The organism is Pseudomonas koreensis (genome assembly GCF_025447595.1).
GTDB lineage: Bacteria > Pseudomonadota > Gammaproteobacteria > Pseudomonadales > Pseudomonadaceae > Aquipseudomonas > Aquipseudomonas koreensis_H.
Genome location: NZ_JAOEJU010000001.1, coordinates 57672 through 115342, shown reverse-complemented (window position 1 = coordinate 115342; position 57671 = coordinate 57672). Strand labels below are relative to the sequence as shown.

The window sequence follows — 57671 nt, the reverse complement described above, 5'->3', positions numbered from 1 at the left end:
TCACGACAGGCTATCCGGTTGACGAATCAGTGACGCCGACCGCGCTGCTGAAAGCGGCCGACACTTGTCTCTATCAGGCGAAACAGCAAGGCAGGAATCGCTGGTGTTCGGCAGATAAATCCGAGCGAGTCCAGTCGGTAGAGACCATGCCGCGCACGGACCGCTGACAGGTCATTCGATCCAGGACAACCCAACGTCCTTCACGCACCTGAGTAGCATCCTGCAGCAACAGTCACTCAAGCGACTACCAGTGATAGCCCACCCCCATCGTGACGGCATAGTCGCCGCGTGCAGTGCCGGTTCCCGTGGCACCGTAGGTCCAGCGACCGCTTTGTGAGCGGGCAGTCAGGCCGATTGCCACGGCGGGCTGGTTTTCGTATACCGCGCTCGCCATCGCCAGCATCGATTTGCCTGAAGTCGAAGCCATAGGCAATCCGGCCATCGCCATGGCCGAAGCAATGCCAGCGTAAACGTCCTCGCTCAATTGCCCGACCCGACGATCAGTGTAGGTAGTGGCCTGGCGCAAGGAGTGTTCTGCGGCCTGGCGGGATAGCGCGGAAGACTGGCGCAAGTTGATGGTATCTGTGGGCCGGGTCGCGTCGGCTACATGCGTGATCTGCCGCTCGCGTCCGGTACTGCCGACGGCAACGCTGTCGGCCCGGCTGGCTTGTGAGCCGGAACCGACGGCGACACTGTTGCTTGCGCCAGCCTTGGCATCGGCACCGATGACTGTGCCTTGATCCGCCGGGGTCTGCGCACCGGCACCGATGGCGACACTGCCGGCGCCACCCGCCTGAGCATTGGCACCCGCAGCCAGCGCCTTGCTCTGCGAGGCGGCGTGAGCGCTGTCGCTTTCATCGCCACGATTGTCCACGGCCACACCCGAGTGCTGCTGGTCAAGCAGGTCTACTCGCTGCTTCACGGCATTGAGCTGGCGACCGGTGACGGCGTCGCGACTCTCGGCGCTCAAATCACCGTCCTGAATCCCGCTCAGGGTCCGCGAGCCTTGCCCACCGTTCAGGTCAACGCGATTGCCGTCGGTGTCCCTGGCGATCTGGATATCGCCGGCGGTCGTATTCTGACGCACCAACCCTGCCCTGCCTTCGGTGGCCTGGTCGCGCAGGTCATGTACGTCGGCAGTTGCCTGCACCGCCTGCGCGTTCGCGTTGGCCATGTCGCCATCGAGCGCGGCGAATGCCTGGCCAACGTCGCCGGCTGTAATGCCGCGAGAGTCCAGAGTAAAACCTGGCGCATGCAGTGTTGCGTCGGCTTTGACAGCTGCACCACCCCCTATTGCATCAGCCGCTGCCTGACTGCCCGCGCGAGCTGCTTCCTGCAATCGGCCGAGCACGCTTTCTCCTTCTGCCAGCCCTTGCAGATGCCCCAGAGCACGCTGCGCGACTTGACCGGTCAATTCGGCACCGAGCCGGGCACTTTCAGCAGTCTGTCGGGCCTCGCTGGCAGTAGCCCCGGCGGTTTCGGCGGATAGCCTGGTGGTCTCGGCGGCCTGATGTACCTGTGAGGCGGCAGTCAGTGCATTGCTGCCCGTTGTCTCTGCACGGGCACCGCGTTCGCGGGCATCGCTGGCAAGATCCACAGCCTCGTCGGCAGTCCCCTTGACGCCATCGAGCTGGCGTTTGTTCACCGCATCGGTCGGCACCAGACCGTCTGCAAGATTACCGATACGGGCCGGGATATCGCGCTGTTCGCCACGGCCAGCGGTATAGCGCCCCGTTGTTTCATCCCACAGCAACGTATCGTCGCGCAGGTCACGGGCCTGAGCCCCAAGATCAGCAATCCCTCTGCCCTGTTCCTGCAAAACGGTGTTGATCGTGTGCAGGTTGCCGTCCAGATTGCTCAGTGCGTCGCCCACATTATTGTGTGAGGAAGGCGTCATGTTGCCGTCCACATTGCGCTGGCCGAGGGTGTAGGACGGCGCGACAGGATGGCCCTCGGCACCGATGCCTGCTCCGCCACCAAGTACACGGGCGAGAAAATCGCTGGCCGTGCCGGCAGCATTGCGGATCGCGTTGTCGATACGGTTAACCACTGTTTCACCCGCCCCCACTCCCTGCAGTTGATTCGCGCTGATGTCGGCGCTGGCCTTGGCGCTGTCGGCAGTCCCTTGGGCCGATTCAGCCGTGTGTCGGGCTACGGCGGCAGCATCGAATGCCTGATCGGCCGTACCCTGGGCAGCCCCGGCGTGCTGACCTGCGAGGGTCGCGGTTTCCTGCGCAGCATTGGCGGAGTCTCGTGCTGCATCAGCCGTTTTTCGTGCATTGCCAGCGGCGGTCACAGCGCTCTCGGCAGAATCCCGAGCAAGCCCTGCGACTTCGCTCGCCTGCTGCGCATCGTCCAGCGCTTCAGTGGCACTGCGCAGGCTGGTGTCCGCCGCGCGTTGGGCTTGAGTCGCCAGGTCCTGCGCATGTATCCCGGTGGTCGAAGCGGCATCGGCGACCTGATGGGCAGTGGCTGCCGAATCTGCTGCGCGACGCGCGACTCCCTCGGCGGACTCGGCGACACCTCTGGCGCCTTCGCCGATGACCGATGCGCGTTCAGCGGTTTGCTGTGCCTGTCCGGCGCCATGTCGAGCGGCACTGGCAGTGTCGAGGGCCTGATCAGCAGTGGCTTGCGCCGCGTTCGCGAATTGACGGGCATCAGCCGCCGCAGTGTCGGCCCGGGTCGCGGTTGCCTGTGCCGTTTCGGCGGATCTTCGGGCCTCGGCCGTTGAGGCCTGCGCTTGATCGGCGCGCTTTTCAGCACCTTGTGCAGTCTGCCGTGCGGCGTCCGAGGCGCTCACTGCCGCGATGGCATCTGCATGCACTTTGTCGGCACCGGCGCGGACTGCATTGGCCACTTCCAGCGCCCTGTCGGCATGAGCCTGAGTGGTTTGCGCTGCGCTCAGGGCATCGGAGGCCGACACTTGTGCCGCTTGCGCCGAGACTTGCGCCGTCCCGGCGCGTTGCTGGGCTAACGCCGCCGACGCAGCCGCCTTGTCGCCGGCAGTTTGAGCGTTTTCAGCAATCTCCCGCGTCGTTGCGATCGAAGCCTGCGCCTTGTCCGCGTTGGCCAGGGCACCTTCAGCGGTCTGTGTGGCTACACCCGCATTGTTCAGGGCAGTGTCAGCCGAACCTTGTACGACGCCTGCGGCTGCACCAGCATCAATGGCGATAGCCGTAGCGTCGCTCCCGGTGGCTTGCGCGCTGTCCGCCGCAGCCTGTGCCGACGCGGCAGCCGCCCGGGCGCTGTCAGCCCTCGCCTGAGCCGTCTGCGCGGCGGTGCCCGCGTCGCGCCCGGTTTGTAAGGCGCTATCGACGCTGCGACGTGCGTCCTCCACAGAGGTTTGCGCCGCGACTGCCGCTTCTTCGGCAGCGGCAGCACTGCGTTGGACCTGCCCGGCCTCGGCATATACCAGGCTTGCGGTGTCACGCGCCAACTCCGTATGCCGGGTGGCCGCCTGGGTCTGGACTCGAGCGTCATCGGCGGCGCTGGCAGCGCGTGCGCTGTGTTCTTGCGCCGTGATCGCGAGCTGGTCGGCCTGTGCCGCCTGTTGTGAGGCCTGATCGGCATCGCGCTGGGCGTGCTCAGCTGCTTGCCGGGCCTGCGCAACTGTGTCGTTGGCGGCACTGGCATCACCTTGAGCAGCATCCGCGGTAGCCTGCGCCTGAGTGGCGTCATCGTTGGCGGAGTGGGCAGTGGCTTGTGCGGCATCGGCGGTCTGACGGGCCTGGGCGGCATCACGTTCGGCCTGAGCTGCAGTGGCCCGCGCCTGTCGAGCAGCCGTCTCGACTTCGTTCGCCGATTGACGGGCCTGAAGGGCCAGCGTGGCGGCGGCATCGGCGGCCTGCCCGGCGTCCAGCGCTCGACCCTCGACCACGTCCAGCTGACCTTTGTTGATCGCATCGGAGCTTGCCTGACCGACAGCGAGGTCGATGATCCGGTTGTGCCCGGCGGCGCCGTGGGCTGCATCATAGGCGCCCGTCTCAGCGTTCCAGCGCAGGCGACCAGCGACATTCAGTTGGTCGAAGGCCAGTGCCGTGGCAAAGGCGCTGTCGAACACCTGGCCCAGTTGTTTGTCGGTGTTGGCATGAGAACGATCCAGGGCTGTGAGTCCACCGAGCAACGAAGTCGGCTGAGGTACGCCGGGCTCGAGGCTGACCAGCGACAGCGGCGGCAGCACCACGCGACTGTCCTCACCCAACGGTCCGCTGCCCAAGGCATCGGCCACTGATTGACTGGCGATCGCTTCACGGTCGCCAAGCCGCTGGATGGCGGTGTATCCGGCAAATAACTGAGCCCCGTTGATGGCATCGGTGCTGGTCGGGTTCACGGCGCCCGGCGCGAGGTTGAGCAATGGACGAGTGTTCGCTCCACCGATGCTGAAGGTACTGACAGCCTTGCTGCTGTCAAAGCTGTACGACGTGCCATTGAGTATGACGGGGGCGACCTCATGCAGTGCCACTGCCACGCTGTTGTTACCCAGCGCGACGGCTGCGGCAAGAGGGGCCTGGGCGGAGAATCCAAGCGCAAGACTATTGTCCTGCGCCGCAATGGTGCTGCGCCCCAATGCCACCGAAGAAGCACCGCGAGACTGGGCGAAACGCCCACCGGCAAATGACGAAGGACCACCGGCCAGCGATGAGGCACCAAAGATGGTCGCGCTCTCACCGGATGCAGTCGAAGCCGACCCGAACGCCAACGCAAAAGCCCCGGTGGCCGAGGCACGGTTGCCGAAGGCAATGGCGTGGGTACTCGTCGATCGGGCCTCCTGTCCAAACGCAATACTGCCGGGCACGGTAGCCTGGGCAGTGCGGCCGACAGCCATGCCGCCGTTGCTGGCGAGCACTTCGTTCTGGCCGATCATCAGACTGCCGTCTGCCATGCCCAGCATCAGGCGGCCACTGTTGACGTATAGCTCGCCCCCCAATGACAGCGAAGTCACACCGATCCCCTCAAGCTCCGCCGGACGATAAAACAACGCCGTGTTGGTCTGCCCGTTCTTGTTGCCGGGGGGGCATTTGCCAGATGCGCCATCCTTGTAGGTCAGCGTTTCGCCCAGGTAGATGCCGGCAATGGCAGAGGCGCTGCCGGTGCTGAAGCTTGATTGGGGATCGTTGAAACTCAGGCATTCGGAATCGTTGTTCGCGTTGATGTGTACACCGTTGCCGGCCAGCGTCACGGACGGCACCAGCAACGCCGACAACCCCGTCAGGGTCAACAGGCCCAGTCCGTGCCAGTCCTGCAGCGCGTTGCGGTGAAAGGCGCGAATGATCGCGCGAATAGGGTTGAGCGGCATGACACACAGGCTGGTCGCCTGCCACGCGGAACACGAAATGACTTTCACGATAACTGACCCTGTGGCGTAAACGGGTGCGCGCCGGCCGCAATCACGTCACGGCGGACAACAGGCCGAAACGCTCGGGAAAACGGGGTGGCACCGACTGGGCCCGTCAAACGACGGGCATTGATTCATCGAGCGCTGATTGTGCGCAGCGCAAAAGGGCGAGAAACATCGGACTGCTCCTAAAACCACGCGTAGCCTGACCTGCGCCGGCGGCGGATTGCGCCGGCCCTAGGCCCAGTCCTATCGAGATAAATCGCCTACCACTCGTAGCCGACCCCGACCGCCATGCCGATGCTGCCCTGGCCGTTTCCGGAGCCATTGGCCTTGTAGGCCCAGGTGCCATCGGCGCTGCGTCCGGAAAGCCCCACTGCCAGGCTCGACTGGCCTTCGTAATACGAGGTGCCCATGGCCACCATGGATTTCCCGGGGGACGAGGTCGACGGCAAGGCCGCCATGGCCATGGCCGAGGCGATACCGGCGAAGGCTTCCTGACGCAGGGCGCCGATTTGTCTGTCGGTGTAGGCGTTGGCCTGCTGGCGCGACTGCTCGGCGGCCTGATCGAACATGCGAGTGGCCTGACCGAGGTTCACCGCATCGGTGGCCTCTGTGCCCTCGGCGACATGGGTGATCTGCCGCTCGCGACCGACACTGCCTACCGACACGGTATCGGCGCGCGTGGCCTGCGAACCGGCACCGAGTGCCACGCTGTTGGGCGCACTGGCTCGGGCATCGCTGCCCAACGCGGTGCTGCGCGCCCCTTGAGCGGTAGCGCCGGCCCCCACAGAGATGCTGCGTTCACCAACGGCTTGAGCGTCACTACCCAGCGCCACTCCACGGCTGCCCGGCGTGGCGCGGGCACGGTCACTGCCGTCGCCCCGACTGTCGACGGCCATGCCCGTGGCTTGCCGGTCAAGACGCTGAATCTGCTGCCCCACCGCGTTCAACTGCCGTCCCGTCACCGCCTCGCTGCTATCGGCGCTGACCGCGCCATCCTTCACCCCCGTCAAGACTCTTGGCCCCTGACGGCCCGCAAGATCGACACGGGTGCCATCGGCATCACGGGCGATCTGGATGTCGCGGCTGTCCGGGGACTGACGCACCAGACCGACCTCGCCTTTGTCGAGCTGTTCACGCAAGGTGCCGACTTCGGCGCCAGCCTGCCCGGCCCTGGCTTGCACCGTTGCCAGCGAACCGTCGAGCGCCTTGATTGCATCACCCACCGTGTTCGACTGAGTAACGCCTGTATTGGCGATATCGGTCAATTGATAAGTCGGCCCGCCAAGGCTGCCATCGGCCCGCACCACCGCGCCGCCGCCCAGCGTGTCGGCCAGTGCCTGGCTGCCGGCACGGGTTGCCTGCTGCAAACGGCCAAGCACGGTTTCACCCTCACCAAAACCTTGCAGGCGTGCAGCGGCGCTGTCGGCGCTGGCTCTGGCGTTGTCGGCAATGTCCTGCGCGACCTCCGCAGAGCGCTGTGCCGCACTGGCAGCCTGGGTTGCGTTGTCGGCGGTGCCTTGCGCCACACCCACAGCCTGTTGCGCAGCCTGTGCCGAACGCGCGGCATCGTCGGCCGTACCTTGAGCACGGTCGGCGACTTGCCGGGCTTCGCTGGCCGCATTGCGGGCTGAAACAGCGGTGTCCTGTACGCCATCGAGTTGGCGTTTATTGACCGCATCGGTCGGTGCGACACCGTCGGCCAGATTACCGATATTCGACGGTACAGCTCGCTGCTCACCCCGCCCTGCGGTGTAGTGCCCCTGGGTTTCATCCCACAACAGACTGTCATCACGCAGGCTGCGAACTTCGCTGTTCAAACCTTCCAGCGCCTGGCCCTGTGCCTGAACGCCGGTATTGATCGTTGCCACATTGCCATCCAGCGTACTCAATGCGTCCCCGACATTGCTGTGCGCCGACGGACTCACACTGCCGTCGGCGCCGATCTGTCCGAGGGTGTAATTCGGCGCGGTGGGTTGACCATCGGAGGTCACACTTGCACCGCCGCCCAGCACTTTGGCGAGGAAGTCGCTGGCAGTGCCGGCGGCGTTACGCACGGCACTGTCGATACGCTGGACCACCGTTTCGCCCTCATCGAGTCCCTGCAACTGACTGGCGGCACGGTCAGTGCTGACCTTTGCGCTGTCGGCGGTGAGCTGAGCCGCTTCGGCAGTGCGTTGGGCGGTGCCGGCTGCACCGACAGCATTGTCTGCCGTGTTCTGGGCATTGGCGGCGGCTTGCAAAGCCTGGCTGGCCGAGCCCTGCGCGGCGTTGGCGGTGCCTTGCGCCAGATCGGCCGCCTGTTGCGCGCTCGCCGCCGAGCCCAGTGCCGTGTCGGCAGTGCCCTTCGCAGTGTCCGCTGTCTGACGCGCCGTGCCGGCCAGCTCACGTGCGCTGTCAGCAGTGCCTTGCGCATGGTCAGCCGTCTGCTGTGCACGGGTGGCAGAACCGAGTGCCGTGTTGGCGGTGCCTTGAGCACGTTCGGCGGCCTGACTCGCATCGCCGGCTGAAGCAAGCGCCGCATCGGCGCTGCCTTGAGCCTTGTCAGCGCTCGCTTGCGCCGAGGTTGCCGTTTCCAGTGCCGTGCTTGCCGTGGTTTGAGCACCGTCAGCGGCCTGGTGCGCGGCAGCGGCCGAGCCCAACGCGGTGTCGGCGGTGCCTTGAGCGGCTTCCGCAGCGCTGCGTGCCTGCCCCGCCGAACTCAGTGCGGAATCCGCAGTGCCTTGGGCTGCCTGTGCGGCTTGTTGTGCGCTGGATGCCGAGCCTAGCGCCGAGTCGGCGGTGCCTGCTGCACGCTCGGCTGCCTGCCGGGCGTTATCGGCGACGGAGCGTGCGTCAGCGGCGTTGGTCTGTGCGCTATCGGCACGTTCACGGGCACGGTTGGCGATCTCCAACGCGGTATCGGCAGTGGTGTGAGCACTTTCAGCGGTGCGTTGCGCCGTACCGGCCGTGGTGCGCGCACCGTCAGCCGTGCCCTGGGCCGTATCGGCGATTTGCTGCGCGCCAGCAGCAGCGGTCAAAGCGCGATCAGCGGTAGTCTGGGCGCCTTCGGCAGTTTTCTGCACATCGCCTGCGGCAGCCAATGCGCTGTCGGATTTTTCCAGCGCTGAGTCGGCAGAACGCTGTGCGCTGCTGGCCGCCTCCAATGCCCGTGTTGCGGTGCCCTGCGCCGCACCGGCCGCCTGCTGTGCATTCGAGGCCGATGACAATGCCGCGTCCGCTGTACCTTGAGCAGCCTGAGCGGCGTTTTGCGCAGTGGCCGCCGACGCGAGTGCGGTGTCAGCAGTGCCTTGCGCCGCTGCCGCTGCCTGCCCCGCCCCGGAGGCCACTTGCAGCGCTTCGCCGGCAGCGGTTTTGGCGGCGCTGGCATCTTGCCGGGCGGCGGACGCTACTGCATTGGCGCCGTCGGCCGTACCCTGGGCGGCGATGGCCGTGGTTCGCGCACTGTCAGCGGTGTCCTGCGCTTTGCTGGCGGTGTCTTGTGCGGCCTGAGCCCCCTGCCGCGCCTCGCCCGCCACGCCCAGCGCATCGTCGGCAGTGCCTTGTGCGCGGGTTGCAGTGGCCTGCGCGGTCGCAGCAGCGCTCAAGGCACCACCGGCCGTTTGTTGCGCCGTTTCGGCGAGTTTCTGCACGTCGTTGGCCGAGCCTTGGGCGCGGGTTGCGGTTGATTGTGCAGTGTCGGCACTGCGTTGCGCATTGGCGGCGGCCGTCGCGGCATTATCGGCGCTGCCCTGGGCCTTTTCCGCCGCCGCACGCGCTCCGGCGGCCACCTGCACGGCAGCGTCCGCGCTGCCCTGGGCGGCATTGGCAAGCACTTTGGCATTGTCGGCACTGCCCTGAGCGGTGGCAGCATTGGCCTTGGCTGTGTCGGCCGTATTGAGCGCACTGTTGGCGATGCCCTCAACCTTATCCAGCTGACTCTTGTTGACCGCATCGGTCGCCGCCACACCCGCCTCGACGTTGGTAATACGGTTTTGCGCTCGGGCGCCCTGACTGGCGGTATAGGCCTGTTGCTCATCGCTCCAGCCCAGGTATTTCTGAAGTGCCGCCAACCGGACTTTCTCGGCGGTATCCTTGGCCAGTGCATCAACATCGTTCAATGCATTGCGCGTGGTTTGATGGGACTGGTCGAGCGCCTTGATCCCACCGAGCACGCTGGTCGGCTGGCTGACGCCCTCCCCCAGACTGGTCAATGACATCGGTGCAAGAACGATCTTGCCGTCCTTGAACCGGGTGCCTTCTCCAAGCGCATCAGCCACCGACTGGCTGGAGACCAGTTCACGATCGCCGAGCTTCTGAATGGCGTCGAAACCAGCGTTCAGTTGAGCGCCGTTGACTGCATCGGTGCTCGTCGCGTTGACCGCGCCGGGGGCCATGTTGACCAGCTGGCGAGTCTGATCGGCATTGCCGATGCTGACCACGCCCAGGGCGTTATTGTTGAACGTGTAGGTATTTCCATTGATCGTTACCGGCGCGACGGTATGCACCCCGGAGGTCGTCGCAGCGCTGCCCAAAGCCACGCTGTTGGCGTGCAGCGCCTGAGCGCCCGCACCTACCGCCACACCTGCCGTTGCTGCCTTGATCACGGCAGCACCAGCGCCCACCGCCACCGAGTTTTCGGCTTCGGCCTTGGCACCGCGACTGGCCGCAAACGATCCTCCGCCACTGGCTTCGGCGCCTGCGCCTATCGCGGCCGCTCGATCTCCGCTGGCCTTGGCCTCCGCGCCGACAGCCGTGGCGTAAAGGTTGGTGGCTTCAGCCTTGTAGCCGAAAGCATGTGCGTAATCATTCAGACTCTTGGCTTCGAAACCGGCCGCCATACCCCAGCCTCCCGTGCTCTGAGCACCGTGGCCGATAGCCGCGCTGTTGGTGCTGGCCTGGGTTTTCTCGTTACCGATGGCCATCAGGCCCGATGCCTGGCCAAGTATCATACGACCGCCGTTAACGTACAGTTCGCCGCCGAGGGTCAGCGATGTGGCCCCCTCGCCTGCAACGCCGTCCGGACGATAAAACAGTACCGAATCGGTCTGGGTAGCCTTCTTGCCTGAGTCGCACTTGCCAGAGGCGCCGTCCTTGAACTTGAGGTTTTCCGCCTGGTAGGACGCCGCCGTACCGTTATTGTTCTGTGGATCGTTGAGGCTTACGCATTCGCCGTTGGCATTGGCATTGACGTGTATCCCGTTGCCGCCGTGAGCATCGGCACTACCCAGCAGCGCCGAAATGCCCGTCAGGGTGAGCACGCCGATGGCAACCAGGCTGCGCTCGGATGTGTTGGCGCCCCAGCGCGAGCGCACCAACAGATGGATCGGATTCAGTGGCGCGTCGCGCAGAAAAGCGCTCGGCGAGTTGCAACGCGACGAAACATTCACAGTGACTCACCCTGTAGCTGGTTCAGGCGACGCTCACACGCCACCAAGGCCAGGTGCGCCACGCCATCAGGTATTCGCGGCGACCCTCGTTGGCGGCGGAGTCTGCGCAGTCGCGCTCGAGGCAGATATCGGACTGCTCCTAAATTTCGCGTCTTCACCACGCCACCCGTGACCCAAGGCGAACGACGCGAAAAGCGTTTTAGTCCCAGTCCTATAGGGCGAAATGATGGCCTATGGCTTAAATGCAGGCGTCTACCCACTACCGAGCAACCGAGATGGCAAATTCCGTCATCGCCGCCACGCGCCACTCTTTAACCTCACTGGTCGTATTCAGCAGCGACGAGCAATACGTGCAGCGCATGAGTGCATTGATCGGCGGCAGCAATCTTTTTCGCATCGAACACCTGGAATCACTGAACGGCCTGCTGACGCGGCTGTGCAAGCAATCCGTCGACATCGTCATCGCCGAGATCCATTGCGATCTCGTCGACGGCCTGATGTTGCCGTGCTGGATCGCCGAGCTGAACGCCTCGGGCCGATTGCGCAGCGTTCCGCACATCGTCTGGACGCTGCCGCCCCGTTCGACACCCGGCACCAGCCTGCTGAAGGCCGGCGCCGAGCATGGCTGGAGAACCACCGTCAACGGCGTATCGACCACCGCGCTGGCCTCCCATGCACGGCTGGCAGGTGCATCGGGCATCCAGGTCGAGATCGTTACCGAGGGCGATACCGATCAATTGCGTCAGGTGTTCGATAGACTTGCCGGCACCAGACATCCACTTCCTCGCAGGTCTCAGCCCGAGCGGGTCGAGCAATCACTCAGCGAGGATGACGTGGTGTCGGTGATGGCAACCGGCGAGGGGCTGCGCGTGGTTCTGCAACCACAATACGACCTGGCAAGCCGCCGGGTGGTCGGCGCCGAAGCCTTGATCCGCTGGCAACACCCGCGCCACGGTGATGTACCACCAAGCGTTCTGATCCCGATGGTCAACCGGCTGGGGCTGGATCTGCTGCTGTTCAGCTACATCGAGAAGACCGTGATCGAAACGCTTGGCCATCTCGACCGGCTGGGGATTGAAATCCCCATCGCCATCAATGCCTCGGCCCACACCCTGTGTGCAAATGGACTGGCGACGCGTCTCGCGGAAAAAATGAACAAAGCCGGACTGCCGACCGGGCGCCTGAAAATCGAGCTGACCGAGGAAGTGGTCGCCGACAACGAGCTGGCACTGTCGGCGTCAATCACGGCACTGCGCGCCAAGGGGTTTCCCGTTTCACTGGACGACTTTGGTGCGGGCGCCGCGACACTGGCGCTGTTGTCGCGCATGCCGTTCGACGAGATGAAAATTGATGGAGCGCTGGTCAGGGCAGTGGGGCAATCGCCGCAGTCGAGCCAGATCATTGCCGGCATTGTCAGCCTTGCCCGATTGTTCAACCTCAACCTGGTCACGGAGGGCATCGAGGATGTCGCCACGCTGGAGCTTCTCAGCAAACTGGGCTGCAACACGGGTCAGGGTTTCGCCCTCGCGCACCCTATGGAACGGGATGACTTTCTGAACCTGGTCGCGCCATAGTTCTCGGTCTTGAGCAACCCCTCGCAGCCGCCTGATGCACGCGGTGAGTCATCCGGAAGGAATCCATTTCCAGGCGCTAGTAACGACCCTTTCCATGGTCTTTAATTATCGGGTCGCCTGGCCCCATCGAGTGTCCATTGGCAGCTATGAAACCTCTACGCGTTGCGCTCCTCGACGACCACGCCATCGTTCGGCACGGACTGGTCAGTCACCTCAGCGATGAGCCGGGTATCGAGATCGTCGGTGTCTACGAGAACAGCCGTGAACTGATGCGTGGCATGGTCAGTGCGCCCGCCCACGTCCTGTTGCTGGATTTCGCGCTCGGCCGTGACGAACTGGACGGTGTGTCCCTGATCCGTGCCTTGCGCGCCCGATTTCCCGACTGCCGGATTCTGGTGCTGTCGACCTACCATGAGTCGGCCACCGTGTCGCTGGCGCTGCGGGTCGGCGCACGCGGTTTCGTCGGCAAGGATGAAGACCTGTCGGGACTGGTCAAGGCGATCAGGGTGGTCGCGTCCGGAGCCATCTATCTGAGCGCCGATATGTCGTATCAGGTCGCTGATGCCATCCGGCCTGCCGATGAAGATCAACAGACCGTCAGCGACAACGCCCTGCAACGTGCGGCGTTGTCGGCCCGGGAGCAGGAAGTGATCCGCTGCTATCTGGAGGGCATGACGGTGACCGAGATCGCCGAGAAGTTCAACCGCAGCATCAAGACCATCAGCGCGCAAAAGGCAACGGCGTTTCGCAAGCTGGGCGTGACGTCCAACAATGGTCTGTTCAAGATCATGAAGACCCTGGAGTAGCCATGAACTACAGCGGCTGCCTGCGTTTAACGTTGCTGCTCGGCAGCCTGTGTTGCGTGGCACTGCTGCCTCATGCCGATGCATCGCACACTCCGCTTGAACTCACCCCGCAGGAGCACGCCTGGATCGAAGCCCATCCGGTACTGCGCGTGGCAGCGCTCGATAACCTGACACCCATCGAATACATCGAAGGCGGACAACTGAAAGGGCTGTCCGCCGAATACCTGCAATTCATCGCAGACAAGACCGGTCTGCGCCTGGCGTTCATCCCGGCGCATTCGATCGAGGATCGTATCGCGCTGTTGATGAGCGGCAAGGCCGACCTGATTTCGACCCTGCGCCTGAACGGCCCCAGCGGCAACGACCCACGACTGCTCTACACCACGCATTATTTGAACACCACAGCCGTAGTGGTCACGCGCACCCAGCATCCACCGATTCTCTACAGCGACCAGCTGAACGGGCTGACCGTCACCCTGCCCTATTTCGACCGCTATCGCGACGTTGTGACCGCGCGGGCTCCCAATGCGAAGATCATCATTGGCGGGGGTGCGATGACCATGTTGCAGCAGGTGGCCGATGGCACTGCCGACGCGGCGGTGGCCACCGAGGCCTATCTGATGCCGTATCTCTACAAACGGTTTCAGGGGCAGTTGCAGATTTCCGGGGTGCTGACCGATATGGTCTCGAAGATCGGCATGAGCACCCGCGCCGACCAGCCCCTGCTGCACTCGATCATTCAGAAAGTCATCGACTCGATGACCCTCGACGAAGTCCGCGCCATCCATGCCTCATGGATCGACGACCACGCCACACGGAACCTGGCCCTGAGCGAAATTACCGATCACTATCCCCATGAAGTCGCCCTCGTGGGAATCGTGGTTTTGCTGCTGTTGGGATTGAGTTACCAGACCCACCGCATGCGTCAGCGGGCCGAGCGCAACGAACGGGAAAAAGCGATGTTCCTGGCGGTCATGAGCCACGAAATCCGCTCACCGATGAACGCGGTGCTGGCAGCCGTGGAGTTGCTGCACAACACGCCGCTGGATAAACAACAGCAACATTTTGTCGGTCTGGCCGGCACCGGGGCGCAGTCGTTGCTGACCCTGCTAGACGATGTGCTGGATCTCTCAAAACTCGATGCAGGCCAACTCAAGCTCGAACGGGAACCGGTGAATCTCCCGGCGCTGGTCCAGAACGTGGCTGACCTGCACAGCCTCCGGGCACGCGAGCGGCACCTGTCGATCAGCGTGGTGGGCGACTCCCAGGCGCCCTTGCTGATGCTCGACGACACACGTCTGGCGCAAGTGCTGCACAACCTGTTGTCGAACGCCATCAAGTTCACCGAGACCGGGGGTATTGAAGTCAGTTACCTCATCACCGAGACCAGTACACCCGGACTCAAGCACATTCGCATGACAGTGACCGACACCGGTATCGGAATCAGCCCGGAGGCCCAACAGCGCCTTTTCCAGCCATACAGCCAGGCGGCTCGCTCGTATCGGCGCTCCGGCGGCACGGGCCTGGGATTGGCAATTTGTCGCGACCTGCTCAAGCTCATGGACGGTGGGATCACACTCGACAGCGAAGTGGGCAAAGGCACGCGCATCGAAGTTTCACTGGTGGCCGAAGTGGCTTCCGCTGTAGAGATCGAAGCGGTAGAAAGCGAATCTCCGACGCCCCACCCGGGCACTACCCTCACCCACAACCTGCGCATTCTGGTGGTGGAAGACACACCCGCCAACCAGGCCGTATTGCAGGCGCAAATCGAAGGTTTCGGCTGCACCGCAGTGATCGCCCGAGATGGCGCACAGGCCATGGACTGTTTCGAGCAAAGCAACTACGACTTGATCCTGATGGACTGCGACCTGCCCGATCAGGACGGTTATTCATTGACGAGCATGTTCCGCATGATCGAGCGCGATGCCGGGCAGCCACCCTGCCCGATCATCGCGATTTCCGCCTCCACTGACAACGAACACATCAGCCGCTGTTTCGACGCGGGCATGGACGGCATCCTCGGCAAGCCGATCAGTCTCGGCAAGCTGCAAGACACCATCGAAGTGTGGTGCGGCGTACCTTTGACGCTGGTGCCCCGGCCTTTTGCAGAACAGGATCTGATGGCCGATACACGGATCATCGAGGCACTTGAACAAGACCTGCTGGCCTTGCTCGAAGCAATCACACTGCAGCAGCGTGAGCCGGCCCTGCATGCCGCCCATCGCCTGCACGGTGCCGCGTTGAGTATTGAATGGCCGAGCGTGGCTCGCGAGGCCGGTGCTTTGGAAAAATTGCTCAAAACCGGCACGACCTGGCAGGATCCGACCTACGCCCAGACATTGCAGGGCCTGATCCGGGCGTTGCGCTCACCTGAACGCAAAAGCGCTGCGCAGATAGAGCCAGCACCTCAATCGTCGGTTTGAGCACCGCTGATTTATTTGCTCGACCGACCTTGGAATCTGCCGACGCTCCCTCATATCAAGGAACATCTGCGACCCATTCGAGAGGAAGGACAAGCCATGACCAGTCAAACCGAAACCGCCATTCTCGCCGGCGGCTGCTTCTGGGGCATGCAGGATTTGCTGCGGCGCTATCCCGGCGTGCTGCATACGCGGGTCGGCTACACCGGCGGCGACGTGCCGAACGCCACGTACCGCAACCATGGCAACCACGCCGAAGCCATCGAGATCGTCTTCGACCCGGCCGTGATCAGCTATCGGCAGATTCTTGAATTCTTCTTCCAGATCCACGACCCGAGCACGCCCAACCGTCAGGGCAACGACCTCGGGCCCAGCTATCGCTCAGCGATCTATTACCTCAGTGAACAGCAACGCGATATCGCCGAGGACACCGCCGCAGACGTCGACGCCTCACGCCTGTGGCCAGGCCGTGTAGTCACTGAAATCGAGCCGGCCGGGCCGTTCTGGGAAGCGGAACCGGAGCATCAGGACTACCTCGAGCGAATTCCGAATGGCTACACCTGCCACTTCATTCGCCCGAACTGGAAGCTGCCGAAGCGCGGTTGAGGTGCAACGAGGTCGGTGCGCAACGCGGTGTTTGTCGCGTTGCGCCTGATCCCTTTCTTCGTCGTACCTGAGGTGCGAGACAGGCAATGCATCAACAACCCCCTAGCTTGATCTAGCCTTTGAAACTGCGCCCCTTCCTATTTTTTTATGAGCATGACCGATGACCTCGAAGCTGACCGTCGCAAAACTTTTAGGCCCTTGGTCAGGAGATGCCCCGACAGGGCTCACACAGCGCTGCAGAGAGGCCTGGGACACACCCATCGAGCAGTTGAGTGACCTGATGGTCGCGACTTTTCTGAATCAAAACATTGCTTATGAGCACATGTTCATTGAGGCGAAACGGCGCATGGACGCTGAAGAGCGTGATGACACCGAATATTTTGATGGGCAGCTTTTGGAAGCAATGAAACGAGTGCCAAAACAGTAAAGAAACACCAGTACTCCGGATCTGCCACCTGATAACCCGTAGACGGAATGCCTATGTATGGGGATCCGCAAAATGAAAGGGTCGTACACCGAGGGGCCTTTGGCGCGTCCCCCTTTTTTGTCCTTGGTCCTTTGCCTGACGCTTGCAGCACCGGCCCAGGCTGACCCATGCCCTGCCGGCGAAAAACAAGTGTGCCTCGACAGCTGCATTTGCCTTCCGGATCCGGTGCGCCTGTCTGAAGACCTTTTCCGGATGGCGGCACCGGTCCTGGCGCAGGGCTTGATCCAGGCCCGCGCCGAAGCCGCCAATACCGACATCAAACCGATTCCCCCGCACATCCGGGAGCAGCTGCTGCGCTGGTATGACCCCGCTGTCCTCGATGTCGTGCACTACAAAGTCACCGACGACGGCCAATACAACGCTGCCACGGCGATCCTGCAAAACCCTGATGTCGGTGCGGTGACGCTGATCGATATCATTCTGTTCCGCGACGCTGAGACCGCAGAACAGAACGTTGCGCTCTGGGCCCATGAGCTGAAGCACGTACAACAGTTTCAGGAGTGGGGAGTCGACGGGTTTGCTCAGCGCTACACACAGGATTTCAACGCGGTCGAGGCGCCGGCCTATGCGATACAGGGCGAGGTCAGGCGATGGCTGCGAACTGGCGCTGAATGATCGGGCATTTCTGGTCAAAGCGACTTGCGCATGAACACCCGGGCAAATCCATCTTCGGTGGCGCGATGGGTTTCGAGATAGCCGAGCTTCTTGTAGATCTCGATGTTTTCGGTCATCCGTTCGTGAGTGTACAACCGCACTGCCGCCAGTCCTTTCGCACGTGCGTGTTCTTCACAGAACGTCATCAACACTTTCCCCAGACCTTTGCCCTTGTGCCGAGCTGAAACGGCGACGTTGACCAGAAGCAGCTCGGTGTCTTCAGGGCTCATCACCAGCACGCCGACAACCTCGTCGTTGTCGGTCAGGACAAATGTCTCGTTGTCCTGCAACACCTGCCGGTAATCCTCCAGCATCGGCGCAGGTTTTTTGCCGATTCTGGCGATGTACGGGGTGTAGGCCTCGGTGACGAGTGCGGTGATGCACTCGACATCCTGGGGTTGAGCGCGGCGGATGGTCTGCACGATGTGGCTCCGATGAATGTCAGGCATGCCGGCGATAGTCCCACAGTTCACGCCTGCGACACACCTAGGCCTCGCCCGCCGAAATCGCCGCCCTCGCCTGCCCATGCTGCCGCGTGGTCACCAGCCCGATAAAGGAAATCGCCAGCGCCAGGCCGATGGTCGACGTCACTTCCAGACGATGCTCGGGCGTCACCATCATCACCGCGAGCGCGGCGCAGATGAAGGCGATCACCAGCCACGTCAGCCATGGAAACAGCCACATGCGAAACGTCAGCTCGACGTTCTGCCGACGCAACATCCGGCGCATGCGCAATTGCGAAACCGCGATCACCAGATACACCAGCAACGCAATCGCGCCGGAGCTGGCGAGCAGAAACTGGAACAGCCCCGCCGGCATGAAATAGCTGAACAGCGTCACCCCGGCACCAATCACGGTGCTGGCAATCACCGCCGCCCTCGGCACGCCCGCAGAAGAAGTCACCTTCAGCGGCTGCGGAGCATCGCCGCGACGACCCAACGAGAACAGCATCCGCGAAGAAATGTAGATCGAGGAATTCATGCAACTGGCCACCGCGATCAACACGACCACATCGACCAGAAATTTGGCGTTGGGAACGTTCATCAGCTCCAGCGCGCGCTGGTAAGAGCCGACGGACGCCAGCAACGGATCGTTCCAGGGCACCACGGAAATCACCACGAAAATCGACAGCAGATAAAACACGCCGATGCGCCAGATCACCGAACGCGTGGCCTTGGCGATATTCTGCGCCGGATTGCTCGATTCGGCTGCCGCGATGGTCACCGCTTCCGTCCCGATGAAGCTGAACATGATGGTGATGAAAGCTCCGACCACCGCTGACAAACCATTCGGCGCGAACCCGCCGTGCTCTTCCATCAACCGGCTCAAACCGCTGGCCTCACGCTCCGGAATCCAGCCCATCAACACCGCAAAACCCAGCCCGATGAACCCGATGATCGCCACCACTTTGGCCATCGCAAACCAGAACTCGAACTCGCCGTACTTGGACACGCTGAACAGGTTGGTCACCACCAGCAAAATGATCGACAACAACGCGAACAACCACGCATCGACCTGGGGAAACCACTGATTCAACACATGCCCGGCGGCGAGCGCTTCAATCGGAATGACCAGCACCCAGAACCACCAATACAACCAACCAATGGTGAACCCCGCCCAGCGCCCGATGGCCTGATCGGCATAGGTGGAAAACGACCCCGTGTCCGGATGGGCCACGGCCATTTCGCCGAGCATGCGCATGACCAGCACAACCAGCAGACCGGAGAAGAGATAAGCTAGCAAGACGGCCGGGCCGGCGGCGGCAATGGCGTGGCCGGAGCCGACAAACAGCCCCGCACCGATGATGCCGGCAATGGAAAGCATGGTGACATGACGCGGCTTGAAGCCCTGCGCCAACTGACCGTTCGAGTCCTTCGAGTTCAGGCTATTCATTGTTTTTGTTGTTCTCTGGTGATCGACGTTTGGGCGTACTGACGACGTGTCAGGCGATCATCATTTCTTCCTGTTGCCCTGCTCCAGAGCGGCGCACCTCAAGCGCTGCAGCGTTACAAATCGGTCGGACGACGACGCAGGGCGATGAAATGATGCGTCACCTTACGTGCCTGGCGTCGATCGCAAATAGCCTGGGAGCGGCATGGGGGCGTCTGATTTCGACATGGCGAATAGCGTTCGACAGATGCCTGTCTCGCGCAAAAAACAAAGGCAGCACCCGCTTTCGCGAGTGCCACCTTTATCAATTGCCGCTCATCAGGCCTTCTTGCCAGCCTCCTCCAGAGCCTTTTCAGCGTTGAACCCGTCGAAGTTCTCGAACACGCCCATAAAGCCCGGCACGGTCACTTCCCGTGCCCAGTCGCGCTGCAGTTCGCAGTACATCTGCACGCGGCTGATCAGCTTCGCGCCTGCCTGTTCCATTCGGCGCAACGCCGCTTCGTGTGCGGCGAGCGAAGTGCCGCCCACCGCATCGACCGGCACATACACTTCATAGCCTTCCTGGATGGCGTCGAGCACCGGGAAGGTCAGACAGGCTTCGGTCCAGAGCGCCGTCATAATGAGTTTCTTGCGTCCAAGCGCCTTGACCGCCTGTTTGAATTCCGTGTCCTCCCAGCTATTGATCGAGGTGCGGTCATAGGTCGGCAGGTGACCGAGCACCTGTTGCAACTCCTGAATCGGCGGCTTGTTGCGGCCGGTCGCGACATTGACGGTCGAGTGGATGATCGGAAGGTTGTAGTTGAGCGCCGCCCTGGCGACGCTGGTGATGTTGAAGACGAGTTCGTCACGCGGCATCGAGCGGATCGAGGAAACCTGAACAGGCTGATAATCGATGATGATCAACACCGAGTTTTCCGGGGTCAGCAACTGATCGGTATGGGCGTTGCGGAGCGTTTCGCTTGCCATGGGCAAATCCTTTTTTATGGGTGACGCACGTTTGTGAAAGGGCCGAGGCCCGTGCGGACAATCGATTCCAGGACACGCAAGAAGCCTGTTGTGCCCGGAAATCCATTGTGCTGTTCCCATGTTCGAGGCAGTAGTAGCATTGCGCGACGTGCTGTGTCGCACAAAGGGGAACGCAAGCGTGGATATCGAAGAACTACAGACCTTCGTGGAAGTGGCGGATGCCGAGGGCATTTCGCAGGCGGCACTGCGTCTTGGCGTATCGAAGTCGATCGTCAGTCGTCGCCTGGCCCGGCTTGAAACCGAACTGGGCGTGCAACTGCTGGCACGCTCGACGCGCGGATCGGCACTCACGGAGGCCGGTGCGATATTCCGCGACTACGCCGCCCGGGTCTGCACCGAGATCAACGTTGCCAAGGAAACGATCCTGCCCACCGGCGCTCTTCGCGGCCGCCTGCGCGTGGCCGTCCCGCTGTCGTTCGGCCCGACTCACTTCGCACCGGTGCTGGCGGAAATGGCGCGCCGTCACCCTCAGTTGCAGATGCAGACTTGCTATAGCGATCGCTTCGTTGACCTCATCACCGAGGGCTACGATTGCGCCATTCGGGTGGGTTATCTGAAGGACTCCAATCTGATCGCAAGGCGTATCGGCCCGGTCTACACCAAGCTCGTCGCGAGCCCGGACTACATAAAGGCGCACGGCAGCCCTGAGAAACCGGACGACCTGGTCAACCATCAGGCGCTCATGCAGGCCACCGAAGCCTGGCAATTCATGGACGGCGACAAGATCATCACGGTTCGTCCGCAAGGACGCTTCAAGGCCGACAACGGCACCGCTCTCGCCGCCGCTGCCGTCGCAGGCCTCGGCGTCGCCTACCTGCCCGACTGCCTCACCCATGAACACCTGGCATCGGGCGCATTGTTGCAAATCATGACCAATCATCCCCCACCGCCGGCCGGTGCCTACCTCCTCCGCCCGCCGGGGCCGCATCCCGCCCGGAAAATACGCGTGCTCACTGAACTGCTGATCGAGTTCTTCGGCGAATCTCCGCACCTGGCGGTGCAGCCGCTGTCACATCAGGAGGATGCGCTGGCACCTACCTGACCAGGACAGGAGATGTGATTTGCTTCAACACTCGCAACAGTCAATGCGCCGGACTGCATTCCTTGCAGACACAACGGCGCTGATCCTGTTTTTCACAACCACCGGCATCATCAATGAACGATTCATTGCCGGCATGACGTGGGATCAGGTTCTTCATGCGCGCCTTCTCGGCGCCTTATTGATGGTGCCCGTCGCGAGGCCTTACGGCCTGTGGCGGGACTGGGTGATGAAGCGCGCCAGTCAACGTCGGGTTTCGAGATTGCTATGGGACAGCTTCGCCCTTGTCAGTTTTCAGGTACCGATCTATGCAGCAATCATTGCCTCCACCGGCGCGTCGGGAGGTGAGCTGTTGCGCGGCACGCTCGGTGCGGCGTTGATGATGCTGGCTCTGGGGCGACCTTATGGGGCATTTCTTAATGGGGTGCGCAAGGTGTTCGGCTTGCCTCCGGGTGGCGACAAGCCGATGTCGCTGAACAGTTGAGCGACCGCCGGTTTCACCCCTTGGTCAGATCAACCAACGGTGTCTGCCGAACCTCGGTCTCCCGTCCGCCCTGAATGTCGCTCACCTGCTTCAAGGCCTTCTCCACTGCCGCCTTATCCGCCAACAAGCTGTAGCTGATGCGGAACTGTTTGTGTTCCTTCGGCCCGATGGTGGGAACCAGATTCAGTGGCCGCTGATAACGCCGGTTGTAGGAAAAACTCGTCCCCGGCTCCAGCCCGGTGACATAACCCTGGCCTTGGGTATCGGTGTTCTTCCACAGGGAAAACACCGGCAACGTCTGCGTATTGAAGCCAACCGAAACACCCAGGCTGCCGGCCTTGTTATGCAACACGGTCAACGTATCGCCTTTGGCATCGGCATACGGCACGACGTTGTAAACCGTTTCGTCGTAGTCCTTGGTCGGTGCGCGGTAGGTTTGCCATTCGGGCAAATCGCCCTTGGCCTTGTCGTTGAACGGCGACACCTGTTTCACCGGCGCGGCGAAACGCGCGCCCTGCTCCAGGAACGGGGTGCTGAAGTTGCTGTGGTACAGCGCCTGGTATTCCTTCGGATAGTCGCCGTTGTTGGTCAGGGTGTCGTTGAGGGCGAACACTGCGCTGCCGGGTTCGGTGACCAGTTCGGTGGCGACGGAGAAATCGACTTTCTTGAACGCCTGCTCTTTCAGTTCACCGCGCAGGGTGATGGCGTACGGGGGCGTTTCATCGATGTGCAGGGTGACTTTGTTCGCCGGAATGTTGGCGGCCCGGCCGTGCAGGGTCAGCAGTTCGCCGTTATCGACGCCAGGGTGGCCGACCCATTCGTATCCGCAGCGGGTCACCAGCTCATTGAAACCCTCCAGCCAGCCCAGACCACCGCGGCCATTGAGTTCGATGAAGGACGGATTGACCACTTCCTTGACCGGCGAATCCCAGCCCATACGCACATTGCCGACCGAAGCCTGCAAAACGTTCATTCCCCGCGTCGGCACCACCGAGAGTTTCATCGTGCCGTTATCGATGTCGACAATGCTGACGCCCTCCTGCCGACCACCATGCAAGGTGCGCAGGCTGACGCTGAAGGGTTTGTCGGTTTTCATGCCGAGTTGCTGGCTGGTGATCTGCCAGTTCTGAGCGGCTTTGTCGGTGTCGAGCAGAACGTAATCCCAGGCCATGGCGTGGGAGGCAGCGGACAGTGCGCTGAGGGCAACAACGAGTTTGAGCGGGGTCATGGGAGCAGCCTTTTCTTGGAGTTGTGGCTCTTTTTATAAACTTGCTGAAACGTTTCATCAAGCTTAAAAAGCGACGCGCGCTGGTAGGTGCCGAGAAAAATGGGGACGGACTGGAAAATTGAAATCGATGGGATCGCGTTGTCCCGCAGATGGGACTCCGCTTTTATTTAGGAGCGGCATGGGCGTCTGATTTCGACATGGCGAGGGCGGCGTGTTTAAGCGTTTTTTGAATGATGTTTAGAAACGCCCGGCATTACTTCCCCACGGCTACAGCGTCTTGCGTCATTGCCTACGACTACGCCAGAATCCGCCGGCTTGTGCGTCTGGGGTGCGGGTTTTATCGTTTCCGGGTCACTGAAAAACAGTGATCGGGTTTGGTAGCCCGGATTACCTGTCGCATCGCAACACCAGATTGCAGGGACTCTTTCGCCCTCTGTTTTATGGTGGCCATGCGTAGGGCGTCTTCGGGCGCGCCGGGTATCCAGGTGACCGGTCTACCAACCTCCGTATGGCCACCACCCTCGTTTGGTAGCGAGGCTGATGGCTCCACTTTCTCACCCTGGAGTTACATCTATGTTCAAGCCAACACCGAACCCACCGGAAACCGATCCGGTTTCTCCCTACAAATTTCCCGATTCAAGAACCCTCAACGAAGCGGCAGAACGCGCGCTTGATCATTACCTCACACCACAGCAACGGATCATGGGCAGCCATCACAAACACGACCCGATGTACATGGCCAACCCTGCCTACAACACCGAATCACTTCTGGCCAACGCCAGCGAATCATTGGGATCGGCCAGTGAAATGCTCAATAACTTTGCGGCCACGCTGGAGCCGGCCCATCGCAAGACTGCGATCGGGATTGCGCAGTTGGTGATGTTGAGTGAGTTGGCGGTTAATCAGGCGTTGGATCACGTTGAAGTGAAGACCTGAAAGCCAACCCCTCAGTCATGACGGCTTGAGAAAACGATGCCAGCCGAAGCTGCCACAGTAAATGGCAGCTATCGGCCAGGAGCAGTCACTCAGCGTCAATTAAATCAACGGTGATCTGTTCTGCAGCAACCATCTCAAACAGAAACTGATCAGCGCTCCTACCGGTTTCCAAGTGTGGAGCTGAAAGCTCAATTAGAAGTGACTTGCTGTGAGTTGAAAAGAACTCACTGGCGATATCGTCCAAGTCGCCGCCAGCAGCCTGAACATGCAAGTCGATGAGAGATCGACGAATCGACAGCAAGATAATTGGCCCCCTACCATCGCGAGAGTGGGTCTCCAGTACCCACGTCTCTTTCTCGTGGCTGTTGAGCTTCTCACAAAGCGCTATCAGATAGTCACTGGCCTCTTGTCGAACGTCCTCATAGAACCATAAGCCAATACCGACAGAGAGGTCTGGTATCCCGTCAGTGAACGGCCCAATGTACTCGTAAACTTTTCCGGTGAGGGTGCCGGCCCACAAAATGAGTTGAGCGTCATGACATTTGAAGCCGTCATTGGTGAGCGTCAATCCGCAAAAAGTCGGCGAGATAAAGTCTCCACCACTGCCCCCACGAGGAACTCGAAGTTTTTCAAGATGTACCCCTTGAAACTCCGTTCTAAGGCAGCTATCCGCAGCTTTACCCAATCCTGCCAACCCTCGCGTAAGTCGTTGATAGGCAGGGTAGGCAGTAATATCCGCTAGATCGATACGTGTTCCATTCATATCGTTGTCTCCAAGGAATTTTTTCAGTTGGTTAGTGAGGTAATTCAATGCACTGGTCGACGAGCTATGGTCTGTAAAAGTTCGTAAGTACTTTTCAACAGCACGCCAGTACAGCGTTTGATGTGTCCAGTCTGACGGAGGCAAAGTGGAATGTGTAATCAGGACAAGGCCGCCACACACCTCCTTGCGACTTCTACGGTATGACTGGTAAATGGACAGTTGATCGACTCGCCCAAGTTCATCCTGGTATTGGGTAAATCCAGCTGCGATTTTGCTCTCGATGATCAGGAAAAAATTTGAGCATCGTCCAATCAAGTCTGGGCGTTTGCCCTCAGCCCGGTGGTCGCCTGGACCAATGACGTGTTGAGTTTCCCAGATAATTGAATTGAGGTTACTCAATTCTCCAAGTTGGGCCGGTGCCAGCTTGAAGAGGTCAGTCAGCACCTCTGAGATTCGACCAGCAAGCGTCACTTGACGTAGCCACTCGGCAAAAAACTCGGTGAGAAAATCCTCAAGGGGTGTCCGAAATTCGTTCTGTCGGAACGCGAACAAACGTTGGAAAAAACTCATACCTTTCCTTGGTCGCTGGGGCCGGGCTTAGATTTTGGCATAGTCAGGTGATCATGAACTGGCTAAATGCCGTTACGGCCTTTGGAAATCCTTTCCAGGACCCGAATTCATGGCTTCGTATCTGTGGTAGACGTTATAGCCCCTACCGGCTTTGATGGGAGCTGAGGTGGCAGGGGCCTTGCTGGTCGACCAAGGAAGCTTTCTTGGCTGGGGTGCACCGCACCCGGTAGTCAATCTTGAGCAACTGACTGATTTGCTATAATTTCTCGATAAAAAATTAGCTCTGATATCTGCGAGTAAGAGCATGGATAGCATCTACACAACGAAACGTCCCACCATTGCGGCAGAGGTTGCCAGAGCAATTAAAGTTGAGAGTGGTCATTGCTGCGCAATTAATCAGTGTACTGAGCACACTTACCTGGAAATTCACCATATCGATCACAACCGTGAGAATAACGATCCAAGCAACCTAATCGTTCTCTGCGACAAACATCATAAAATGGCGCACGCTGACATCATTGATCGAAAAGCGTTGAGGCTTTACAAGCAACTGCGTGCAGCTTCAATCTTGAACCCTGTGCCAAAGCATCTGGTAGATAATGCTCCGGGTCTCAAGATTGTTGATTTGTATGAAATTGAAAGCTGTAGCGGCGAAAACGAGGAATACATCACCTCTTTAGAGCTGAAGCTCGTCAATCGCGGCACCCAAGTCACTTTTATAAAAGAAGTTAGGGTAACCACGCTCAAGCACTGGGAAACGTTGACTAATCACCACCATAGTCTTGTACCTATATCGGCTACGTACGACCTGAAGATATACAAAGAGGAAGGGTCAGTTTCGCGCATAAAGGTGCACCACGAAGTGAAGCCTCAGGAGACGGAGCGAGTAGCATTCCGCCTGGAGACTGACTATGACTCAGATCCTAATGGGCTGTCTCTTTTCTTGATCAAGCTTGAGGTTCTCTACGACGAGACCAATAGCGTCGTGATCGCGCCACTCATCGTAGTGAACATCCATCCTCGCTTTGCAAGCGCAGGGTCTTATTTTCCAGGCTACCAGCTCGGAACTATCCCTCAAAACAAGTCTGTCGCTTCAGAAGTGCTGTGTCTCGCGGACAATGGCACCCTTGTAAGCCAAGACGTGATCAATGCTCTTGAATCTTGGAAGAATGCCCCTGAGGAAAGCGAGTATTTTGCTGGCGCACGTTGAGGTGTCACTGACTGGCAGAAGTCGGCCAAAAACGGACGTTCGCAAGTGGCCGCTAACGGCCAAAAGCGGAATTTCTAGCAGGAATATTCTCGTCGAGCGGAATCGCAGGGAACGGTAAATCTTAAAGCGATGTCGTCACGCACGCTTTAGCTAAAACAATCTCCAAACATTATTTTTAAGGAATCTTATGCCAAGTGAGTTTTTTCCTGATGTAAACTTCTTCTTTTCCGGTCAAAGGTATATCCTCTCTTATGACAAGCTGGTGCTTGCCGAATACCTTCTTAAACAAACTATCGGGCGCACTTATTTTGCTTGGCGCCACTTGAAATGTAACTGCTTTGTCCCACTCCCAAAAAATGACCTTACCCAAAAATATGCTGGGGCTGTCCGAAGGCCTCCCCAAACTTACCCAGACCACTGGAGCCATTCCATCAATGAACTCCAAACAACTCTTACCTAAAAACTTTTGAAATTTACCACGGGCAAATACGCCGTACGGCTGAAGTTTTTTTGTTATTGATCTTAAAGTCAATTACTGCTGACGCCCCCCTATGGGTTACCCAAACGAATTTGTTTGTGTTCAGACTCTTTAGCAAAACAGAGTTGTCCAGGTTTGCGCCTTTGTTTATTGCGTAGATCGTTATAAAAACACATACTGCGCTAAGTAGCGTCTTAATTATAAGGCTATCCCCTCTTGCTGAGAACGCTAGAAGAGTGACAATAAAGCCGATGATTGATAAAGCGCATAGTAATGCTATTACTTTATATCGCATGCTCGTAATCTATTTATTCTTGAGTGATTGTGGCTCGTGATTTTCTGGACCCCCACGAGTAGATAGCTTACTACCCATTACTATAAAATGGCTTGCTTTAGCCCGGGCCAGCGGGTGAAATGAGCGTGCTTGATCACCTTATTATGTGGCGTTAAACCAAGTTGCATTCTCAGGTTGTTTTAAAAGTAATTGCTTTAACAAATAGCTCGCATTAACCGTGGCGAAAAGTCTGTTCTGGAAATGATTCTTGATATCCTCTATTTGGTCTTCAAGCAGGCTGGACATTCTTTCGCGATTAATCTGTGCAGCACCTTTGCCTTGGTGATTATACGGCATTTGAATTCAAAATACAGTGCAGCCACTACTTTGTACCATAGAGTCGCGAAGCTTATCTTTTCTAACTTGCTCATCGCTAAGGTGTGCGGGGCCATCAAATTCAACCACAATACTTGCTATTGGTATAAATTCAGACTTTCTCTTTTTTGGCACTGTTTTATTATTTGACAGGTCATAGAAGACTGATACCCCCAAGTCTATTTTCAAGTCAAGGTCGAACGAGCCACTGGATTCTAAAGACTCTCTCAGCGCCAGCTTTGAAATTCTATGCTCTGGCGTGAAACTAAATCCCACAAACGCATGACATTTTTCCCCAAGCGCTAGTTTTACAGGCTCAAATACTTCCTTAAGGAAGCCATCGGTGGCCAGTATAAAATTAAATGGTCTAAATTGTCTTGACCCATAATCTAAGCGACCTACATATACAGGATGGTTTTCGGCAATACCTGCAATCACTTCAATAAGGCAATTAACACCAAATAAGCTGCACTTAGGCTGGCTACTCAACATTGCACAGAGCAGGAGGCTTGGTGTTCTCCCGATACGCTTAGATAACTCTTCAACATCAAGAGGTTTTTTTGTTTCAAAACTAATGCCGTAACGTTCTTTTATTTCTTCTTCTAAAGGCTGCAACTGAAAAATATCACAATCACCAAGCCCTTCAATTAAAGTTGGCATAAAACTATCCTACTAAATTAATTACGCATGTATTAATTAAAATTTTGCCCCGCACGGTAGCTCCGTTCACTTTAAGCAGATTGTAAGGCGCGGTGAAACGCCACATGGGCCTGTACGAAGGGTACGAAGTCACCAGCAGCGTGTCTATGGCCTTTTGAGCCGGTTGTTGCTGCTCGTAACAAAACACTAGACAGTCTCCCCGACGGGCCGCTTCTGGCCGATAGCCGTCGCTTGCCAAGGTTCGCGTCTGGCCGAGAGCGGCGGCTTACGAACGGTGGTTCTTTGAAGACCTGCCTAGCGAATACAACATTTGCTACAAAATCGGTCGGACTGAAACCCAATCTCTGTCTGGCATACTCTGCCCGAATATCAGTATCACGGCACGCTGCTCAAAACTTCATCAAGGATTATGAATGTCGCTGATCTCACAACGCGTAGAAATGGCCCGTAATGGAACCAACGACAAGGTGATTTGCCGACTGGCCTCAGGCTGGGTAGTCATGGGTGATGTCCAGTTTCTGCCGGGGTATTGCCTGCTGTTACCTGACCCCGTTGTCCCCAGCCTGAATGATCTCGATGCCGAGGCCAGGGCAACTTACCTGCTCGACATGTCCCGTATTGGCGACGCGGTGCTGCAAGCGACCGGCGCAGTGCGCATGAATTACGAAATTCTCGGCAACTCCGAACCAGAGCTGCATTGCCACCTCTTCCCCCGATACGCCACAGAGCCGGAAGAAAAACGCAAGATGCCGGTCTGGTTCTACGACTGGAAAACAGCTCCTCCTTATACCGAACAAGAGCATGGCGAATTGCGCCTCAGGATTGCGCGGTTGCTGGAAGTGAGGAAAAAATAGATTGATCGTGTCACCACACCCCATAAGGACATGCCCTTGCGAAGATTGCGCCTCAGTAACAAAAAACTCCGAAACATCCCCCGCCATCTCCGTGCACTGGAATACTGGGCCTCGACTTTCAGAGGCGAGTTCCATCCTCGCTTCGATGAGCACGAGCGCTACTCAAACTGGAAAATCCCGGTAATCAATACCCTCGTTGAAGGTCCGCAGGCACGTATCGAAGTGCAGGCTTTCTGCGTTCAACAATTGCTCGAAGCAGCGGCCCACCTTTCCCGCGCAGCAGATCGCAGCCAAGGCTACTACCGCGTCGCCTGTTTATTGACCTGGCCCTGGTTACACCAGAGTGAAGTGACTGTGTTCTATGACCGTGAGTACTACTTGAGTTTTCTGGGGCAGCACAATTCGCTTGCCCCCATACACTTGAGTGACAGGCTCGCCTTGGATGTGCCGGAACAATTCATTGAGCATGGGCACGATGTAACCCAGGACGATGATGAAGTCGAAGTTCAGTGGTGGTGTATCGGGGAGCATGCGTGATCAATGGTTTGATCCAACAAAGGAGACTGCTTTGTTCCAGAAAAATAAATCAGTCCCCTTTTTTTTGAGGCTTTTTCTTTCTGATAAAACCGTCGCCGTATTTAACGATGGCTGACGTCAGGAAGTTCAGGCCAGAAGCGAGTCGTTTCTCTCGTGTGAGCTTATCTATGCCGGTAAATGCTGACCTCGACTTTACGACCAGTTCAGTTTCGACGCCGATCCTGTCTGGGTAGCTTGCCAAATACCATATCTGGAAAGCTTGCATAGCCGTGGTCAGCGGCCCTCCCAGTTCGCCACATTCCAGCGTGGCAATGAAAATTATGTGGTCATTCTCTTCCTCGTCAAAGTTTAGATGCGCATTAGGATCACGGTCGGCGTGTTTCAAAAAGTTCTGAACACTGTTTATTGCCGCCAAAGCTTCTTTCTTTGACAGACCTGAACTCTCAACTAAGTGTGATCGCCAGGACCCATCCGGCTGATCATGTTCAACAAGGTCTGCGAGCAAGCCATGAGCGGCGGCGGCCAATGTTCGCACTGCTAATGGATCATGGTCGGCAAAAAATAAGCTTATTGCTTCATTTAATTGCCGACAAGCTGCTTCGAATTTAGTGCAGGTGACTTGCATAGTGCCTAACCCGTGGATGAGTATTTAGCCTGCACCGATAGGCGAGTTGCAAACAGGGCAGTGGCGAAACCGAGTGTTTACTCGAGTGGTTGACGACTTATTACGCTTGGAGTCCCAACATGCAGGACAGTAAAGTATGCTATCCCCCTCGAATTGATAGCATCCCCATTTTCTTCCTACAGGCTTTTCATCAGAAGGAGGAGACGTCTGCTTTAACAGTGCGTTCTCCTCCTGTAGCGCTGCAATACGTTCTTTAAGAGCAGCGGCCGCGAGTTTGAGATCGGCGAGTTCACTTGATAGGTCTGCAAGCAAGTTTTTGAACTCGGCGTCTTCGATATTCTTGGAAACCTCCCGTAGCCGTTTGGCTAACGTTATCGATGTGCTTATCGTCGCAATGATATCCATAAACTTACCTGATGCACTAAAGTTGATAAAAACAGCGCATAAGCGCGAATATCTATAAGCATAGCTTCTTGGCGTCCACTTAAAGAAATGGACAGATTTACTTCGCGACTCATCGAGGCCATTCGCCAGACCCCACTTCTTAATTATCACTATAAAAGCCACAATGACAAAAGCTACCATTACAGTAGCTTCTGCCAGCGACAACTTATTTTTTTGAAGGCTTGCTAGGTTTCAAGTCGGGATTATTTCCTTGCGTGTCTTTATTATCACGACGACGCTTGTCAACTTCACCGGTTGATTTAGCAATTGGTTTTGGGCCTGGTTTAAGCGCCATAAGCTTTCTCCTTAACGTTGATACTGATTATGGTTTTTTTTGCACTTACCAACTTCCACAAAGTAGACTTCCCCCTTTATCCTCCTGCCAAGGTTGGATTTTTACATCTATGGCCAGCGCACCAAATTCAATTCCTTGATTCGAACCGCCATGGCACTGTCAGATACTCTGAATTGCTGAGCCAAAGAATTGATTGCCTTGCCGTTGAATCTGGTACAGCGAGCCAAAGCTATTTCTCGGTCGAGTGAGTTTTGCGAGGCATAAAGAAGGGAATTTGGATCGTTAGCGTTCAGGTGATAACAACTGACGTCGTTAAAATGAAACTGCCCCTTGCATCCAAACTGGCTTTCAAACCGAGCAATCACAAGCTTAGGGGGCATAAGGAAACACGCTGCGAAATAATCCGCTTCGCGCTCAATCAGAGGTTTGTCCGATAGTGAGTGATAACCACCTATCGGCCGATCCCTATGCATAATTTCTTGCTCATGAAGCAGGAAATGACCTATCTCATGAGCAGCTGTGAAACGGCGTTCATGTAATGGGAATTCGGTAGAAACTGCGATTTTTCCGGAGCGTCGATCAAATATCCCTGCTGCTTGGAATTTCTGACCTTGTGGAGCAAATCTTGTGGAACCAAGGGTCGGGAGCTCCAAGTACGTCAGCTCCAACAGTGAAGCCGCAACTGCGGGATCGAGCATGCCTAATAGTGGAGGCTGTCCGCCAGGCCATAGAGTTTCTTTGTTCGACCAAAGCCCCTCGTGAACCCAATGCGCTGCTTCTTGGATGTATTCTCGATCCATTTCGCCACCACCACATGTTGTGCCTTGAGCAAAAATAACCACAACATGTAGGACAATCAACCATCTCTCCGTCAGATTTGGATCCAGCTGACGAACGGTGTTGAATCGGTCAGTCCATGAACAGACCACCATGAAGCCGGCTTCAGGAATCGAGCCTTCCAAGAGAAATGAGGACGAATCTAAACCAGAAAATACACCCGCCCTCATGAAGCCTGATCACGCCCTCCCCATCTCCTCATACGAAACATCAACAACCGCCACGCCCTCCCCCCAGGCAGCTTCAGTAAACGCCTGAATAATCTCCGCCAGCCTCTCAACATCCCCACCCTCGACAATGACACAAGCAATACGCCCGACAGACCAATCCATGACCCTGCATTGCGGATACTTCGCAAGCACCTCCGCAAAAACCTTCTGAGGCGTCAAATCGCCCGTGTACATGAAGTCGAAGTACGGCTCACTCGTCTCCTGCAGCGGATACACCAGAACCCAGCCGTTCGATGCACCGTCGAACCACATCGAAACATAACGACTCGCCCACTCCGGTCCGCCATGTTTGATAAGGCGAAGTACCTCGATGATCGAATGACAACCGGGTATCCGGGTCATGCAATCAGGGTCAAACACGCGAGGGGGTTCGGCGGCGGCGCTGGCCAGAAGTGCGGCCATTAATTCTTTTCTCCTCAATTGTTTTCTTTTCATCACGTAACCTTGGAGACCTGTTGGGTAAAGACGAAATGTTCTGCGCCGCTCCGCTCAATCAACGCTCCCGGAATCGCCTGACGTCGCCGACAAAATCGCCTGATATCCATCCTCTTCCGGAACATATGAAACGAACTGGTTATCCGCGCCGTTTTGCACCCAAAGGCGCCCACAGTTCGTGCATTCATATACATCTAATGTCTGGTGGGTGTAGAGGCTTGATATACGACTTTCCAATTCGTCGGTCGCGTTGACCCAAGGCGCAAACTCACCAAACGCCTCGGCGATCACAGCCTTGTCTCCCGATTCGGCAGCAGTCATCAGAGGCTTGAGTTCGTGATTTACCTCTTCCCAGAATGCATTCTCCACTTCGTTGCGAAGCAGGCTCGCTTTATAGGGCAGGCTGTCAGTCTGATCGACGATCACATGTCCACATCTGCAACCCAATTTGCTCATTTGCGGTTCAAACCTTTGAGGTCGCCCTCGTCTTTAAAAGGCGGACAAGTCTTTGGCGAAAATCTCGATTTGGGCAGGCGTGACCAGCAAGGAACCATTTATCTGCCAATCGCAGTCGTCATCTGAAGTAGAGCCCAAGTAGACACGCAGAAAAACGAAACCCGGAAAGGACGGATACAGGCAGGCAGAGAAAGCCAGATCTTCGGTTTCGGCACGCCAGTCTTGCGAAACGTCTTCAATTGGCGCTATCGAGGCGAAGAACGCGCCCAATCGATGCCGGTCATCCGAAGCAGAGATACTTTCCGACGTGATTTCTGCATGCAGGTCAGTACCCGTGAGTCGAACCCGGATACAGTCAGCCCGGCCACTTGGGCACGGCATGATGGTCAGGGTCAGCCCATCTTGTTGCCTTAATTCTGCTTGCATTGCTGCACCGTCATCATGAATGAAATTGACTGAGAACCCTGCGGCGTCAAACAACGCTTTCACGTTGCAAACTGCTCACATGCCCGACACCCGCAGCCTTCAATCGGCTCACCAGGTCATCGCGTGCTGCCCGCCCGCCAGCACGAATGTACTCAAGCTCCGCCGCGGTGATCAGTACCACCGGGACCAATCTCACCGGGGATAACGGCATGTCATCCAGTCGGGTCGGGAAGTCCGGTTCCGGGGCGCCCAGCAGGACGCCGGTCGAGTCGTCTTCGGTCACGAAGCGTTTAGGGAATTGATCGCACATGTGATTCGAGAGGCTGAACCCGGGAATTTCAATGGACATCGCACCGTACTTGTCGAGTCCGCGAGTGCAGCCTCCAGCGTCCGCAACCGTTTTGGCAACGTGTTCCACCAGCTCGAATGCCCAGCTGCGCTGGAAAGGATCGACGTCACCCACCGAGCCACGGGCGTGTTCGGGTATATCGGCGGTTTCTAAGAACAACTCCATCTCGAAACCATTGCCCGTCTCTTCCGCGTCATCGAACGGATCTGACATACCTTCCGTGGCGATGATGATTGTGTCGTTACGGCGAACTACCCGGTAGGCCTGACGGGTCGATGGCCAGTAAGGGCCGCCGGAAAAACTCGGACTGATCATGTAGGCAAGGACATCGCGCTCGACTGTGCCGACAGATGCCCAATGACGATCCAGACACGCTGCGCTGGCCTCTCGGGCAGCCATATTTGCCGCTTCAGCCTCGGTCATGCTGTCGTAGATATCCGGTTCCTGGACTTCAATGGGTTGCGGTGTGGGCTGGGCGTCTTCGGTTTTAGGACGTTTCAATGAAACGAGAAGCTTCTTGAAGAAATTCATGTGCTTTCCTTGCGGGGTTTCGGGTCGCTCTCCATGAAGGGCGCGAATCTGTTTTCATTAAATGGATCTGTTATTGAACAAAATGCTCATTCCAGCGAGGTCACCAAACAGGTTTCGATGCCCTCCAGACTCTTGGGCCATTCGTTAATCAGAACGACTGCATCGTCACCTTGATTCAGGTAGATCAGGTAGTCACCTGTCTCGAAGGCAGCTTGAAAGCCGACAAGCCAAACCTCTCCTCCCGGCACTTTATCGACAACACCTTGAACCGCTGTAATGATTTTGCCTTCGAGGAAGAGCGCTGACCTGTTGCGAAGCAGATTTTCCCTACGCCATGAGCAGAAACTCGCGGCATCAAGTGCGAAGGATGTGAGTGGTTCCAGATCGGACTCATCAGCTCCCACACTTTCCCCATCGCTCAGCAGGTACATCGCAACTTTCTGATGTTCGCCACACCGCCAGAGCAACGACCCTACGTCAGACAGGCATTTTTCCTCGTTGAAGTAATATTGGTCATGCAATAACTCAGCAAGTCGCTGCCCCTGCAGCAGCTGCGCATTTCTCAAGTCATTCGCCATCCTCTCTCGGGAGGCGGTATAGCGGTTAAGCACTGGGCAGTTCCCTGTTTATTCGCAATCCAGGCTCCCGGAATAGCCTGATATCCGCCCTCTTCATGACGTCCGGAGGGCGTGTTCGATACCTTTGATTGGCGGATCATTCCCACCCCAATTCTCTGTAGGACATCTTGTCCTGTTCGGGAAAGTCCGTCACATACTCACCCCATTGCATGTGCGCATAGTATTTTGTCATCGCTTCAAAATAACTTTCTGCCTCGACCTCCCACACCAGTGTCGCTCCCGGATCCATTAGTGCACGTGCACCGTCTCCACGAGGACCGGCCGGACAAAAAGACTGACAGCCATCGGATTCCAGCCAAAGTTCATGATTCATTGAGATTGGCACTCCCGCTCAAACCGCCCCACCGAAAACAAAGAAAGATCCAGCTCACTCTCCCCCCGCAAACACCACTGCGCAAACGCCTCCCCCAGCGCCGCCGAGTGTTTGAACCCACGCCCGGAGCACGCCGACACCACCAACGTGTGCTGCAACCGTGGATGCTCATCAATGATGAAGTGCCGATCCGGCGTAACGGTGTAGGCGCACACCGCTGACTTCACCACGCGATCCGTCAGCCCGGCAATCCGCCCACGCACCTGCTGCTCGTACATCTCGCGTTCTTCCTCGGCCGAGACTGTGCGATCCAGAGTCTCGGGCGTGGATGTGGTGTGATACTGCGCCGTAGCGACCTTCAAACTGCCCTCCCCCGGCAACGCGGGAAAGCCGTAGAAATCGTCGTCCTGGCCGTGAGTGAAGATGAACGTGGGTGAGTGGCCGACCAGTTCCGCGTCAGGCTCGGTTTCGAACCAGAACAGTTTTTGCCGATAGACGCTGAGCAGCCTGTCGAACGGCGCGCCGAGCAAGCCGCCCGCCCAGTTGCCAGCGGTGACCACCAGTTTGTCCGCCCGCACGGTGCGCTGGTCGGTGGTGACGGTGACGCCCTGTTCGTCTGAGCTGATGTGGGTCACGGTCTCGCCCGTGTACAGCGTGGCGCCGTGTTGTTCCGCCAGTCTGAGTTGCACGTCGATGCAGCGTTCGGGCCTTACGAAACCGCCTTCGGGTTCGAAGTAGCCAATGGCGTCGTCACGCACTTGGGCAAACTGCGGAAAGCGCTGGCGGATCTGGGCAGCGTCGAGGACTTCGTGTTCGATGCCGTAGGTCTGCGCCAGGGCGATGGTGCGCAGGGTGAAGTCGGTTTCGTCGGTGGGATCGAAGTCGGGGTTGGAGGTCAGCACCAGCAGGCCGGTCTGTTCGAACAGGACCTCGCCTGACAGCGCTTCCAGTTCGCGCCAGATGCGGTGGGAGTTGCGCACGATGGGCACATATTGCGCGCCCTCGCCCACGGACAGCCGGGTGATGCGGGTGTCGCAATGGCTGGAGCCGAATGTGTGCGGCGGATGGTGGCGGTCGATGCCGACCACGTTGACCCCGGCCTTCGCCAGTTGATACACCGTGGCCGCGCCCATGGCGCCGAGGCCGATGACCAGTGCTTCGCATCGTTCCATGATTGATTTCCGCTCAGGCAAAAGAGCCACAGTGAAGCGGATCAGGCGATGGAAAACAATCCGCTGAAAGCCGCGCTCAGGCAAAAACGCGAAAAACCAAAAGCCGTGCGATTACCGGCCAGACTCGTTTGTCGCGTCTTGCATCGCGGCATACCCTCTGACGCCAATAAAAACCATAAGAGAGAGTCCCGCCTTGATCCGTTTCTGCAAAACCACACTCTGCCTCGCCGTTCTGTCCTCGTTCGTTACTACTGCCAGCCATGCCGCCGATGCGCCCTGGGTCGATAGCGCGGTGAGCGCGGTCAATCAGGAAGTCGTCGATCTGCGCCACACGATTCATCAGCATCCAGAGCTGGGCAATCTTGAGTTCAAGACTGCCGCGCTGGTGGCCGAGCGGCTGAAGGCGTCGAACATTGAAGTGCGCACCGGGGTCGGCAAGACGGGTGTTGTGGGGGTGCTGAAAGGTGGATTGCCGGGGCCGGTGGTGGCGTTGCGCGCCGACATGGATGCACTGCCGGTCAAGGAGATGACGAACCTGCCGTTCGCCAGCCAGGCCACCAGCACGCGGCTCGGCAAAAGCGTGCCGGTGATGCACGCCTGCGGGCACGACACCCACACCGCCATGCTGCTGGGCGCCGCGAAGGTGCTGGCCGAGCATCGCGATCAAGTGCGCGGGACGGTGGTGTTTCTGTTTCAGCCGGCTGAAGAAGGTGCGGCTGATGTCGATGAGTTCCAGACCGACACTCTGATTGGCGCGCAAGCGATGATCCGCGATGGCGCGCTCGATTCGCCCAAGGTCGAAGCGGTGTTCGGGGTGCATGTGATGGCGGGTTATCCGACCGGGCATCTGTTCTACAAGTCCGGAACCGTGCTCAACAGCAGCGACTCGTTTCGCATCACGGTCAAGGGCCAGCAGACTCACGGCTCCGCGCCCTGGAGCGGTGTCGATCCGATTGTCGCCAGCCAAGGCATCATCAGCGGGTTGCAGACGCTGGTTAGTCGGCGCGTCGACCTGACCCAGGGCATGGGCGTGATCAGCGTCGGTACGATCAACGGCGGCTCGGCGGCCAACATCATTCCCGAGACCGTGGAAATGACCGGGACCATTCGCACCAACAACGCCGACATCCGCGACACGATCCTGAAAAAGATGCCGCCGCTGGTAAACAGCATCGCCAGCGCCTACGAGACCCAGGCCAATCTGCTTCTGGTGAACAATGCGCCCGTGACCACCAACGATCCGGCCCTGACCGAAGCCATGATCCCGGCCCTCGAGCTGGCAGCACCGGGCAAGGTCGAGCGCCTGCCCGCCTCCCTATCGCCGAGCGAAGATTTCTCCTACTACGCGCGCAAGGTGCCGGGGTTGTTCGTGTTCCTCGGCGCAACACCGGAAGGTCAGGACATGAGCAAGGCGCCGAACAACCACAGCCCCTACTTCACCGCCGATGACGCGACACTGGCCACCGGGGTGAAGGCGCATGTGCAGTTTGTGCTCAATTATCCGGGGCGGGGTCAGCGGGGCTGATTGGCTTATGTGAAAAGGGGGCGGATGTATTTTCGTAAATACATCCGCCCCACTTGGCTGTCCGCAGTTTCAGTACTTCGCACAGGCACCCATGAAATACTCCAGACCGCTCTGGAAGCTGACATTCAGCAGGGCTCCCAGTGCCGCCACCTGTTCCTCGCTCAGCAACAACTCACCTGGCTCCAGTTCGTTCAGGGGCTTGGATTCAATGAGCTGTGCAACTTTCTCATTCATTTCGCTACCGTCGATATCCAGCTCGAACTGCAGCGTGTCGTCTTGGACGTCATCCGGGTAAAAGCCGGTTATTGAAAGAAAGAGCATGGTTTGACCCTTTTACTGTCAATCAGGTTGTCTGTCAGCACTAGCTGTAATCAAACGAAATTTGATAGTCGTTGGTACTCAGAGCGATCCGATGTTGAAAGTACGGCTGAATAGTCGCGACCCACTTTTCGACGACGTTGAAGCTGCCATTATTGATGTTGCCCTCTACTGGAATGCCTAAGGCATTCAATACTGATTCATCATCCCCCAGATCTTTTGACGACTCCTCGTCCTGGAATTCCAGGGTTGCTGTGTCGTACCACTCCAGTCTCAGTTCCAATCCCATCTCGTCCTCACAGAAATCTTTTTTGATGCTTCCTTCTTTGCGACTAATTGTCCTTTCGTTCATGCATCGGCAGCCCCTCAAAAGAGGCTGCACGACGTTAACGAAGCAGGAAAATCGTGGCTGTAGGACGTATCTCTAAAGACGTGGGGATTGTTCGACGTGAACGGATTGCATCTCGGCAACGACCGCCTCAATTACACACAAAGCCGTCGGCGACAAGCTCCTGCCCTGCAGACTCACCACACCAATTTCAGAATGAAATCCCGGCCTGTCGACAACATGAAGCTCGATCAAACGCCCCACCCGAATATCTTCAGCTACGGCGCCATGGATGACGCCGAGGATGGTGTCAGTTGATCCGGCCACGGTTTTGAGCAAGGCGACGTCGTCGCACTCCAGCACGATGGGCAGCGCCTGGCGGGTGGAGATGCCGAGGGTTCGGGCGGTTTCAAGCTTCACCACTTCCGGCAGGCGCGTCGTGGCGATGCCGTAGCCTTCCAGTTCGCCCATCTGCACTTTACGCCCGGCCAGTGGGTGCTCCGGACGTACGAAGAAGCCTGCCGAGACCTGGCCCAGCGAACGGATCAGCAGGTCGGAGTCCGCGGTGAAGTTACGGATATCGGCAACAAAGAATTCGATCGCTTCAGCGCGCAGTCGCGCTTCGAGAATCTGCCAGTTGTTCACTTCCACGCGCAGGGTGACCGCCGGGTGATCCAGACGCAGTCGCGGCACTACTTGATGCATCAACATGGCCGCCGGGAACGGGCCGACGCCAAAAGCGAGGCTGCCCAGTTGGCGATCACTGTAGAGCGCCATGTCCCGCTCCAGCGACCGGGCATCGAACAGCAGCCGCCGCGCTCGCTTGATCAGAAACTCTCCCGCCGGCGTCGGGCGGACGTCGCCGGTGTCGCGATCGAACAGGCGCTGCCCGGTTTCGCTCTCCAGCGCCTGAATGCTGCGGCTCAGGGCCGGCTGGCTGAGGTGAACGCGTTCAGCCGCGCGGCCGAAATGGCGTTCATCGGCCAGCGCGAGAAGGTGTGAAAGTCGTTTGAGGTCCATTCGCCCGATGCTAGCGACGCATTATCCGGATGTAAACAATGCATTGGATACATCGCTGCCCTACCCCTAGGCTGGAGCGCATTCGACCCTCGGAGAACAACAAGAATGAAACCGACCCTCTACACGATCATCGCCCTGACGCTGGTGTCACTCGGCGGCTGCGACAACAAGCCCGGCGTCGCAGCCGGCGACGCCACGCCCGCCACGGCAGCGGTTATCCAGGCGTCGATCAAGGGCCTGGACCTCAGCGACAACCGCGACATGGAAGATGCCCAGCGCGGTTTCATCGCCCGCCCCACCGGCAAGATCCTCGGCGCTGACGGCAATGTCCTGATCGATTTCGATGCGTACCGCTTCGTCGAAGGCCAGGCGCCGGCCACCGTCAACCCGAGCCTGTGGCGGCACGCGATGCTCAACGCGCAGATCGGTCTGTTCAAGGTCCGCGACGGGATTTACCAGTTGCGCGGTTTCGACATCGCCAACATGACGCTGATCGACGGGCAGACCGGCTGGATCGTGGTCGACCCGCTGACCTCCCGGGAATCCGCCGCCGCAGCGCTGGCCTTCGCCCGCGAGCATCTGGGCAACAAACCCGTCACCGCGATCATTTTCACCCACGACCATGCCGACCATTTCGGCGGTGTGCTGGGCATCACCTCGAGCAGTGAAGTGGCTCAGCGCAACATTCCCATCGTCGCGCCTGCGGGGTTCATGGAGGAAGCCACCAGCGAAAACATTCTCGCAGGCCCGGCGATGGCACGGCGGTCGATGTATCAGTTCGGCAAGAATCTGACGCCGGGCGTCACCGGCATTGTCGACACCGGGTTGGGCAAAAATGTCGCCTACGGCAGCATGGGCATCCTGCCGCCGACGCAGATCATCGACCAGCCGATCCAGCCGCTGGAACTCGACGGCGTCAGCTTCGTGTTCCACAACATGCCCGGCGCGGAAGCCCCGGCCGAGCTGACCTTTTCGATCCCGGCGCTCAAGGCGTACGGCGGCGCCGAGTTGCTGGCGCAGACCATGCACAACCTGCTGCCGATCCGTGGCGCCAAGGTGCGCGACGCGCTGCGCTGGTCCGACTACACGCAAATCGCCCTGGATGAGCTGGGCGACACCGAGGTCTATTTCGGTCAGCACAACTGGCCGATCTGGGGCAACGAGCGGATCCGCGAATTCATCACCAAGCACCGCGACGTCTACAAATACCTGCACGACCAGACCGTGCGCCTGATGAACGCCGGCTACACCCCCAACGAGATTGCCGACAAGATCCAGCTACCGGATTCGCTGGCCTCGTACTTCGGCACCCGTGGCTATTACGGCGACCTGCGCCACAACGTCAAAGCGATCTACCAGATGTACCTGGGCGCCTACGATGGCAACCCCGCGCACTTGAATCCTCTGGTGCCCAAGGAATCCGCCAAGCGCTACGTCGAATTGATGGGAGGCAACGCCAAGGTGCTCGAAGCCGCCCGCGTGGCCTATGACAAGGGCGAATACCGCTGGGTCGCCGAGCTGCTGGATCAGGCCGTGCTGGCCAAACCGGACGACACGGCCGCCAAGGAACTGCTGGCCCGCGCGTATGAACAAATGGGCTATCAGGCGGAATCGGCAACCTGGCGCAACAGCTACCTGACGGCGGCCATGGAGCTGCGCAACGGCCCGCCGGCCAAGGGCGTCAAACGCTCCGATCTGATCGAACTGATGAAACAGACGCCCACCGAACGCTTCCTCGAAGCCATGGCCGCGAGCCTCGACGGGCCGGCGGCGGATGGCAAGAGCTGGACGTTCAATCTGGTGCTGACCGATACCAATGAATCGTTCGTGCTGTGGATCGAGAACGCCGTGCTGCACTACCGAAAAGGCCCGACGGCGACGAATGCCAACGCAACCCTGACCGTCACCAAGGACCTGTTCGTCCAGCTGCTGGGCGGTACCGCCGGCCTGAAAGAAACGCTTACCTCCGATGATCTGAAGGTGGATGGCAGCAAGGTCGATCTCGTGAGGTTTCTGGGGCTGCTGGAAAAGGCGCCGGGGAATTTTGCGATTGTTGCTCGAGAAGGCAACTGACGCTCAGCGGCCATCGACCATTGCATCCGCCGGTCGATGGCCGCTGGACAGATACCAAGAAAAATCCAATGAAAACCGAAGGTTAAGGCAAGGTTTTCGACTGTATTTTCCAGCATCCTGCGCCATTCGATCGCCGCAAAGCCATCCCGCGTATGGAAGTAGAAGTCCCACAGGCCCGTCATCCTGAACCTATCGTTTTCATCATTGATGATGACGCCCCTCTGCGCGAGGCCCTTGGAAGCCTGTTGCGCTCCTTCGGCCTGCAAGTCGCACTGTTCGGCTCGGTCGCCGACTTCATGAGCTACCAGCGACCTGACCTGCCCAGGTGCCTGGTATTCGATGTGAGACTGCTGGCATCAGCGGACTGAGAATAACGATAACGTTAATGTTCGGCGCACTTTGATGCTCGTTTATATACGTTGGTATGACTTCTCAATACTTAGGCAGGGGAAAACCAAACTTATGCAACATGGTTAATCCCCACTGCCAAAATTAAAATCACTTCATCAACGCAACGGTCGGCGACGTCAATTGACTTCGCGGGTTCCGTGCGCCCCGACATTTAACCCGCCCAATCAAAAGCCAGGGATGGATGACCAGGATGTATGAATTTTTTGAAGACCCGCGCCGCGTACTCAAGCTATCCCACGTATTGCTGACTGGCGGTCTGGCTATGCTGATCGCGGGCATATTCCTGGCTTATTTCTTCGACGCGTTCCTGACCTTGCCCGCACTGGTGTGCGCTCACGGGATGACGATCCTCGGCCCGACCGCGATCAAGCTGGGTTACGTCATGCGTCTCCTTGCCCATAACCGAATGCGTCATGACCAGGTAGCGCAGGAGCATGCCTGACCCATGGAAAACCCTTCTTGTTGCAACCCGGAAGTTCATTAACGAAACATCAACACGACTCAGGATGATCACGATGAAAGCTATTGAATGGGTATTGCCTGTCGCCATCATTTCAGCAACCTGGATGGTGACCACTCATACATTCGGAGCCAGTTGCCTGCCCGATTTACCGGTCGCCAACAGGCAGGAAATCAATACTCCGGATACCGAACCGTCATCGGTAGAACAGCACCGGGCGAGAAAAGCGCCTACACAGATTGCCGAAGGTGGGGCGGATCGTTTGATGGATCGCCGCGTCGCCGAGGGTGGCTCTGATCGGCTGATCGAACGTCGAGTTGCCGAGGGTGGTTCTGATCGGCTGATCGAACGCCGCGTCGCGAGCAATCAATACGATGCCGCGATGAGCATGCGAATGCATTTTTCCATGGACTGACCTCTGGCCAGGGTTCGCGGTAGCGGACAGACATTCATGCCGCTATCGCGAACAACACCACCCCGTCACGCTAGTGCTCATGCCCTACCCCAAGGGCTTCTGCCATCCGCACCAGGTCGGCAAACGACCTGGCGTGCATTTTTTTCATCGCATGGGCGCGGTGGATCTTGACCGTGATCTCGCTGAGGTTGATCTGCCCGGCAATCTGCTTGTTCATCAGGCCTTTGACAGCCAGGGCCATGACCTCTTTTTCCCGAGCGGTCAGCGACTGATAGTCCGCCAGCAGATCCGCCCGCTGGCGCTCGACTTCCCGGCGTTTGAGATCGGTTTTCAACGCACCGGATACGGCGTCCAGCAGATCCTGCTCTCTGAATGGCTTGGCGAGAAAGTCCACGGCACCGGCCTTCATCGCCCGGACCGACATCTCGATGTCGCCGTGCCCGGTGATGAAAATCACGGGAATGCTGGAATTCGATTCGACCAGTTGTCGTTGAAAGTCCAGACCGCTATTGCCCTGCAACCGCACATCCAGCACCAGGCAGCTGGCGCCCTGCGACTTGGGCTTTTGCAGGTATTGCGCAGTGGACTCGAACGTCTCTACATGAATGCCTGCCGATCGAAGGAGATTACTCAAGGCATCGCGGATGGAAGCATCGTCATCCACCACGTACACAACAGAGTCATTCCCGACCGGGCCGCTGGATGAAAGGATGCCGCTCATGTGCGGTTCTCATGGAAAAAAATGGGTAGCGAAAAGTGTAGCAGCCCCTTCAGGAATCAGAGGTCACAGCGCCAGGCTGTAACGTTCGACTCCAGTGCTGTGATGAAGGCCAAAAGAGCGCGAGGGCAACGCAGCCAGGCGTAGAGCTGGGCGCTGTAACTTTCGCCCCGGATGCACCAACTGCAAAAATGTTCGCAGTTGTTGGAGAAAATCCTGTATCGGTCTTCCCCTATCCTCGACCGCGCACGTGCGGCAATTTCAGTGCTGGAATACTTGCTCTGCTCTTCGTACATCCACACCGGTTTGCCATGGGCGAAGTGTTGAAGATCCGTCACTTCGATCGGGCCGGAGCGCAATGAACTGCTGAACCCCGCGTAGTGCGCGACCTTGCCACCGCCCAGATAGATGCCGTGATGCAAATAGAATCGACGTGGTCCCACCAGGTGCGCACCAACGGGCAATGACGCGGCGGCCTGATCCAGATCGACTGGTTTCAACACAAGTCCAGTGCCGTAACTGTTCATCACATATCCTCCACAACCCTTGAACCAACTGTATCGCCGGGGTTGTGGAGTTTCATTTGTACATGGGATTGGTTTGTGTGACGCCTGAATATAACCTCGCTAACCTTAAGTATTAGGCCACGCGCCCGGGGAGCGTGAAGCGCACGCAAGCACCACGAACCGGGTTCGGCTCCGCCCACAGACGCCCGCCATGGGCTTGAATGATCGAGCGACAGATGGACAGCCCCATCCCCAGCCCGGTGGCCTTGGTGGTGTAGAACGACGCGAATATCAGATCGGTGCCGCCCGAGGCAAACCCCGGTCCCGAATCAACCACACTCACGAGCACGACGTCCCCATCATCCAGCATCGTGCTGATCTGCAGGTGCCTCTCGCCTTCGCCCACGCCACTCATGGCTTCGAGCGCGTTCATGATCAGATTGAGCAACACTTGCTGCAGCTCGACCCGGTCACCCTCGATGGCGGGTAAACCTTCGGCGAACTGCGTCTGTATCGAGGCACCGCTTTTGAAGATCTGGCCCTGGGTGAACTCGATCATTTCACCGATCGCTGCATTGATGTCCAGCGGCGCTTTTTGCGGCGGCGCCTTGCGAATGTGCTGCCGGATGCGTCCCAGCACATCCGCCGCCCGGTTGGCATCCTTGATCAGCGAATCGAGCACCTGTCGCACCTCGTCGAGCGCCGGCGGCTGAGCATTGAGCCAGCGCGCCGCCGCATTGGCGTTGAGAATGGCGGCGGCAATCGGCTGATTGACCTCATGGGCAATCGAAGCCACCAACTGCCCCATGGTCGCGACACGGTTGGCGTGGGCCAGCTCTGTTTGCACTTCGAGATAACGGCGCTCGCTGTCACGGATTTTTTCTTCGGCCTGTTTGCGCTCGGTCAGGTCCAGCACGAAGGCAACCCCTTCCCGGCTGCTGGCTTCGAACATGGCCAGGCCGACGATGACTGGCAAAAGACTGCCGTCCTTCTTGATATAAGCCTTTTCATAGGGACGGGCATAGCCGGTCTGCACTGCCTGTTCCAGTGACCGCTCGCTGATGTCCATGAACTGCGGCGGCGTCAGGTCACGCCAGCGCAAGCGCTGTGAAGCAAGGTCTTCCCGCTCATAGCCGAGCATGCGCAAAAAGGCATCGTTGGCCTCAAGAATGTCACCCTCGCTGGTCCAGAACAGAATGCCGATGATGTTGGCGTCCACGAGGCGCCGGATCTTCGATTCACGCTCCGCGACTTCACGATACAAACGCGCATTTTCCAGGGAAATGGCTGCCTGCGACGTGACCAGTTTCAAAACGGCAATCCTGTCCGGGCTGAACACCCGGGCCGCCAGGTTGTTCTCCAGATAAAGCGCGCCGAGCAGCTTGGCCTGATTCATCAAGGGCAGACAGAGAATCGAGCGGCAGCGGTGCTGACGAATATAGGGGTCGGCGGCAAATGACGCCTCGGCCTGCGCATCATCGAGACACACGCTTTCGCGAGTGCGCAACACCGGGTAGAGCACCGACTCTGGAAGCAAAGCCGGATTCACGGACGGACCGTTCAACCGGGTCAGGTGACCGCCAGTGGTCACCTGCGCAGCAATCCGGTGGTCGATGCCATCCGACAGAATCAGCACACCTCGTTCCGCACCCGCCTGCTCGATGGCTGTGTGCATGACCGTGTCGATCAGCTTTTCCAGGACGATTTCACCGGACAGCGCCTGCGACACCTTGAGTACGGTGGCCAGATCAAGGTGCTCCACGGGAGTCGCCATCGTTGTGGTTGGACCGAATGATCGCTCTTCAGTCCTGAGTGCTGGATACCTGGCCTCCAATTGCCGCACCTTGCCATTGGCCCCCCAACGCAAATAGCCGTAGCGGGCATCCTGCAGGTACACACGGGCAATTTTCCTGAAACCCCGTGTTTCGTAGAACGCCGACGCCAGTTCGTTCGCCAGTGCTTCGATATGCACGAAGCCGCGTTCCTGCGCCGACTGAATGGCCTCCTCGTATTGCGCTTCGGCGTCAAGCACACGCCCATCGATGCGGGCGATTTCTGCCCCGACCAGTGCAGCCCGACTGGCAAAATTTTCCGGACATTGCTGCGCCCAGATTTTCAGCTGCCGATGATCCGCCACCATCACGCTCAAGTGCTGCGCCGCGTCCTCGGCGGGATGCTGATCGCACCATGCAGCTCGGGCCAGTGCATCGTAGAAGCAATACTCGGCCTCCTCGTAGAACAGATACGAAGTCCAGAGCAACGCCTTCGCCCTCTCGGCAGCCAGCAAGGCCGCCACGGGATCACCGGCCATGTAGTGCGCCTGCAACTTGCGCACCCGATACCAACACTCGGCCAGTGCCAGGTCCGGATTAGCCGCCAGATGCGCCTCAGTTGCTTGCTCGCTGAACTGCCCGTCGTCAAAGCAGCCAAAGGTTGTCGTCGCGCCGCGCAACATGCGGATCGCCGCGAGTTGGGTGTCAATGAAGTCTTCCACCAATCCGAAGCGCACTTTTTTCGCATACGCCAGGCCGCGCTCGGCCTCGCTCTGAGTCTGCGACAAAGGCTCACCGGCAAACAACGCATCAGAGGTGAGGCTGTTGCCGGCATAAGCGCCATAGGGCAGATCACCAATCCGGTTCGCCGCGGCAAATGACCGCCGCAGCAGGTCGCGACATTGCTCCACGGGTTGCATCCAGCGAACGGCAAAATTTGAAAAACACAGAAACGTGCTGGCTTCAAATCGGTTCAGACCGCGCCGGTCGATCAGATCACAACCGAGCTGACCAAAGCGGAATCCAGCCTGATAATCGCCAAAGCGTCGTCCGGCCACGCGGAAAGCGTTGGCGTAATGCACGCAGGATGCATCGCAGTTACCATGTTCAAGACTGAGGCTGATCGCCTTGCAAATCGACAGACAGGCCAGGTTCGCATCGGTCTGCAAGGCCGGCGGAAACAATTTGCTCAACGCGTTGACGGTCATCAGGGACGCCGCATCGTCCATCAACGGCAGATCGATGAGATCCTCTATTTGCCGCTCGCCCAGGATCGACCAGATCTGGTCGTACTCGTGGCGAACCTGAACGTCATCCGGATGCGCCGCCCACTCGATGCCCACGTGCCGCAGATAGTCGAGGCAGACGTTCACCGCACCATCGCTGCGATCCATGAGCAAATAGACGTCCATTTGCAGACACACGACGTTGGCGCGCTCGATGGTGCTGGTGGCGCGCTTCGACAGCGCTGCCAGCCGCTCGTCCGCTGCAGACAACTGCCCGGTCAGCAGCTCGCATTCGGCCCGGTTCAAGGCCAGCGCGAACATCAGCTCATGCCGACCAGCCCAACACTCCTCGTTCAAGAGTTGCTCGCCCGTCGCCAGATAGTTGAGTGCCGACGCATAGGCCGTCGACGCTTTGGCGCGCTGACCGGCCATCAGGTTATATTCGGCCAGTTGCACACGCTCGGACTGTTCGACGATCAGCCCGGCGCCGCGGTTGAGCTGGCCGACGATCTCGAAAATGGCTTCCTCCATGCCCTGAGCCGGTGTCTGCGCCGCGAGCAGTCGGCCGATCCGCAAGTGCGCCTGGGCGCGATCCTCCTTCGGAATCAAGGAATAAGCGGCCTCATGAATGCGGTCGTGAACGAAGCGATACGCGTCCTCCAGGCGCTCGACCAGCTCCTGTCGAATGGCTTCCCACAGCGCCGCGCGCAGTTGGCCCTTGGCAACCCCGAGCACGGTGGAGAGCGCCTTGATGCCCGCGACGTTCCCCAGACAGGCCAGTTGTTGCAACGCTTGCTGTGTCTCCAGCGGCAAACGATTCAGTTTGCCGACCATCAGATCGACGATGTTGTCGGTGTAGCCCTTGGCGTGGATTCGCTCCGCGCTCCAGTGCCACTGCCGGGCATCATGATCGAAGGTCAGCAACTGTTCTTCGCCCAGCGATTGCAAGAACTGGATCACGAAAAACGGATTGCCCGCCGTCTTGTCCAGCACCAGTTGTGCCAGCGGCTCGATGCGCGAGTCATCGTCACGTAGCGCGTCGGCGACCAGTTGCTCGATATGAGCCTTTGCCAGTGGCGTCAACGTGATCTCTTCGATTCGCCCCCCCGCGTTGCGAATGGCCTGGAGCTTGCCCGCGAGCGGGTGTGTCGCATCGACTTCGTTGCTGCGGTAGGCGCCCACCAGCATCAGATGGCGCACATCCGAACTGGTCAGCAGATCTTCCAGCAAGTCGAGGGTGGCGGCGTCGAGCCATTGCAGGTCGTCGAGAAACAACGCAAGCGGATGTTCCTCTCGGGCAAACACCCCGATGAAACGCCGGAACATCAAAAGAAACCGGTGTTGCGCCTGCTGCGGATCAAGGGCCGGAACCGGTGGCGGCTCGCCGATGATGAGCTTCAGTTCGGGGATCAGGTCGGTCATCAGCCGCGCATTGGCGCCGAGCGCTTCAACCAGTGCCTCACGCCAGTGCGACAGTTCGCTGTCGGTCTTGCCCAACAGCGCGCGCACCTGGCTTTGAAAGGCTTGCACCAGCGTAGAGTACGGAACGTCACGCCGGTACTGATCGAACTTGCCCGACGCAAAAAGCCCACGCGGCGGAACCAGCACTTTGTGCAGTTCGTTGACCACAGAGGATTTGCCTATCCCGGAATAACCGGTGACCAGCACCAGTTCCGGCGTGCTGCTTTTGATGATTCGGTCGAAGGCAGCGACCAGCGTCTCGACCTCGCGCTCGCGGCCGTAAAGCTTCTCGGGGATCATCAAACGGTCACTGGTGCCGTGCTCGCCGAGCGCGAAGGCCCCGATCAGTCCAGAATCCTGCCACTCACTCAGGCATCGACGCAGATCATGCTCGACCGCCGCAGCTGTCTGGTAACGATCCTCGGCGGTTTTGGCGAGCAGCTTCATGACCATTTCGGAAAGCACAGCGGGTACGGTTCCAACTCGTTCCCGAGGCGTTTGCGGTTGTTTGGCGATGTGGCAATGCACCCATTCGATAGGGTCGGACGCCTTGAACGGTAGCGAGCCGGTGAGCATTTCGTAGAGCGTGACGCCAAAGGAATAGAGGTCGCTGCGCGAATCGATCGAACGATTCATCTTGCCCGTCTGTTCGGGTGCCATGTAAGCAAGCGTGCCGGCGATCGTCTCGGGTGCCTGGCGCTCACGCGGCAGACGCGAAGCCAGCCCAAACCCGGTGAGCCGGGCCTGATCGTCAGAGCAGTCCACGAGAATGTGACTGGGCTTGATGTCTTTATGCACCAGCCCGCGCTGATGGAGCTTGCCGAGCACCACCGCGATGTTGATCGCAAGGCGCAGGAAGGTTCCCGTTTCCATTGGTGCGACCAGCAGTTGCACCAGCGGCGTACCGCCCGGGTCTTCGAGTAAAAGCTGCATCTGCCCGTCTTCGCGCAGCAGGTCGAGCGGTTGCACCGCCCAACTGCCATCCAGTTCGTCCTTCAGGCCGAACTCGTGCGCAAGACGTCCAAGACACGCTGGCGATGGCTGTTGCGCCGCTGGACGAGCAATCAGGACACTGCACTCGCGCCCCGAATACAGACGGTGCTCCCGACAGAAATCCCTTTCACCGTCATCCCATGAAATCTGCAGGTTGTTATTCATCGGCGGGACACTGTCTGGTTTTTTTTGTAGTCCTCACGGTGGCGTGAGGCCGTTATTGAGTGCAACCGCTCTGTAGATTAGCCCTCCTTGGCAATTACGTGGTTGAAGTTCGGACAGAAGACAATCGGCAACAGCGCCCCCAGCGCACACCAGTGGCATCAAGCTACGGCCAAAGCGGCAGATGGCTCTGATTGCCGCCCCAGATAACGGCAGAAACAGGCACGCAGCCAGCTCTCACGCGGGTCGTTGTGGTTCGCGCCGCGCCAGGCCATGGACAAGTCCGGTGCAGGCAATTGCACCGGGGCTTCCTCGGCCCGCATGCCTTCGCGCAGCGTCATGGCCTGCGCGACGTAATCCGGCACGATGCAAACCATGTCACTGCCGACCAGCAACGCCGGCAATGCGCTGAATTGCGGAACCGCCAGCACCACCTTGCGTTGTCGCCCGACCAGCCCCAGAGCGTGGTCGGCATCGTCGATGACATTGCCCATCGAAGAGACCACCACATGCGGCCGACTGCAGAAATCATCCAGCGTCAGCGGGCCGGGCAACGTATCGGCACGCAGGAGCACGGGATGCATCGGGCGCAGGCTCTTGCAATGGGCGTGGGCCGGCAGGGTTTGCGCCGGGCTGATGCCCACGGAGATCTCGCCGCTGGCCAGACGCTCCGGTAATTGCCGCTGATCCACCCTGCGCACCACCAGTGTGATGTTGGGGGCTTCGTCCCGAAGGTGGCGCATAAGGCGTGGAAGCAGTGCGTACTCCACATCGTCGGAGAGTCCGACATGAAACGTCCCTTCACAGGTACGCGGATCGAACGCCTGGGTGCTGCTCAAGGCGACGGCAATTCCGTCCAGTGCCGGTGCCAGCCGTGCATGAATTTCCTCTGCTCGCGCCGTCGGCTCCATGGTGCGGCCCGTGCGGATGAACAGCGGATCATTGAACAGCGAACGCAGTCGCCCGAGGGCACAACTCACCGTGGTCTGTCCCAGAAACAGGCTCTCACCGGCCCGGGTGACGTTGCGTTCACGCATCATGGTTTCAAAAACCACCAGCAGATTGATGTCGGCATGTCGTAGATCATGTCTGTTCATCATGTTCGTCGCCCAGGCGCCAGGCCGTTGAGTGAGTGGATATCGAACTTCGACGTCAGAATATGCATTCAGGTGGCGAACGTCAGTTGTACTTCGGTACAACAGGGGTATCCCTTGGTTTTATCCGTCCATGCCATGGGATGAGGCCCACACTTAAGGCTTAGCGGGCTATACATTGGTATAACTGGTCGACCCGACGGGACCGCGTATCTTGTAAAAACAATGGGCTCTGTCCCGGAGCAGACTTAATGACCCAAGATGCCAAGCGCAGAGATGCCACAGTGATTGCCGTGGTCGATGACGACAACGCTTTCCGGGGAGCAGTGGAAACCTTGCTGCGTTCCAGTGGATATACGGCACGCACTTTTTGCAGTGCCCGGGAGTTCCTCGACGCGTATGTTCCCGCCGAGTTTCAATGCCTGATTTCCGATATCCAGATGCCCGGAATGAGCGGTCTGGAGATGCATGAACGACTCACGTCCATGGGCGCCCGCCTTCCCGTGATCTTTATCACCGGCCATTCTGGAGAAGCATCAGCGCTGGGTGCAGACCAGCGGGTGGTCGACGTGCTGTCCAAACCCTGCGATGCCGACAAGCTGCTCGACTGCATCAAGCTCGCCCTCTTGCACCAGCCTTGATAGATCCCCTTCATCCGTTTTTTCCCTGCCGACGTCCCACAGGATCAGGCAAGTAATCGATAGAAATGCGCTAACGCGTCACCAGAGCAGAACGGGAAGATGAGGCTTCGACAACCCCATCAAGGACTCTCCCATGCTTGTACGAGCCTACGGTGCCCACGCGGGCGACAAACCCCTTGAACCGATGCAGATCAATCGCCGCGCGCCGGCGGCCCATGATGTGCAGATCGATATCGCCTTCTGCGGCATCTGCCACTCCGACCTGCACCAGGTGCGCGCCGAATGGGCCGGTACCCAATTCCCATGCGTGCCCGGGCACGAGATTGTCGGCCGCGTTTCGGCGGTCGGCGCCCACGTATCCGACTATAAGGTCGGCGATCTGGTGGGTGTCGGCTGCATCGTCGACAGCTGCAAACACTGCGACGACTGCGAAACCGGTCTGGAAAACTACTGCGACGGCATGATCGGCACCTACAACTTCCCGACGCCGGACGCACCCGGCTGGACCCTCGGCGGCTACTCGCAAAACATCGTGGTGCACGAGCGTTACGTGTTGCGTATCCGCCACCCTGAAGCGCAACTGGCCGCCGTCGCGCCGCTGCTGTGTGCGGGCATCACCACCTACTCGCCGCTGCGCCAGTGGAGCGCCGGGCCGGGCAAAAAAGTCGGTGTGGTCGGCATCGGTGGCCTGGGCCACATGGGTATCAAACTGGCCCATGCGATGGGCGCGCATGTCGTGGCGTTCACCACCTCCGAGTCCAAGCGCGAAGCCGCCAAGGCACTGGGCGCCGATGAGGTTGTGGTGTCGCGCAACGCCGAGGAAATGGCCGCGCACACCAAGAGCTTCGACTTCATCCTCAACACCGTCGCCGCACCTCACGATCTCGACGCGTTACTGGTGCTACTCAAGCGCGATGGCGCCCTGACGCTGGTGGGTGCACCCGCCTCGCCACATCCGTCGCCGAACGTGTTCAACCTGATCATGAAGCGCCGGACCATCGCCGGCTCGATGATCGGCGGCATTCCGGAGACTCAGGAGATGCTGGATTTCTGTGCCGAGCACGGCATCGTTTCAGACATAGAGCTGATTCGCGCAGACCAGATCAACGCTTCCTATGAAAGGATGCTGCAGGGCGAGGTGAAGTATCGGTTCGTGATCGATAACGCGACGCTGGCCGGCTGAAAGGGTTGTCTGGAGAAGTCAGTGCGCAGCACTTTGCGGCTCATGCAACACGCTGATTGAACGCTTTTTCATATACATCCCTCATGCATCGCAGAACTCCGGGTGAGTAAGGACACTCACCCACTCAGGAAGAGCAACCCTCGCCCCCTATGGCAATCGCCCGATACGGTCATTGATCTTTCCCCTCGCACCAAGTAAAAAACCCTCTCTCTTTTTCACCTTCGCAAGGAGCAGCGGATGCTCGAGCTCACCACGCAACGCCTGGACCTGCGCACGATGGTCGAATCCGACTGGCCGCTGTTCCTCAGGCTGCACTCCGAGCCGCAAACCATGCAGTACGTGTTCGGTGAAATCGCCGAGGAACAGGTGCGCAAAGGCTTCGAGCATCGGCTTCCGGCCTGGGGGCCGCAGTCGGATCACTGGTTGTGTCTGGTGGTGACCGACAGGGCCAGCGGGCAGGAACTAGGTGTGACCGGATTTCGCATCCTGTCGCCGGGGCATGCCGAGGTGGGTTGCCTGCTGTTGCCGGAACATCAAGGCAAAGGCTTTGGCACCGAGTCGCGGCAGGCGATCATCGACTATGCCGCCGCCATCAGCCTGGACTCGTTGGAGTCGACCGTGACCGACGGTAATATCGCGTCCTGCAAGGTGTTGGAGAAATGCGGTTTTGTATTCGAGCGCCGCGTGCCGCAGGCCTATCAGATTGGAGATCGATGGTTTGACGACCTGATCTACCGCTATCAAATCAGCTGAACCCGTTTTATCAGCGACCGCCAAGGAGGCCCTCGTCGTGAATCCTTATCAATGCCTGCCACCCCGCGCTTTCTGGCGCACCGCCGTGGCTGACAAGCCTGCGCTGAACATCGATCAACTGTGGTCGCCAAAATTCGAGATCGGCAACAAAGACGCCATCGTCACCGCCGGCTCGTGCTTCGCCCAGCACATCGGCCGCGCGCTGGTGGAACGCGGCATGAACTGGCTGGACGCGGAGCCGGCTCCGACCGAGTTGCCCGAAGCCGACTGGAAGGCCCACAACTATGGGGTGTTCTCGTTCCGCACCGGCAATCTGTACACCCCCGCGATGCTGTGCCAATGGCTCGAATGGGCACTGGGCGTGAGCCTGCCGCCCGACGAAACCTGGGCCCATGACGGGCGTTTCTTCGACCCGTTCCGCCCTGCCGTGGAGCCCGACGGTTTTGCCAGCGAGGACGCACTGTTGGCATCGCGCGAAGCCACTCTCGACGCCATTCGCACCGCCCTGCGCCGGGCCAAAGTGTTCGTATTTACCCTCGGCCTTACGGAAACCTGGCAGAACCGCCAGACCGGTCTGGTGTACCCCGTGTGCCCCGGCACCGTGCGGGGGACCTTCGATCCGCAGCTGCACCGCTTCTGCAATTTCGGCTTCATGGACACCTATGGCGACATGGTCCGGGCGCTGGAGTTGATGCGCTCGATCAACCCGCAACTGCGTATTCTGCTCACCGTGTCACCGGTGCCCCTGACGGCAACCGCCACGGGCGAGCATGTGCTGAGCGCCACCACCTATTCCAAATCGGTCCTGCGCGCCGTTGCCGGGCAGCTGTGTGAAGACCTGCACGACGTCGACTATTTCCCCTCCTACGAAATCATCACCGGCACACCGTTCAAGGGCGCGTTCTACCAACCCAACCAGCGCGAGGTCACGCCCGAAGGCGTGGCGTTCGTCATGCAGCAGTTTTTCGCCGGGCTCGACGCCGTTCAACCGGTTCAGACGCCGGTCAGCATGCCCTCCACCTGCGTGTCCAGCGAGGAGCTTGTCTGTGAAGACGCCGTGCTCGATTACTACGCCTAGGTTTCTGCTGCTGGGCGACTCCCACGCCGGGGTCATCGGCAAGGCGGCGCAGGCCCGTGAGTTGCCGTTCAGTGGCGGCCCGCTGGGCACCGGCCGGGATTTTGCGGTCGACTTTTTCAGCCTGACCCGCCATGACGTGGTGTTTCGGGAGGCCGAGATGGAGCGCCTGTATCGCCAGGCCCTTGAGCCGTTCAAAGTGCCGCAACTGGCGAAGGTCGGGGTGCCGCTGGTGAGTACCCTCGGCTTGAGCCTGCACTACCTCGCCACTGCGCCGAACTGGACGTGCTACCAGACGCCGGACGGCGAATTCGACGAAGGTTTTCTCGCAGGGCCGCTGTTCGAATCCATCGTCGACACCTTGTCCCGACCTGCGCTGGCGTTTTATGAACAGGCCCGGGCGATGAACCTCAAGGTGTTCGCCGTACTACCGCCGCAGCGGGTGCCGGAGTTGTCTGACTCGCGAGTGTTCATGGCCGCGCAGGCGCTGCTGATCGAGCGCCTGCAAGGGCTAGGCATCAAGCTGATCGACGTGCGCACAGCGGCGAACGATGAGCAGGGTTTTCAGCGTTCGTCGTACTGCGAAGTGGATGACCCGCTGCACGGGAATCTGGCGTTCGGCGAGTTGATTGTCGAGCAACTGCTCAAACTAGGAATTTAGACCCGGACCTGTGGGAGCGAGCTTGCTCGCGAATGCGTCGTGTCAGACAGTATCAATGTCGACTGACACACCGCTTTCGCGAGCAAGCTCGCTCCCACAGGGGGTCATCACGCCTTGGGCTGCGTCCCCAGAATCGTCACCCGCTCGCCATACCGCGAGTGCGGGAAATAATCCCAGACCGCGTGGTGCTGGGTGCAACGGTTGTCCCAGAACACCAACGTATTCGGCGCCCAGCGCACGCGGCAACTGAGGACCGGTTCGCGGGCCACCAGATCGAACAGCATGTTCAGCAGCACCTGGCTTTCACCGCCGGACAACTGGACGATGTGCGACGTAAACCCGGAATTGACGAACAGCGTTTTGCGCCCGGTTTCCGGGTGGCGAACCACCACCGGGTGTTCGGTTTTCGGCAGATTGGCCGGCGCCTCATAACCCCTCCACGGAATCGCACCATCGTGGATCGCGGTCAATTCGCCGAGAAAATGCTGCATCGTTGGCGACAGTATTTCCAGCGCCAGGTGCATGTTGGCGAACAACGTGTCGCCGCCGGTGCCGATGGCCGGGGTTTCCTTGACGTACAGCATCGAACCCATGGACGGCGCCAGGTCGGCGGTGCCGTCGGTGTGCCAGGTTTCGCCGGCCACGTAGCGTGATTGCGCATTGGCGCGGATCACCACCAGTTCCGGGTCATCGCCGTCGATGTCCTCCACCGGCAGCGCCCGCAGTTCACCGAACAGCCGCCCAAACGCTTTGTGCTCGTCCACCGTCAGATGTTGATCGCGGAACACCACCACGTGGTTCTCCAGAAAGGCCCGGCGGATTTCTGCGAGCTGCTCGTCGCTCAGCGGTTGCGAAAGATCGACCCCGCCGATCTCGGCGCCGATGATCGGCGTGATCCGCTCGACCGTGATGTGCTGATACGGCGCGCGCCGTTCTGCGGCGATGTGCTCGATTGCCTTGAGTGCCAACTGATCCATGTTCCCTCACCTTTTTTATTGGAACGACACCGATGACTGCTCGCGCAGCGAACGCGGGCGCATGTCGATCCAGTGTTCGTTGATGTAATCCAGACAGACCTGGCGTTCGCCACGCATCCCCGCCTCGCTCCAGCCGCTGGCCATCGGCTTGCCCGCCGGCCACAGGGAATACTGGCCCTGAGCGTTGATCACCACATCGAATTGCAGTTGTGCGTCATTCATGTCGTTCTCCTGTTGAACGGGATTGCAGTGTGGCCAGACTTCGCTCAAGCCCGGCGGCGAGTTGGTTGAGTGCGGCATGCCGCTGTTCGTCGGTCTGCGAGCAAGCCTCGACGTAAACCCGCACGGAGGCCCTGCAAATCTGCGCGCAGGTGTCTTCATCGTCGGCCGCAAAGGCCCGGGCCGACACTTCGGCGTTGGCGCTGGCATGGGCCTGGGCAAACGCGGTGGCGGCGGCCTCGGTATTCAGTTGCGCGTAGTACTCGGCGAACGCCTCGGCGTCGCCGAAGTGCTCGGTAATCATGGCGGTGTTGGCCGGTGCCAGGCCGTAGGTCAGCGCACTGGCGTGGGCCTTGGCGTACGCCGCGTCATAGGCGTAGGCCTTGCGATACAGCATCAGCAACACCGGTTTGAGCGTTGCCCGCCATTCGCCCTGACGCCCGATCACACCGAGCGCCGCCCGCTGATGCAGGCTTTGCAACGCGATCAGCGCCTGCGAATGTTCTGGCAAGGCTTCGCAGAGCATCGGCATGACCACATCCGCCTGCCAGCGATGAAACAGCTGAAACGGCACCTGTCCCCGGAATCGGCTCAAGCGCAAGCGCAAGGCCTCGTCCGGTTCGGCTTCGCACAACACTTTGGTCAGCGCCAGCCACCATGGCGGCATCGAGATCGGTTCATTCATGGCGCAGGCTCATCCGTGCCAATCACCTCGGCCAGCAACCGCGCCCAGCGGCCCGCCACGATGCCGTAGTGATCGGTGTCCAGGGTTTGCCAACTGCGCAATTTCGGCAGCAAGGCCTGCCAGCTGCGTTGCAGGTCGTCCGGATTCCAGGCGTTGCCCAGCCCATAAGGATTGGCGTGCCCGGCGCTGAACAGCCGCACCGCCGTGCTCGCCAGCGCCGGCGGCTGGAAGTCGATCATGCTGGTCATGTTGTTGCGGCAGCACACCGTCAGCCGTTGCAGATAGGCCTGACGTTCCTCGGCCATGCCCTGCCCTTCGACCGACGGCCAGCGCTGGACGAACTCGCGCTGGAACACCTGCTCGATGGTCTGTTCGTCGATGCCGGCCAGTTCCGCGCCGGCATCCGGCGCGGGCGGGTCGATCAGGTACAACAACGGTTGCCTGAACCCGTCAGCCTGGGCCTGATGACACAGCGCCTGCGCCACCCATGCACCGAACGACCAGCCTGCCAGACGCCAAGTGCTGCCGTGCGGAAGGTGGGCCTTGATCGCCGCCAGATATTCGCTTGCACGTTCCTCCACGCTGATGTTCGGCAACTGCGGCAGACGCAACGCAGGATCCGCGATCACGCACACGCCCAGTTCCGCCGGCAGCGCCGACACCAGT

The 57671-nt window shown here is 59.1% G+C and carries 51 protein-coding genes and 1 pseudogene (2 of these 52 cut by a window edge); 23 read left to right on the top strand and 29 right to left on the bottom strand.

Going from position 1 to position 57671, the window contains the following annotated elements:
• A protein-coding gene (locus tag N8H71_RS00435) for a sensor domain-containing diguanylate cyclase (RefSeq protein WP_262192276.1) crosses the window boundary here: on the top strand, nt 1–167 show its 3' end. It extends 1435 nt beyond the left edge of the window; only the last 167 of its 1602 coding nucleotides appear in the window; its start codon lies off the left edge, out of view; it ends in the stop codon at nt 165–167.
• 77 nt (nt 168–244) lie between these two features.
• Here the strand turns inward: N8H71_RS00435 and N8H71_RS00430 are convergent, their stop codons facing one another.
• Nucleotides 245–5344, bottom strand: a complete 5100-nt coding sequence (locus tag N8H71_RS00430; RefSeq protein WP_262192275.1) for a YadA-like family protein — start codon at nt 5342–5344, stop codon at nt 245–247.
• Between the two features lie 257 nt (nt 5345–5601).
• Nucleotides 5602–10707 (bottom strand): YadA-like family protein, encoded by a 5106-nt coding sequence (locus N8H71_RS00425; RefSeq protein WP_262192274.1) that lies wholly within the window; start codon nt 10705–10707, stop codon nt 5602–5604.
• A gap of 275 nt (nt 10708–10982) precedes the next feature.
• Here N8H71_RS00425 and N8H71_RS00420 point away from each other — a divergent pair, with 275 nt between their 5' ends.
• The 6 genes from N8H71_RS00420 (at nt 10983) to N8H71_RS00395 (ending at nt 17215) form a co-directional block, all read left to right on the top strand.
• Nucleotides 10983–12281, top strand: a complete 1299-nt coding sequence (locus N8H71_RS00420; RefSeq protein WP_262192273.1) for an EAL domain-containing protein — start codon at nt 10983–10985, stop codon at nt 12279–12281.
• A gap of 146 nt (nt 12282–12427) precedes the next feature.
• Entirely contained in the window at nt 12428–13087 is a 660-nt protein-coding gene (locus N8H71_RS00415) for a response regulator transcription factor (RefSeq protein WP_262192926.1), read from the top strand.
• A 2-nt stretch (nt 13088–13089) separates the two neighbouring features.
• Nucleotides 13090–15510 (top strand): ATP-binding protein, encoded by a 2421-nt coding sequence (locus N8H71_RS00410; RefSeq protein ID WP_262192272.1) that lies wholly within the window; start codon nt 13090–13092, stop codon nt 15508–15510.
• A gap of 96 nt (nt 15511–15606) precedes the next feature.
• A complete protein-coding gene (gene msrA / locus N8H71_RS00405) occupies nt 15607–16113 on the top strand; it encodes a peptide-methionine (S)-S-oxide reductase MsrA (RefSeq protein WP_262192271.1) in 507 nt (168 codons plus the stop codon).
• 160 nt (nt 16114–16273) lie between these two features.
• A complete protein-coding gene (locus N8H71_RS00400) occupies nt 16274–16540 on the top strand; it encodes a hypothetical protein (RefSeq protein WP_262192270.1) in 267 nt (88 codons plus the stop codon).
• Between the two features lie 72 nt (nt 16541–16612).
• The gene (locus N8H71_RS00395; protein ID WP_262192925.1) at nt 16613–17215 is read left to right on the top strand and encodes a DUF4157 domain-containing protein; all 603 of its coding nucleotides are present in this window, start codon (nt 16613–16615) and stop codon (nt 17213–17215) included.
• A 14-nt stretch (nt 17216–17229) separates the two neighbouring features.
• Here the strand turns inward: N8H71_RS00395 and N8H71_RS00390 are convergent, their stop codons facing one another.
• The 3 genes from N8H71_RS00390 to N8H71_RS00380 all read right to left on the bottom strand — a co-directional run bounded on the left by N8H71_RS00390 (nt 17230) and on the right by N8H71_RS00380 (nt 20110).
• On the bottom strand, nt 17230–17703 hold the full coding sequence (locus N8H71_RS00390) for a GNAT family N-acetyltransferase (protein WP_262192269.1): 474 nt from the start codon (nt 17701–17703) through the stop codon (nt 17230–17232).
• 37 nt (nt 17704–17740) lie between these two features.
• The gene (gene gabP, locus N8H71_RS00385; RefSeq protein WP_262192268.1) at nt 17741–19147 is read right to left on the bottom strand and encodes a GABA permease; all 1407 of its coding nucleotides are present in this window, start codon (nt 19145–19147) and stop codon (nt 17741–17743) included.
• A gap of 315 nt (nt 19148–19462) precedes the next feature.
• Nucleotides 19463–20110, bottom strand: a complete 648-nt coding sequence (locus N8H71_RS00380; RefSeq protein WP_262192267.1) for a hydrolase — start codon at nt 20108–20110, stop codon at nt 19463–19465.
• Between the two features lie 178 nt (nt 20111–20288).
• Between N8H71_RS00380 and N8H71_RS00375 the strand changes: the two genes are divergently transcribed.
• Both N8H71_RS00375 and alaE read left to right on the top strand, forming a co-directional pair.
• On the top strand, nt 20289–21212 hold the full coding sequence (locus tag N8H71_RS00375) for a LysR family transcriptional regulator (RefSeq protein WP_262192266.1): 924 nt from the start codon (nt 20289–20291) through the stop codon (nt 21210–21212).
• 19 nt (nt 21213–21231) lie between these two features.
• Nucleotides 21232–21693: an L-alanine exporter AlaE gene (gene alaE / locus N8H71_RS00370; protein ID WP_262192265.1), complete on the top strand. Its 462-nt coding sequence runs from the start codon at nt 21232–21234 to the stop codon at nt 21691–21693.
• Nucleotides 21694–21706: 13 nt separating this feature from the next.
• Here the strand turns inward: alaE and N8H71_RS00365 are convergent, their stop codons facing one another.
• Entirely contained in the window at nt 21707–22921 is a 1215-nt protein-coding gene (locus tag N8H71_RS00365) for an aldose 1-epimerase family protein (protein WP_262192264.1), read from the bottom strand.
• Between the two features lie 573 nt (nt 22922–23494).
• On the opposite strand from N8H71_RS00365, the gene N8H71_RS00360 reads away from it, so the two are divergent.
• A complete protein-coding gene (locus tag N8H71_RS00360) occupies nt 23495–23857 on the top strand; it encodes a DUF6124 family protein (protein WP_007958158.1) in 363 nt (120 codons plus the stop codon).
• 85 nt (nt 23858–23942) lie between these two features.
• Here N8H71_RS00360 and N8H71_RS00355 read toward each other — a convergent pair whose 3' ends face one another.
• Nucleotides 23943–25190 (bottom strand): hypothetical protein, encoded by a 1248-nt coding sequence (locus N8H71_RS00355; protein ID WP_262192263.1) that lies wholly within the window; start codon nt 25188–25190, stop codon nt 23943–23945.
• 304 nt (nt 25191–25494) lie between these two features.
• On the opposite strand from N8H71_RS00355, the gene N8H71_RS00350 reads away from it, so the two are divergent.
• A complete protein-coding gene (locus tag N8H71_RS00350) occupies nt 25495–26400 on the top strand; it encodes an HNH endonuclease (protein WP_262192262.1) in 906 nt (301 codons plus the stop codon).
• A 1115-nt stretch (nt 26401–27515) separates the two neighbouring features.
• Here N8H71_RS00350 and N8H71_RS00345 read toward each other — a convergent pair.
• Nucleotides 27516–28187 carry a hypothetical protein gene (locus N8H71_RS00345; RefSeq protein ID WP_262192261.1) on the bottom strand — a complete coding sequence of 224 codons (672 nt, stop codon included), beginning with the start codon at nt 28185–28187 and terminating at the stop codon, nt 27516–27518.
• Between the two features lie 413 nt (nt 28188–28600).
• On the opposite strand from N8H71_RS00345, the gene N8H71_RS00340 reads away from it, so the two are divergent.
• The gene (locus tag N8H71_RS00340) at nt 28601–29041 is read left to right on the top strand and encodes an HIT family protein (RefSeq protein ID WP_262192260.1); all 441 of its coding nucleotides are present in this window, start codon (nt 28601–28603) and stop codon (nt 29039–29041) included.
• A gap of 36 nt (nt 29042–29077) precedes the next feature.
• The gene (locus N8H71_RS00335; RefSeq protein ID WP_262192259.1) at nt 29078–29578 is read left to right on the top strand and encodes a DUF3916 domain-containing protein; all 501 of its coding nucleotides are present in this window, start codon (nt 29078–29080) and stop codon (nt 29576–29578) included.
• Nucleotides 29579–29627: 49 nt separating this feature from the next.
• Here N8H71_RS00335 and N8H71_RS00330 read toward each other — a convergent pair whose 3' ends face one another.
• From N8H71_RS00330 to solA, 10 genes are all read right to left on the bottom strand, one after another.
• Nucleotides 29628–30203, bottom strand: coding sequence for a hypothetical protein (locus tag N8H71_RS00330; protein WP_262192258.1), 576 nt, complete (start codon nt 30201–30203; stop codon nt 29628–29630).
• Between the two features lie 610 nt (nt 30204–30813).
• The gene (locus tag N8H71_RS00325; protein WP_256575459.1) at nt 30814–30942 is read right to left on the bottom strand and encodes a hypothetical protein; all 129 of its coding nucleotides are present in this window, start codon (nt 30940–30942) and stop codon (nt 30814–30816) included.
• A gap of 107 nt (nt 30943–31049) precedes the next feature.
• Nucleotides 31050–31949 (bottom strand): ImmA/IrrE family metallo-endopeptidase, encoded by a 900-nt coding sequence (locus N8H71_RS00320; RefSeq protein ID WP_262192257.1) that lies wholly within the window; start codon nt 31947–31949, stop codon nt 31050–31052.
• A gap of 9 nt (nt 31950–31958) precedes the next feature.
• Complete coding sequence (locus N8H71_RS00315; protein ID WP_262192256.1) at nt 31959–32444, bottom strand: hypothetical protein; 486 nt, start codon at nt 32442–32444, stop codon at nt 31959–31961.
• A gap of 54 nt (nt 32445–32498) precedes the next feature.
• Nucleotides 32499–32900 carry a hypothetical protein gene (locus tag N8H71_RS00310; RefSeq protein WP_262192255.1) on the bottom strand — a complete coding sequence of 134 codons (402 nt, stop codon included), beginning with the start codon at nt 32898–32900 and terminating at the stop codon, nt 32499–32501.
• A gap of 33 nt (nt 32901–32933) precedes the next feature.
• Nucleotides 32934–33389: a hypothetical protein gene (locus N8H71_RS00305; protein ID WP_262192254.1), complete on the bottom strand. Its 456-nt coding sequence runs from the start codon at nt 33387–33389 to the stop codon at nt 32934–32936.
• Complete coding sequence (locus tag N8H71_RS00300) at nt 33373–34206, bottom strand: suppressor of fused domain protein (RefSeq protein WP_262192253.1); 834 nt, start codon at nt 34204–34206, stop codon at nt 33373–33375. The genes N8H71_RS00305 and N8H71_RS00300 overlap by 17 nt, the downstream gene beginning before the upstream one ends.
• 86 nt (nt 34207–34292) lie before the next feature.
• Nucleotides 34293–34817, bottom strand: a complete 525-nt coding sequence (locus N8H71_RS00295) for a hypothetical protein (RefSeq protein ID WP_262192252.1) — start codon at nt 34815–34817, stop codon at nt 34293–34295.
• Nucleotides 34818–34920: 103 nt separating this feature from the next.
• Nucleotides 34921–35157, bottom strand: coding sequence for a hypothetical protein (locus N8H71_RS00290; RefSeq protein ID WP_262192251.1), 237 nt, complete (start codon nt 35155–35157; stop codon nt 34921–34923).
• Nucleotides 35154–36329 carry an N-methyl-L-tryptophan oxidase gene (gene solA / locus N8H71_RS00285; RefSeq protein WP_262192250.1) on the bottom strand — a complete coding sequence of 392 codons (1176 nt, stop codon included), beginning with the start codon at nt 36327–36329 and terminating at the stop codon, nt 35154–35156. The genes N8H71_RS00290 and solA overlap by 4 nt, the downstream gene beginning before the upstream one ends.
• Before the next feature lie 193 nt (nt 36330–36522).
• Between solA and N8H71_RS00280 the strand changes: the two genes are divergently transcribed.
• Entirely contained in the window at nt 36523–37854 is a 1332-nt protein-coding gene (locus N8H71_RS00280; protein WP_262192249.1) for an amidohydrolase, read from the top strand.
• Between the two features lie 69 nt (nt 37855–37923).
• On the opposite strand, the gene N8H71_RS00275 is transcribed toward N8H71_RS00280, so the two are convergent.
• From N8H71_RS00275 to N8H71_RS00265, 3 genes are all read right to left on the bottom strand, one after another.
• Complete coding sequence (locus N8H71_RS00275) at nt 37924–38175, bottom strand: pyocin S6 family toxin immunity protein (protein ID WP_262192248.1); 252 nt, start codon at nt 38173–38175, stop codon at nt 37924–37926.
• Between the two features lie 40 nt (nt 38176–38215).
• Nucleotides 38216–38524, bottom strand: coding sequence for a colicin E3-like toxin immunity protein (locus N8H71_RS00270; RefSeq protein ID WP_431768295.1), 309 nt, complete (start codon nt 38522–38524; stop codon nt 38216–38218).
• Between the two features lie 72 nt (nt 38525–38596).
• Complete coding sequence (locus N8H71_RS00265) at nt 38597–39520, bottom strand: LysR family transcriptional regulator (RefSeq protein WP_262192247.1); 924 nt, start codon at nt 39518–39520, stop codon at nt 38597–38599.
• A gap of 105 nt (nt 39521–39625) precedes the next feature.
• Here N8H71_RS00265 and N8H71_RS00260 point away from each other — a divergent pair, with 105 nt between their 5' ends.
• The 4 genes and pseudogenes from N8H71_RS00260 to N8H71_RS00245 all read left to right on the top strand — a co-directional run bounded on the left by N8H71_RS00260 (nt 39626) and on the right by N8H71_RS00245 (nt 42879).
• The gene (locus N8H71_RS00260; protein WP_262192246.1) at nt 39626–41593 is read left to right on the top strand and encodes an alkyl/aryl-sulfatase; all 1968 of its coding nucleotides are present in this window, start codon (nt 39626–39628) and stop codon (nt 41591–41593) included.
• A gap of 152 nt (nt 41594–41745) precedes the next feature.
• A pseudogene (locus N8H71_RS00255) lies at nt 41746–41943 on the top strand (DNA-binding response regulator); the annotation flags it as partial.
• Nucleotides 41944–42194: 251 nt separating this feature from the next.
• Entirely contained in the window at nt 42195–42446 is a 252-nt protein-coding gene (locus tag N8H71_RS00250; protein WP_262192245.1) for a transmembrane sensor/regulator PpyR, read from the top strand.
• 73 nt (nt 42447–42519) lie between these two features.
• Nucleotides 42520–42879 (top strand): hypothetical protein, encoded by a 360-nt coding sequence (locus N8H71_RS00245; RefSeq protein ID WP_262192244.1) that lies wholly within the window; start codon nt 42520–42522, stop codon nt 42877–42879.
• 70 nt (nt 42880–42949) lie between these two features.
• Here the strand turns inward: N8H71_RS00245 and N8H71_RS00240 are convergent, their stop codons facing one another.
• The 4 genes from N8H71_RS00240 to N8H71_RS00225 form a co-directional block, all read right to left on the bottom strand.
• A complete protein-coding gene (locus N8H71_RS00240; protein ID WP_262192243.1) occupies nt 42950–43600 on the bottom strand; it encodes a response regulator transcription factor in 651 nt (216 codons plus the stop codon).
• Nucleotides 43601–43656: 56 nt separating this feature from the next.
• Nucleotides 43657–44124 (bottom strand): lecithin retinol acyltransferase family protein, encoded by a 468-nt coding sequence (locus tag N8H71_RS00235; RefSeq protein ID WP_262192242.1) that lies wholly within the window; start codon nt 44122–44124, stop codon nt 43657–43659.
• A gap of 112 nt (nt 44125–44236) precedes the next feature.
• Complete coding sequence (locus tag N8H71_RS00230; RefSeq protein ID WP_262192923.1) at nt 44237–49708, bottom strand: trifunctional serine/threonine-protein kinase/ATP-binding protein/sensor histidine kinase; 5472 nt, start codon at nt 49706–49708, stop codon at nt 44237–44239.
• Nucleotides 49709–49878: 170 nt separating this feature from the next.
• Nucleotides 49879–50814 (bottom strand): LysR family transcriptional regulator, encoded by a 936-nt coding sequence (locus N8H71_RS00225; protein WP_262192921.1) that lies wholly within the window; start codon nt 50812–50814, stop codon nt 49879–49881.
• Between the two features lie 248 nt (nt 50815–51062).
• On the opposite strand from N8H71_RS00225, the gene N8H71_RS00220 reads away from it, so the two are divergent.
• From N8H71_RS00220 to N8H71_RS00200, 5 genes are all read left to right on the top strand, one after another.
• Nucleotides 51063–51452: a response regulator transcription factor gene (locus N8H71_RS00220; protein WP_262192241.1), complete on the top strand. Its 390-nt coding sequence runs from the start codon at nt 51063–51065 to the stop codon at nt 51450–51452.
• Between the two features lie 133 nt (nt 51453–51585).
• A complete protein-coding gene (locus N8H71_RS00215) occupies nt 51586–52635 on the top strand; it encodes an NAD(P)-dependent alcohol dehydrogenase (RefSeq protein WP_262192240.1) in 1050 nt (349 codons plus the stop codon).
• 237 nt (nt 52636–52872) lie between these two features.
• The gene (locus N8H71_RS00210; RefSeq protein ID WP_262192239.1) at nt 52873–53388 is read left to right on the top strand and encodes a GNAT family N-acetyltransferase; all 516 of its coding nucleotides are present in this window, start codon (nt 52873–52875) and stop codon (nt 53386–53388) included.
• A 37-nt stretch (nt 53389–53425) separates the two neighbouring features.
• A complete protein-coding gene (locus N8H71_RS00205; RefSeq protein WP_262192238.1) occupies nt 53426–54466 on the top strand; it encodes a GSCFA domain-containing protein in 1041 nt (346 codons plus the stop codon).
• Nucleotides 54435–55124, top strand: a complete 690-nt coding sequence (locus N8H71_RS00200) for a hypothetical protein (protein ID WP_262192237.1) — start codon at nt 54435–54437, stop codon at nt 55122–55124. Before N8H71_RS00205 ends, N8H71_RS00200 begins: the two co-directional genes overlap by 32 nt.
• 107 nt (nt 55125–55231) lie before the next feature.
• Here N8H71_RS00200 and N8H71_RS00190 read toward each other — a convergent pair whose 3' ends face one another.
• The 4 genes in view from N8H71_RS00190 to N8H71_RS00175 are tightly spaced (at most 15 nt apart) and all read right to left on the bottom strand, a layout consistent with a single transcriptional unit that may run on beyond the window.
• Entirely contained in the window at nt 55232–56101 is an 870-nt protein-coding gene (locus N8H71_RS00190; protein ID WP_262192236.1) for a TauD/TfdA dioxygenase family protein, read from the bottom strand.
• A 15-nt stretch (nt 56102–56116) separates the two neighbouring features.
• Nucleotides 56117–56323 carry an MbtH family protein gene (locus N8H71_RS00185; protein ID WP_011333696.1) on the bottom strand — a complete coding sequence of 69 codons (207 nt, stop codon included), beginning with the start codon at nt 56321–56323 and terminating at the stop codon, nt 56117–56119.
• Nucleotides 56316–57005: a hypothetical protein gene (locus N8H71_RS00180; RefSeq protein WP_262192235.1), complete on the bottom strand. Its 690-nt coding sequence runs from the start codon at nt 57003–57005 to the stop codon at nt 56316–56318. Before N8H71_RS00180 ends, N8H71_RS00185 begins: the two co-directional genes overlap by 8 nt.
• A protein-coding gene (locus N8H71_RS00175) for an amino acid adenylation domain-containing protein (protein WP_431768294.1) crosses the window boundary here: on the bottom strand, nt 57002–57671 show its final stretch. It continues 8414 nt past the right edge of the window; only the last 670 of its 9084 coding nucleotides appear in the window; its start codon lies off the right edge, out of view — the gene reads right to left on this strand; the stop codon is at nt 57002–57004. Before N8H71_RS00175 ends, N8H71_RS00180 begins: the two co-directional genes overlap by 4 nt.

Coding starts and splice junctions, on each gene's coding strand:
- N8H71_RS00265 (WP_262192247.1), bottom strand. CDS start 39,520: ATGGACCTCAAACGACTTTCACACCTTCTCGCGCTGGCCGATGAACGC.
- N8H71_RS00290 (WP_262192251.1), bottom strand. CDS start 35,157: ATGAATCATGAACTTTGGCTGGAATCCGATGGCTGTCAGTCTTTTTGT.
- N8H71_RS00350 (WP_262192262.1), top strand. CDS start 25,495: ATGGATAGCATCTACACAACGAAACGTCCCACCATTGCGGCAGAGGTT.
- N8H71_RS00390 (WP_262192269.1), bottom strand. CDS start 17,703: ATGCCTGACATTCATCGGAGCCACATCGTGCAGACCATCCGCCGCGCT.
- N8H71_RS00220 (WP_262192241.1), top strand. CDS start 51,063: ATGACCCAAGATGCCAAGCGCAGAGATGCCACAGTGATTGCCGTGGTC.
- N8H71_RS00330 (WP_262192258.1), bottom strand. CDS start 30,203: ATGCAAGTCACCTGCACTAAATTCGAAGCAGCTTGTCGGCAATTAAAT.
- N8H71_RS00260 (WP_262192246.1), top strand. CDS start 39,626: ATGAAACCGACCCTCTACACGATCATCGCCCTGACGCTGGTGTCACTC.
- N8H71_RS00245 (WP_262192244.1), top strand. CDS start 42,520: ATGAAAGCTATTGAATGGGTATTGCCTGTCGCCATCATTTCAGCAACC.
- N8H71_RS00355 (WP_262192263.1), bottom strand. CDS start 25,190: ATGAGTTTTTTCCAACGTTTGTTCGCGTTCCGACAGAACGAATTTCGG.
- N8H71_RS00325 (WP_256575459.1), bottom strand. CDS start 30,942: ATGGCGCTTAAACCAGGCCCAAAACCAATTGCTAAATCAACCGGTGAA.
- N8H71_RS00300 (WP_262192253.1), bottom strand. CDS start 34,206: ATGAATTTCTTCAAGAAGCTTCTCGTTTCATTGAAACGTCCTAAAACC.
- msrA (WP_262192271.1), top strand. CDS start 15,607: ATGACCAGTCAAACCGAAACCGCCATTCTCGCCGGCGGCTGCTTCTGG.
- N8H71_RS00250 (WP_262192245.1), top strand. CDS start 42,195: ATGTATGAATTTTTTGAAGACCCGCGCCGCGTACTCAAGCTATCCCAC.
- N8H71_RS00190 (WP_262192236.1), bottom strand. CDS start 56,101: ATGGATCAGTTGGCACTCAAGGCAATCGAGCACATCGCCGCAGAACGG.
- N8H71_RS00420 (WP_262192273.1), top strand. CDS start 10,983: ATGGCAAATTCCGTCATCGCCGCCACGCGCCACTCTTTAACCTCACTG.
- N8H71_RS00380 (WP_262192267.1), bottom strand. CDS start 20,110: ATGGCAAGCGAAACGCTCCGCAACGCCCATACCGATCAGTTGCTGACC.
- N8H71_RS00345 (WP_262192261.1), bottom strand. CDS start 28,187: ATGCCAACTTTAATTGAAGGGCTTGGTGATTGTGATATTTTTCAGTTG.
- N8H71_RS00185 (WP_011333696.1), bottom strand. CDS start 56,323: ATGAATGACGCACAACTGCAATTCGATGTGGTGATCAACGCTCAGGGC.
- N8H71_RS00225 (WP_262192921.1), bottom strand. CDS start 50,814: ATGAACAGACATGATCTACGACATGCCGACATCAATCTGCTGGTGGTT.
- N8H71_RS00395 (WP_262192925.1), top strand. CDS start 16,613: ATGAAAGGGTCGTACACCGAGGGGCCTTTGGCGCGTCCCCCTTTTTTG.
- N8H71_RS00210 (WP_262192239.1), top strand. CDS start 52,873: ATGCTCGAGCTCACCACGCAACGCCTGGACCTGCGCACGATGGTCGAA.
- gabP (WP_262192268.1), bottom strand. CDS start 19,147: ATGAATAGCCTGAACTCGAAGGACTCGAACGGTCAGTTGGCGCAGGGC.
- N8H71_RS00315 (WP_262192256.1), bottom strand. CDS start 32,444: ATGAAAAGAAAACAATTGAGGAGAAAAGAATTAATGGCCGCACTTCTG.
- N8H71_RS00415 (WP_262192926.1), top strand. CDS start 12,428: ATGAAACCTCTACGCGTTGCGCTCCTCGACGACCACGCCATCGTTCGG.
- N8H71_RS00360 (WP_007958158.1), top strand. CDS start 23,495: ATGTTCAAGCCAACACCGAACCCACCGGAAACCGATCCGGTTTCTCCC.
- N8H71_RS00240 (WP_262192243.1), bottom strand. CDS start 43,600: ATGAGCGGCATCCTTTCATCCAGCGGCCCGGTCGGGAATGACTCTGTT.
- solA (WP_262192250.1), bottom strand. CDS start 36,329: ATGGAACGATGCGAAGCACTGGTCATCGGCCTCGGCGCCATGGGCGCG.
- N8H71_RS00235 (WP_262192242.1), bottom strand. CDS start 44,124: ATGAACAGTTACGGCACTGGACTTGTGTTGAAACCAGTCGATCTGGAT.
- N8H71_RS00270 (WP_431768295.1), bottom strand. CDS start 38,524: ATGAACGAAAGGACAATTAGTCGCAAAGAAGGAAGCATCAAAAAAGAT.
- N8H71_RS00180 (WP_262192235.1), bottom strand. CDS start 57,005: ATGAATGAACCGATCTCGATGCCGCCATGGTGGCTGGCGCTGACCAAA.
- N8H71_RS00320 (WP_262192257.1), bottom strand. CDS start 31,949: ATGAGGGCGGGTGTATTTTCTGGTTTAGATTCGTCCTCATTTCTCTTG.
- N8H71_RS00310 (WP_262192255.1), bottom strand. CDS start 32,900: ATGAGCAAATTGGGTTGCAGATGTGGACATGTGATCGTCGATCAGACT.
- N8H71_RS00365 (WP_262192264.1), bottom strand. CDS start 22,921: ATGACCCCGCTCAAACTCGTTGTTGCCCTCAGCGCACTGTCCGCTGCC.
- N8H71_RS00340 (WP_262192260.1), top strand. CDS start 28,601: ATGTCGCTGATCTCACAACGCGTAGAAATGGCCCGTAATGGAACCAAC.
- N8H71_RS00215 (WP_262192240.1), top strand. CDS start 51,586: ATGCTTGTACGAGCCTACGGTGCCCACGCGGGCGACAAACCCCTTGAA.
- N8H71_RS00400 (WP_262192270.1), top strand. CDS start 16,274: ATGACCTCGAAGCTGACCGTCGCAAAACTTTTAGGCCCTTGGTCAGGA.
- N8H71_RS00275 (WP_262192248.1), bottom strand. CDS start 38,175: ATGCTCTTTCTTTCAATAACCGGCTTTTACCCGGATGACGTCCAAGAC.
- N8H71_RS00410 (WP_262192272.1), top strand. CDS start 13,090: ATGAACTACAGCGGCTGCCTGCGTTTAACGTTGCTGCTCGGCAGCCTG.